This window comes from Thermodesulfovibrio thiophilus DSM 17215 (genome assembly GCF_000423865.1).
Classification (GTDB): domain Bacteria; phylum Nitrospirota; class Thermodesulfovibrionia; order Thermodesulfovibrionales; family Thermodesulfovibrionaceae; genus Thermodesulfovibrio; species Thermodesulfovibrio thiophilus.
Map to the genome: position 1 here is coordinate 230686 of NZ_AUIU01000012.1, position 56832 is coordinate 287517.

Here is a 56832-nt window from a genome sequence, read left to right on the forward strand (position 1 = left end):
CTTGCAAGAAACTTTGAATCCAAATTCTGCCAGATAGAGACCAAAATGGACGAGAAGATTGATAAAAATGATCACTATATAGATATTTCAGGCTGGAGGGCTGAGATACTTTCTCTCAGGGAGGACATAAGGGAGGTATTTAAGCTTTTCAAGGAGGAATAGATGCTTAGATATGAAATTTTAGACTATCTTAAAAGACTTTATCCTCGCTGGGTTGAGGAAACAGAGATAATCTCTGTCTTTTATCAATATCACAAAGTCTCTGAGATTAAACGAGACCTTTATTACCTTGTTGACAAAGGCTATGTGGAGAGAAAAGAAGTAGAAATTCCATACAGAACATACAATCTTAAGAATCTTTTTAAATTAACTCCGCTTGGCATAGATTTACTTGAGTGCAGAATAAAAGACCCTGCAATTCCGATTCCAGAGGAGTAAACATGCCCCGCAGGAAAAAAGCAGAACTTCTTGATCTTATCAACTATATAATTCAACTCTATGAACGAGAGAAGCTCGGGTTTAGAGACATTGAGGCAAGGCTGAAAGCTGAAGGATACGATATAGGAAGGTCTTCAATTCACAGGGCTTATAAGGATTATCGAAAGGCAGCAGAGGAGTATAATAAGAAATTTGATGAAATAAATGCACTTCTTACAACCCTGAAGGACAGACCCACAACTGATATGCTCGAGGCAGTAACAGCAATCATAGCTAAACATGTAACTGACTTTGTAAAAGATATAGAATCAATTGAGTTTGAAGATACAGAGGCACTTGTAAGGGTTACAAGGGCACTCTCCCAGATGGCTGACAGACTTCAGAGCTTAAGAGAAGAAAGGATATCAAAAGCAATGCAGGAAATAGAAAAAGAAGCAAAGCTGAAAGGCATTGACCAGGAGTTTATCCGTTATGTCAGAAAAGAAATCTTCGGCACATAGTCTGCTTCTGCCATATCAAGCAGAAGCATTAAAAGAGATTGAATCGCATAAGTTCAGTTGCCTCATGTGGGCAAGGCAGACCGGCAAAAGCTTTCTCATTGCACTCTTTGCTGTGTTAAGGGCAGTTGAAAACTCCAATCATCTGGTTGCAGTCATTTCTCCTACAGAGAGGCAGAGCAAAGAGTTCATGGAGAAAGTAAAAAGACATGTGGAATTTTTAAAAATCGTGGGCGCACAGTTTGGAGAGGAGTTCTTCAAAGAGGCAAGCATTAATGTGCTTGAGGTGAGATTTCCAAATGGCTCACGCATTATGGGATTACCTGCAAATCCTGATGGAGTAAGAGGGCTTACAGGAGATGTAGTCCTTGAAGAGGCTGCTTTTTTCAGGGATGGTTACAGGGTATATCAGGCAATATTTCCGTCTATCACAAGAAGCAGAGATTATAAATTGATTGCTATTTCTACTCCTCGCACAAAAAATGATGTATTTGCTCATATATGGCAGATGTCTGATGGAAATCAATTATGGTATAGACAGAAACTTACGATATTTGATGCTGTTAGCCGTGGGCTTGATGTTGATGTAGAGTCAATAAAAAAAGCAATTCCAAGCGAAGATATCTGGATGCAGGAGTATCTTTGTGAATTTATGGATGAAAACTATATTTTACTTCCTTATGAAGTGATTCATGCATGCGTACTTGATGGAGTGCTTGTGGGGAATTTGGCAGAGGTGCAAGGGGATATCTACGTTGGAGTTGATATTGCAAGAAGAGGGAATCTCACAATTATTGCAGTTTTAGAAAAAGCTGGAAGTATTCTGTATTTGCGAAAGCTCGAGATAATGAAAAATATACCCTTCAGGGAGCAGTTTGAGGCAATAGATTATTACACAGCTTTTGCAAGGCGTGTAGCAGTAGATGAGACAGGCATTGGAATGCAGATTGCAGAAGAACTTCAGAGAAAATGGGGAGAGATCAAAGTTCAAAGAGTGTATTTTACAGCCAAAGCGAAAGAAGAGCTTGCTTCCCGCATGCAGGCATATTTCCAGGACAGACGCATATTTATTCCACAGAACAGGGACCTGATTGAAGACTTACACAGTGTGGAAAGAACAATTACGCAATCGGGAAATATAAGAATTGAAGGTAGCAGTGAAGACTCCCATGCAGACAGATTCTGGGCAGTGGCTCTGGCATTGTCAGTTGTGGAGTCAAAGAGTTCCTACCACGGTCCTTATATTTTTTCAGGAATAAACTGGGAGAGCAGATATGGCGTTATGGCAATGGTTTAAGAAAAAAAACGTTCAACTCTCTGCAGTTTCTGCTGGAAGGGTATCAATTGAGCCAGTCAGTCAATTTTTGCCAAAGAGTTTGGAGATAAAATATAGATTTGTAAATTCACGATATCCCCGTGAGTGGCTTTATGTGATAGAAAAATCAGTAATTGCCAATCCCAATCTTTCACAGATGTTTGAGCTTATCATAGATCTGGCAAACACAGGGCACAATGTAGAGGTTATCAGCAATAGCGAGGAAGCAAAAAAAGAGATAGATATCTTTGCTGAGAAACTTAATGCAGACAGCCTTGTAAATCAACTGCTTGCTCAGATTGCACTCTATGGGGCAATCAGCATTGAGATTGTAGTAAATGAAAGACTTGATGGAATAAATAAAATAGTAAGAGTTCCTGCCACAACCATTTATTTTACCTACAATGAAGAGACAGACACATTTGAGCCTTATCAGCAGGTTGGCAGTCTTGACCCGATAAAGCTAAATCCAGAGACATACATATATGAACCACTCCTTACAATGGATGGTTCTCCTTATGCGATGCCCCCCTTTATTGCCGCACTATCTTCGGTAGAAGTGCAGGAGGAGCTTCTTACACAGTTAAAGGGCATAGCAAAAAAGCTTGGTCTTATTGGGTTTCTGGATGTAGAGTTTCCACAACTTCAGAGATCACCAAATGAGACAGAATTTGAGTATCAGAAAAGACTCACAGAGTATCTCAACAACATCGCACAATCAATCTCAGAAAATATGGCAAAGGGCGTATTTTTGCATTTTGAGGGCACAAAGGCACAGTTTAAGGAAGTGGGCGGCAGCATGTCTGGTGCAAGAGATGTTATTGAGATGAATGAGCAGTGGATAATCTCAGGAGCAAAAGGACAACCTTCTCTGCTTGGCAGAACAACAGGCTCAACGGAGACATGGGCGACAATAGCTTATGAGCAGTTTGTAAGAATGCTTCAGAATTACCAGAGGCTTGTCCGCAGGGTCATGGAGAGACTATACAAATTCCATCTGACGCTTAAGGGTTACAGTTTTGAAGATGTAAACTTTATCTTTAATCCACTTCCTCAACTAAAGCCTGATGCAGAGATTGAAATGTTTGCTAAAAAATCTCAGGCAGTGGCATTGCTACTGCAGTCTGGCATTATAGACATAGAAAAAGCAAAGGAAATAATGGAGGTAGAATAATGATATCAATCATAGGAGCAATTTTAGGTCTTGCTGGCTCAATATTTCCTGAGGTGATCAAACTTTATCAGGACAGGCAGGACAAAAAGCATGAGCTTGAGATTCTCAGGATGCAGATGGAGATGCAACAACAAGGACATCAACAAAGGCTTGATGAGATTGTTGTTGAGGCAGATGTGCGAGATTCTGAGAGTGCAAGAAGCTTTGCACAGGTTTATAAGCCTGAGGCAACAGGTAGATGGTGGTATGACTTATTAATGCTTTTTGTGTATGTATATAATTCAGTGGTAAGGCCAACAATAACTTATTTAATGATTCTGTTGTATATGGCAGTAAAATATGCTCAAATTGAACTAACCCAAAGATCAGGAGTTGATTTTTTACAGGCATTAACAAAGGTTTGGGACGAAAACGATACAATGCTTGTCTTTTTAGTTCTTACATTCTGGTTTGGCGGAAGACAGATTTTAAGAAGCATGGGCAGAGTTAAATGAGAGTGACAGAGAAAGGCATCGAATTAATAAAAAGGTTTGAAGGTTTTAGTCCCGTAAAATATCTCTGTCCTGCAGGATATTTAACTATTGGCTATGGGCATGTAATTAAAGAAGGAGAGGCTTTCGATGAACCGATTGACGAAGAAGAAGCTGAACAGCTGCTAATGAAAGATCTCATTAAGTTTGAAAAATCAGTTTTAAGACTTATTAATGTTCAACTAACTGAAGGAATGTTTGATGCTTTAGTGTCTTTTTCGTATAACCTTGGCTCTGGTGCATTACAAAGATCAGCACTGAGACAGAAACTCAACAGAGCTGAGTATCTTGATGCAGCAGATGAGTTTCTCAAATGGGTTTACTCAGGAGGCAGAAAACTTAAAGGATTGGTATTGAGAAGACAGGCAGAAAGAGAGAGGTTTTTAGAGGACTATGAACATTTTATGTAAATGCAAAAAATGCGGTTTCATTATCACTCTTTATATTAAATATCTTAAAAAGCACGGGTTTAAATGTCCACGGTGTGGAAACACTGAATATAAAATTTTAATAACATGACAGAGCAAGACAAAGATATAGAATCAGCTTTAAATATAGTGCTTCCAGCGCTTGAAGCAGGCTTGCAAAAAGCCTTGTCAGAGACACTAAAGAAAGCCCGATATTTTATCTCCCAGCAGGATCTTTCAAGATACATAATGAGCATGCTTGAGTCACATATGAAGCTGTCACAAAAACAGCTTGATGCATTAAACAAACTGCTTGAAAAAATTTACACAAAAGAGCATGCAGCATTTCCCGTATCAACCAAACTTACAATCTCAGATGAAAGAGCGATATCATACGCAACAAAACTACATGATTTCTATTTAGGTCGATTCTTTCAGGGCGACAGAGAAATAAGACTCGATTCGGTCAAATGGATGAGCAATTATTACCTCAAAAAGGGATATCCAGCTGGAAAGAACCAGGAAGGAGCAAGAAAATTCTTAGATGAATTCGGCAATTACCTATCCCAGAGGACAGAGACAAAGGCAAGGCAGATTGTAGATACAACTGTGAATTATCTGAGAAATAGTTCTCGTATAAAGGCAATGCAAAAAATCCGCATAAAAAAATACAGATGGGATGCAACAGGAGACAGACTTACATGTCCAGCATGCAGAAGCATGGATGGAAGAGTATTTGATACAGGTGAGGCTGTGCGGGTGATTGAAATGCTTGAGGCTTCAGAAGACCCTGCACTCATAAAAGAACTAAGACCAATTCAGACTGATGTGCAGAAAGGATCTTCCTCAAGGCTTCCCACAAGGATGCCACCACTACATCCTGACTGTAGATGCAGGGCTGTTGCATTCTTCGAAGAGGAAACAGTTATGACAACAGTTGAAAGACCCACATGGGCAAAGGATACTCCTGCGCAGCGAGAGCTTGAAGAAGAATTCAGGGCATTGACAAACGAAGAAAGATTAAACCGCATCAGGGCACACATGGGAAGTAGCTGGCTAAGACCTGCAACAGGCGGCGGTGGTGAGAATGCATATAAGGAAGCAAAAAATGATCTGGAAAGGCATTTTATAAAACATGGAAAGGATCTGGGATTTAAAGACATAGATACATACTCAAAAGCATCTCATGATATCATTAAAGAACCAGAGGAAGTGTATGTAGAAAAAGGCAGAGATGGTACTGTATATCATTTTATTAAAGATGGCAAAGTTGTTGTATCTAATGATGATGCATTAAAGATAGAGTCTTTTTATAAATTTGATGAAAGATGGAGGAGTTTTAAAAGAGATGGGATTATTAGAATGCTATAAAGATGAAGAACTTATTGAGCTGTGGCAGCAGGACTGCAAACCACCTGCTATAAAATTACGGTGGTATGCAACATCAGCAGCTATACTTGATACCCGTGAAGCTATATTTGAAAGGAGGCTTGAGGATCAAGAAGAAGTCAAAAAAGCAGATATCGAACTCATAAAAATAGTCTTAAAAGAGGGTGCGGACCCGCCCTGTTCCGATGATCCAGAAAAGTATCCCATTACACACTGGTGGTGGCACCTGGATAAAATCGCTAATAGAACATACGATACCTCACTTCTGCCCGAGTATCTGATGGAGATTTATTTAAAAGCCCTACAGGGCGATTTTGAATGAGCAGGGATGTTTTATATGGGTTTAACGATTATAGAGGCTTTTAAGGTGTTTATAAATATTTATAAACACCCCTGAGGTGATAATGTACAGTCTGGTTGAAAGAGACACAGTAAAAAGCATACTTCAAAATATTAGATTAATTCTTACAACAGTTCAGGGATCTGACATCCACAGACCTGATTTTGGAAGCAGGCTTTATCTTTTTATAGATAAACCTCTTAATGCCATCACAATTGGCAGGATCAAGGTAGAGATAAAAGATGCAATCTTGAAGTGGGAGCAAAGAGTGGAGATTGAAGATATTGCTTTAAAAAAAGACTACATCAATGCAAAACTCAACATACAGATGAAGCTTAGAATAAAAGAAACAGAAGAGGTTATAAACACACAGCTATGGCTATAAAGTTCGTAGAGACTGATCCAACTCTATACGAAAAACAATTGATTGAAGCATACGAAAGGCTTACAAATAAAACGCTTCAACCCGCAGATCCTGAACGACTACTTATAAATCTTCTTGCATATGCCCTTACAATTACATCAATAAACATAGATGAGACAGGAAGACAGAATCTTCTTGCATATGCAAGCGCTGAACATTTAGATGCTCTTGCAGAGTTTTATGGAATAGAGAGACTTTATCCCAAACCTGCTACGTGTATTTTGCGATTTAGTCTTTCAAGTGCTCTCAATTATGATGCAGTAATCCCCGCAGGGACAAGGGTAACGCCTGACGGTAATATTATTTTTAAAACGGTAGAAGAAGTAAAAATCCCGGCAGGTAATCTTTCTGCCCAAGTGCAGGCAGAATGCGAAATAACTGGCAGTGCTGGTAATGGATATCAGGTGGGGCAAATAAACAAACTTGTAGATGTTTTACCTCATGACATTTCTGCATCAAATACAACAATGACTATGTATGGTGCAGACATAGAGGATGATGAAAGATTCAGAGAACGCATAAGACAGAGCATTGAAAGGTTTACAAATGCAGGCTCTTGTGGAGCATACATATATCATACTCTGTCAGCACATCAAGATATATTAGATGTTTCAGTATTTAGCCCTCAGCCTGGAGAGGTGAATGTGGTTTTTATTATGAAAGATGGGGAGAGTCCAGACAACTCAATGATTCAGCTTGTGCAAAACTATCTTTCAAGTGAAAAAGTGAGACCTTTAACAGATATGGTTTATGTTTCTGCTCCAGAGGTAATTACATATAGCATTAACATAGAATATTACATACATAAAAAAGATGAAGCTCTGGCAGGCTTAATTCAGCAAGATGTTGAAAAAGCTGCCCGGGATTTTGCTTTCTGGACAGGAACAAAAATTGGAAGAGATATTCTACCTGAAGAGCTTATCTTGAGAGTGAAACAGGCTGGAGCCTATAGAGTGATCGTAAACAGTCCTGCCTATACAGCCTTACAGCAAAATCAAATTGCAAAAGCAGATTCATTTGTTCTCACTTATTCAGGCCTTATGGAAGATTAACTGAAAATATTGCTTCTAACTGCTCAGCGTCTCAGTTTAAGATGCAGGTATGGAAGATTACACAAAACTATCTCAGATTGAATCTTTTTCCGAGCATGATGAATATGTAGAGTTTATGGCAGTTGCCTTATCCTCTACCTGTGTAAAGCGAGCCTACGGAGAACTCTGTTTTGAAGAAGAAACACTTCGGAAATATGCTGATACCCTTATGGGGAAACCAGTTTTACTTGATCACAGATATGAAGCTGGAGCCATTATTGGCGTAGTAATTCATAGCGAGTATGATCATGATAAAAAAGCAATTCTTGCAAAAATAAGGATGCCCAAGGCAGGGAATGAGAGGTTGATAACGCTTCTTAAGATGGTTCCATCTCCTGTCAGAAGCCTCTCTATTGGCGCAATAATTGAGACAGAGAAAAAAGATGGAAAGTTTTATGCAACATCAATAGATTTTAAAGAGCTGAGCATAGTTTTTGAGGGAGCAGATAAAAATGCAAAAATACTTTCTTTTGAGGAAAGCTCCAGCAAAAATCATGAAAAGTTTTCTGAAGAAGAGTGGTGGGATGATCCTGAGCTAAGAAAGAAAGCTCCCCTGGACTATTTTCTTGAACCGGGCTCAAGACGATTTCCATATAAAACATGGGATGGGAACATCTCCTGTGAAAGACTTCGTGCTGCAATGTCATTAGCAAATCTTCATGGATATAGACAAATTTACGAAAGAGCAAATGCTTTATATGAAAAACACTGCAAAAAGGAGGATTAAATGGAAAGGCTAACAAGAGACATTGTGGTTGCAATGTCTAAGGAAGAACTTCAGGATGTGGTAGAAACTCTTCAGATGAAACTTGAAGTGGCAGAAAAAGAAATAGAAACTCTCAAGGCTGATGCAGAGACAGGTAAAAAATACAAAGAGCATCTTCAAAAAGAAGCAATAAGGCTTGTCAGAGCTGTTGACGGCGAGAATGCTCCGATTCTAAAACTCATTGATAGAGCAGATGTGGACACTCTTAAAGAAATTACAGACGAATATTTTGAAAAAGGAAAAGATAAATTCAAGTCTACGTCGCAGCCTCAAAAACTGGAAGAAGAACAAATAACAATAGAGGCTCTTCAAAAAGCAGATTACAAAAAACTATTAGAAATAAGAGAAAAATTTATGAAGGAGGCTTAATATGCCAGTAACAGGACAGACAAACCCGGAGCTTTTCCCTACATACTATGAGAGAAAGCTTTTAGAGTATGTGAAGGCAAATCTTATTGCGACACGATATGGTCAAAAACATAGCTTTACCCCGAACACGGGAAGAACTGCTGTTTTTACGAGATTTTCTCCTTTGCAGAAGGCAACAACTCCTCTTACAGATCAGCCAACTCCTGCTCAAGGAGCATCCATAGCAGCTCAGCAAGTTCAGGTGTCTATAAATGAATATGGAAACTACATAGATCTGGATGAGTTCACAGATATTACTTCGTTCACCCCTCTCGTTGATGTGGCAACGGATCTATTATCGTATAATGCGGAAGAAAGTCTTGATGCTGTAGCTATGCAGCAGATTACTGCGGGCACAAATGTATACTATGCCTCTGGTGTATCAGGTAGATCAGGACTTGATGGTACAAAAAAACTTTCAAAAGATGATGTGCGGAAAGGTGTAAATCTTCTAAATAGAGCAGAAATTTTACCATTCCCTGATGGATACTATGTTCTTCTGGTTCATCCAGACAAAATCCTCGATCTTTTTACCGCCCAAGAGCTTATTACTCTTGCTAGCGCCAAATATGAAGCACTTGAAAAAGGAGTGGTGGGAACGTTTGGAGGAGCACAAATAGTAGTTTCAACAACTCTTCCGATTCTTGCGGGAGCTGGTGGAGGTACCCCAGCAAGTGATGTTTACCAGAGCGTGCTTTTAGGACAGAATGCTTACGGCGTGGTTGATATAGATGGGAACTCTATTCAGATGGTCTATACCAATGTTGATAAACTTGGCAGAATCAAAACTGTGGGATGGAAGGCCTATTTTGCGGCAAAAAGACTCTATGAACCAGCACTGTTGAGGATAGAATCCAATTAAGGAGGCATATGATGAAGATATACATTGAAAAGGATAGTTCAGTATGGATTAATGGCAAAGAAATAAAAGTAGCCCCTGGCTCTCAGGAAGTTGACGACGAAGTGGGAAGAATTCTGATTGATGCAGGATATGCAAAAGCCATAGATGAAGAAAAAAGAAAAAATAAATGATAACAGTTGATGATATAAAAAGCTTTCTCAATACAGCTGGAGCAGATTTTTCTGAGAACGAGATACAAAGTGCGATTGTCCTTGCTGAGAAAAGAATAAAAGACATGCTGCAAGTAGAAACAGTTGATGATACAGATAGCAAAATCAAGAAAGCATGGATCTTACTATCTGTGGGCGAGCTTGCAAGTAGTGTGAATCTTTACTGGAGAGGGAATGAAAAAACAGAGCTAATTAGAGTAAAAGAGCTCACAGCAGAAGCGGAAGCATTGCTTGGTGTTGTGCCAAAAGGAGCGGTAAAATGGCAGACATTAGAGACGCTGATAGAGTAATAGCAGACATAGAGAGAAAAATAAGAGAGTCAATCACTAAAACAGTGGCCCAGACTGCTCAGTATGCTGAATCAAAACTAAGTGAGCTTTTCAAGGCTGAAGGCAGGACATTAAACGTTGAGTGGTCACAACTTAAGGAAGCATACCTTAAGCAGAAGATTAAAAAGGGATTCTCTGAAAAGATACTCCATAAAACAACCACTCTTGCTCAGAGCTTTACCTCGCAGGTAAAAACATTTGAGGCAGCGGTGGGAACACCTGTTTGGTATGCCTCTTTTCATGAGCATGGAACCAGAAGAATGCCTGCAAGAGCATTTATGAAACCTGTGTTTGAGCATGTTTTAAGCTCTGGAATTATAGGAAGGCTATTTAAGGAGGTAATAAAGGGATGTTAATTGAGATAGAGCAGGCGATAATAAACAGGCTTAAACAAAAAGGCATTCCCGCTGAAGCATGGTCAGGCAAGCCTGATGAGCTTTTTTATCGTCCCAAAGCCTTTCCGACAGCAAGGCTTGTTATTGATGCGATGGATTTTCAGGAAATGCATTATACAGGGCATTATGGAGTAGTGCTTGCAGGTTCCTGCCTTGTATTTTTCAGGAGCCTGAAAGAAAAAGGACAGGGAGCATATGAAGTAATTGAAAATATTTTAAACGCAATAACAGGATTTGAAGCATGGGGATTTGATTTAAGAATTAAATCTGTAAAGCTCATGTATCACGAATCTGCAGAGTTCTGTTATCAAATACAGTTTACTGGTTATGGTAAGTATATTGTTTCCCTTGAGGATTCTGAAATTCTTGCAATAAGAATTAAAACATATGAAGGAGAAGCGCTTTCCAGTGAGGTAAGCAAATAAAATAATCACTGATAAACTTTAGGAGGAATACGATGCAATACAGGATAAAAACTAATTATCCAACGATAATTGAAATTGGAGGCAATGCATATATGCTTTTCCCTCATAAAAACGTTGATCTTCCAGAAGATGCAGAGATTGTTCAAACTTATGAAGGATTGGGATATATAGAACGAATAAATGAAACGCCAACAAGGCCAAAAAAAAAGGAGGTAAGCGATGCCAGCTAATTATCTGCACGGTGTAGAAACAATAGAGATCCTCAAAGGACCAATTCCTGTTAGAGAAGTAAAATCTGCGGTGGTTTTCCTGGTGGGCACTGCTCCGGTGCATCTTACAAAGCCACAGGATATATCAGAAGATGACTGGTATGCTCAAACCATTAACAATCCTCTATTAATTCTCAGTAGAGATGACGCAGCATACTACTTTGGCGATGCGGCAACGGGATATACCCTTCCCTATGCCTTTGATGCTATTTTTGATCACGGAGGGACAACTATCATTGCAGTAAATGTTTTTGATCCTAGAACCCATAAAGATACCAGCGATAATCCAGACCCATCTGTTGTGACCTCATCTGACATTATAGGTACAATAAACGGAATTACAGGTAGACGCACAGGACTTAAGCTTATAGATGAGTTTTACGGCCGTTTTGGCTTTACAGCAAAAATCATTCTTGTGCCCGTGTACTGTGAACAATCTGCAGTGTCTGCTGAGATGATTGCTCTATGCGAAACCCACAGAGCAATTGCCCTTATTGATGCACCATTGGGTATGACCGTTCAGCAGGTGATCAATGCCCGTGGAACAGGTGGCCAGCTGAATACATCGGCATACAGAGCTGTAATCTGCTATCCTCACCTGAAAGTCTGGGATACCGATACAAACCAGGAAAGGCTGGAACCATTAAGCCAGAGGCTTGCAGGAGTTATTGCAAAAGTAGACCATGAAAATGGATATTGGTGGTCTCCATCAAACAATGAAATTTTGGGGATTGTTGGTATAGAGCGTTACATTACAGCCTCAATTAATGATCCGCAGGCACAGACAAATATTCTGAATGAAAATGGTATCGTAACGGTTTTCAATTCCTTTGGCACAGGCTACCGTGTTTGGGGCAACCGTTCTGCAGCATGGCCTACGAAGACGGATCCTAAAAATTTTATCAATGTACGTAGAACTGCGGATATAATTGCAGAGTCTATTGAATACTCCACAATGCAGTGGCTGGACAAACCAATCACAGTAGCGATTGATGGAGTTCTCAGCATGGTAAATGCCTTCATACGCACACTAATTGGAAGAGGAGCTCTGATAGACGGAAGATGCTATTTCCTGCCAGATAAAAATCCAGAGACAGAGCTTGCAAATGGACATCTCACATTCACATATGAGATTATGCCGCCAACTCCTGCCGAAAGAATTACTTTTGAACAGGTAATAAATACAGAACTGCTTAAAAAACTTATAGGAGGCTAAAATGATAGAAATATCCAAAGTATTTAATGCGCGTGTTTATATTGACGGCACAGACTTTATTGCAAAGGCAGAAGAGATCGATCTTCCAAAGGTAAAATTTAAATTTTCAGACACAAAGGCGCTTGGCCTTTATGCGGATGGAGAGTTTCCAACGGGGCTGGATAAACTTGAAGCAAGAATAAAATTTAACTCGGTCTATCATGAATTCATAGCACTTGCAGCAGATCCGTTTACTGCAAGAACAATAATTATCTACGCTCCGATGCAGGACTGGCAACAGACAGGAGTTGTTAAAACAAGCTCGGTTAAGGTAGAAATAAGAGGTTTTTTTAAGGAGTGGGACTCTGGCAAACTTAAAAAGGCAGAATCAGCAGAGGCAGAGGCAACTGTGTCGTGCATCTATTACAAGCTTGATGTGGACGGACAGGATGTCATTGAAGTGGATACAATCAATAACATTTATAAGATTCAGGGCAAAGACATACTGCAGGACTACAAAATAAACATTGGAGGATAATAAGTGAAGGAACTAAAGCTTTCTGATAAAAGAGTTGCAACCTTTAGGGAAGCCAAGGGCAAGGATCTATTTGATGCAATGATGCTAGCAAATCAGCCAGGAGAGATCTCAAAGCTTTTATTATCAAAAATACTGCTTATTGACAACAAACCAGTAACGGAGTTTGATCTGGAGGAAATGCCACTTCAGGATGTTCTAATTCTGCTTTCTGCGTTTGGTGAATTATACCCTTTCTCCCTGACAAAACAACAATCTTTGGACTTATCAAAGAGGGAGGATTCAGCTACTCAGACATCAGAGAAATGACCCTAAGAGAGATTGCTTTCTGGGTTTTGCGATTAAATGAATATTTAAAAGAATTGCAACAGGAAAGATAGATGGAAAATATTTTTTCTCTTGCCATACTTTTTAAGGCAGTAGATAACGTTACGGCCTCCATAAGGAACATTCAAAATTCAACAAAAGTTCTCTCTGCCGATGTTGAGAGAGCAACGAGCAAGTTCAAACTGTTTGGGGAGAAAATAAAATCCCTGGAAAACACTGCCACATCCTTTCAGTCAATGGTTGGAGCTGCAGCATGGACTGGAGCCTTTGCCGGAACAATGAAGTCTTTCGGCGAATTAGAGGATGCTTCTCTGTCGCTCAAGTCAACTTTTATGGAAGCAGGAGGAGTAATTCCAGAAGTTTTTCAGCAGGTAGACAGTGAGGCAAAAAAACTTGGAGCAGAGCTTCCAGGAACTTCAGCTGATTTCTACAAACTTGCATCAGTAATGAGGCAGCTTGGCATAGAGGGAGATGTTCTTGCTAATGGCGGGCTTAGATCAGCAGCATATCTTGGAGCAGTTTTAAAAATACCATATGAAGAGGCTGGTTTTTATGTGGCAAAGTTCAGCCAGGCTCTTGGCATTTCCCAGAAAGATCTTGAAGACTTTATGGATGTGGTTCAAAGGCTTGGGCATCTTGGCGTTAATGCTTCAGAAATGCAGTATTCCTTTTCTAAATTAAGCGGCGCCTTAAAAATACTTGGATGGCAGGGGCTGGAAGTCAGCAAGCAACTCGCACCGATTGTTGGCAGGTTCGTACAGCTTGGATATTCAGGTGAAACAGTAGGACATAACCTTTCTAATTTATTTCTGGCTTTCCTGGATTCAGGAAAACTGGATAAATTCAATAAAGAGCTTTCTCAATATGGAATTCATCTTGACGCAATAGATAAAAAAACAGGACAAATTAAAAAGCCTGAAGAATTAATTGCAGAGATTGACAAGATCTCTCAAGCATATAAAAGGGGTATTCTTTCACAATCTGAACTATTTGAAGCCCTCAGTAAACTTACAGGCGCAGGCGGTGAAGACCTTAAAATGCTTGCAACGCTTGTAACAGAAGGGATAGAGGGATATAACCAAATGAATGAAGCTATGGCAAAGCAGGCATCTCTGACGAAAAGAATTGAGACAGTATCTTCATCTCTGAGAAATGTATGGGAGGCCTTTACTGGAACTGCTCAAAATCTGTTTGCTTTGATTGGATCTTCTCTTGCGCCAGCTCTAAAAGGGATTGCGACCACATTAAACTACTTTACTGATATGCTGAGCGATTTTTTTGAAGAACATAAAACACTTGCGAGCATACTTGGCTGGACAGTGGGAATTTTAGCAGGAGTATCAGGTGGTTTTGTAGCTCTTGGAATAGTTATTACGGCTTTGCTCTTTCCTCTGAGAATTTTTCTCACTACCATTCAAATAGTGGGACCGGTGCTAAGTGGGCTGACGATATTAATAAAGACATTAAGCAGGACGGCAATTACTGCTATAGCGTCCATGTCTAAAGCCATGTTTACCACTCCTGTGGGCTGGGTCATAATGGGCATTATTGCTTTGGTTGCAGCTGGTTATTTACTGTGGAGAAACTGGGATAAAGTAAGCAAGGCTCTTGTATCGGCATGGAACTGGCTTAAAGAGAACTGGGGAAAAATATTAGGCCTTTTTCTCTGGATTAATCCTATCACAGCACCAATTAAAGCCTTAAATGAGCTTTATAGGAAGATTACGGGTATGAGCCTTTTTGATGCAGGCAGAAAACTTATCGAGACTCTCCTGAAAGGGATTTTATCTGTGGCAGCAAAACCAGTAGAGGCTGTTAAGGCTATCGCACAAAAAATAAGAAATCTTCTACCTTTTTCTCCGGCAAGGGAAGGTCCTCTTTCACAACTGCACAGAATCAAGCTTATTGAAACAATTGCACAGAGCATAAAACCAGCACCTTTACTTACAGCATTAAAGCAAACATTTGAGCCAATGAAGGCTATTGTTCAACCCCTGTTTCAACCCATTAAGCAAACATTTGAGCCAATGAAGGCTGCAGGTGTTTCAGGGGTTAATATCACTGTTAATCTCGGTGGTGTAAATATTACAGGACAGGCAACAGAAAAAGAAGCAAAAGATATCGTTTCGATCATACAAAAAGAAGTGGAAAGGACACTGTCTCGCATTGAAACAGCAAAGTTTAGAAGATCATATTGAAAATATTGCTTTAGAGCCTTGCTTCATTGAATTAGAATAAAGCATATGATAAAAGAACTTAAGCCTTTAAGCCTTCAGGGAGAAAACATAGATGCGCTTTTGGATAGCTTTGATCTTGCATTTGCTCCTTTGTTCTCTCAGGTAATCAATGCTCTTATATATTCACGCATAGATGAGATCGCTGATACAAATCTACTTGATTTGCTTGCATGGCAGTTTCATATCGAGGAATGGGAGCGTATAGAAACAGTTGAAGAAAAACGCAAGGCCATCAAATCAGCAATACAATTGCATAGATACAGGGGCACGCCCTGGGCGGTAAAACATGCGCTAAAAAGTATAGGACATGATAGTGAATTAAAAGAATGGTTTCAATATAATGGCAATAAATACAGATTTAAAGTTTTTTCGCTAAAACCGATAAAATCTGAAGATGAATTTATCGGTTTCGTTCAAACCATAAATGAATACAAGAACGAAAGAAGCTGGCTTGACAGCATTGGAACGCATCATGAGCATAACTTAGCTCTTTATGCATGCGTGAAGACATGTGTTGGCAACAAACACATAGTTATGCCAAATATGCCTAACTTTTATATATATCCAGCAACTAATTATGCGGACATCAGTTTTAGAGTTGCTAACTATGTAAGCATAGGAGTGGCAAATGGCTAATTTTTCAGGGACAATGATTACAAATAAGGGCTTGAATTTACTCGCTAAGGCTATTAATGGAACAAATCTGACATTTACACGTATGGCGCTTGGAGATGGATTCTGGCAGGAAAACATAAATCCTGTTGAGCTTGACGCCTTAATTTCAGAGAAATTCAACATACAAATTCAGGGCATAGAACTAACTGGCACCGGAACTGCAAGAATGCGCGGAGTTGTAACAAATAATATGATTCAAGCGGGTTTTTTTGCGCGAGAACTCGGAATATTTGCACAGGATCCTGAAATTGGAGAGATTTTATATGCAGTTTCTTATTCTGGCGAGCAAGCTGATTATATCCCGCCAACTGGTAACGTTTTTCTGGAATCAGTTATAGATGCTTATGTTGTTATTGATAGAGCTGAAAATGTTACCGCAGTTATTGACGACACTGTTGTTCTTGCAACAAAGAAAGATATTATTGAACACAATGAATCTCTGTCATCACATCAAAATATACAGGTATTAATAGATGATCATAAAAAATCTTCGTCAGAGCATCAGATTCCTGAACAGATTCAATATGCAATTACACATCACGACCATATAAATTACACCAAAAGATACATACATTTTCAACAAGCAAGCGCAATCGAATGGAGTATTTTGCACAATCTAAATACTGGTTATCCTATTGTTCAAGCATATCAAGAAGACACAGAGCAGATTAATCTTGATGGATACTGCGGAAGTGGAGCATACTGTGGACAAAGTGGACTATACTGCGGAGGCGGAATCGCCATAAATGCTCTTAAGCTTACAGATATTCCTTATTCTGCTATTTTGATTATTTCGCAGAATAAATTGCTGTTGAGGTTTAGCTATCCCCAGCAGGGCAAGGCTATTATATTGGGAGGTGTATCATGAGAGGAATGCCGAAGTGGCTCAACTCAAAAGAGGATGTTTTAAATGTTGTTGGGCTTGCAAGTGATGGTCAGTTAAGTAAATCAGACGTCAAAAAGAAAATTAATGATTTGCTCAGCGACGAAAGAGTATACAACTACAAAGCTGAAGTGTCTTCAGATTATCAACCAGGTGAAAATGAAAAGGTTATGACAGAAAAGCACTATGATGGAACAGAAAAAATTGTCTGTTATGAGCTGGTTGAGAATATGTATGCACGATATATTCAACTCGGATTTACTAAGGATGAAATAATTAGCTTATTAAGCTCACTGGAGGATTAAAATGGGATTATTATGGCAGGACTCGTCAAGTTATCCACTGAACGCAGCATACCTTTCAAGGCCACATAATATTCGTCCTGGCGCTGGAGACCATTATCTTGAGCCGAATGCTCAGCTAAATGGGGTGGTTTTGAAGGCGGGGACGATTGTTCCATTGTTTAATGGAACAGTGTGGAAAGTATATGAATTTACAGGTGATGTAAATATTGTTGCGTTGGATGTAGGAAGTTTTCAGTTTGGCAAAGACTATTATGTTTATCTCTGTGATGATGGGTCTACAAGTGGTTTGTTGTTGATTTCTTTAAACTCCACCGTTCCATCCGGATATAATGCAAATAATAGCAGAAAAATAGGTGGATTTCATTATGGGAGAAAGAGAAATTCATTCACTGTTTCTGATATTACAAATAATGTTGTGGTCCCAAATTCAGTATGGGATTTAGTTCATAGGCCCAGATGCTCCCCAGAAGGCATGGTTTATATTGGCAATGGTGTATGGGTTGATATATATCTTGTTAGCGTCAGTGAAACTATAACATTTTCAGCTGGAAATGGAAGCCCCATAATAACAGGAACTTGTAAATCAACATATAATTCAGTTCCTCTAACCGGGACAGAGGGCTTATGTGGTTATAATTTCGTTGAATTGGCAGGTAGAACAGGAAAGAGGTTGCTTTCATATGCAGAATGGTTGAGGGCTGCATGGGGAAGTCCTCAGGGGAACAATTCTGACAACAATAATGCATGGAGCGCAACAACAAATACTTCAAGACAGAATACAGGATATGTCAATAATGCGACTTCTCTCATGAATGTTATAGATTGTGCTGGAAATATTTGGGAATGGCTTGATGAGTATACCATAAGACAGGACAGCACTTCATGGGCATGGTATGATGTAATGCAGGGATGGAATGTTGGCCAACAATATTTACCGAATAACATTGGAGTGTCTCAATGCATTAGTGGCGGTATGTGGTCTGATGGGGCTCGATGTGGCTCCCGGACGATCCGCTTGATCGATTATCCTTCGACTGTGAGCGCTAACTGCGGGTCTCGCTTTGCCTGTGACTCTCTGTAGTCTGATTTCTGGAGATCTGCTTTGAATAACCTTATCATATATCAAAAGGTTTATGATTGCGCATTGTACTTGTTCCCAATTGTTGAAAGATTTCCAAAGCATGAAAAATTTGTTCTCTGCACGCACATTAAATCGTGCCTGATCGGAATTGCAAGGCTTATTGTTAAGGCGAACAAGAGCAAAAACAAAAAATCTGTTTTGTATGATATCGATATTTGCATCGAGGAGCTCAAATTTCTTGTCAGATTCGCTCATGACAGAAAGTATTTATCACATAAAAGCTACGAATATGTAAGTAAACTTATCTCAGAAATAGGAAGGCTTTTGGGAGGCTGGATCAAAAGTGAGGGGTAAGGGCGATTATGGCGGTATGTGGTATGATGGGGTTCGATGTGGCTCCCGGACGATCAACTTGAACAATTATCCTTGGACTGTGAACACTAACTGCGGGTCTCGCTTTGCCTGTGACTTACAATTGTCAGAATATAGCCTTTATGGAGGCTATATCAGTGAGCAAGTCAGGCTCTTATTCCTTCCTGTTAAAAGGAAAAGATATACAGACCCAAGCGGTAAGTAAGGGTAAAGCTGAACATGGCTGGGGTTATTTATGCCAAAAACATTTAGTGGCATTTATAAGAAAATATATTATTTCCAGAATCTGCATGCAGCATATTTAAAGGCTCGTAGATGCAAAAGATACAGACAAGAAGTTCTTAAATTCACTGCAAACCTTGAAGAGAATTTGATCGCTATTCAAAATGAGCTTATCTGGAAGCTTTACAAGCCACTGCCATTTAGGGATTTTTATGTTTTTGATCCTAAGGAACGTTTGATACAGGCTCCTGCATTTCGCGATAGAATCATACACCACGCTTTATGCAACCTTATTGAGCCATTGTTTGATAAAAAATTTATTTACGATAGTTATGCCTGCCGTGCTTATAAGGGCACTCACAGGGCAATAATGCGAGCTCAAAAATTTATGCAAAAGATAAAAAGAGAACATGGAAACTTTTATATCCTTAAGGCAGATATAAGTAAATATTTTCCAAGTATAAATCATGCGATCTTAAAAAATATTATTAGAAGGACCATAGCATGTAAAGATACGCTATGGTTAATAGATCTCATCATTGATAACAAATCAGAACAAGAATGCGGATTGCCAATAGGGGCACTTACAAGCCAACTATTTGCTAACATTTACCTGAATGAGTTCGATCATTTCATGAAAGAGGAACTTTCCGTAAAATTTTATATAAGATATATGGACGACTTTATAATACTGCATCAGAGCAAAGATTATCTCAAGCATTTATTAAAAGAGGCTGAATTATTCCTTGGGTGCAGGCTTTTTTTGACGCTAAATCGCAAGACCCAAATATTTCCTTATAAACACGGGCTTGATTTTTGCGGTTATCGCATCTGGACTACACATATATTGCCAAGAAAGAGAAATATCAAAAAGGCTAAAAAAATGCTGAGAAAGTTAAGCAATAAATATAAAAATGGACTGGCAGACATTGATTATATTAGGCCTCGATTAATGAGCTTTCTTGGATACATGAAACACTGCAATGGATACAATACGCTCAAATATATGCTGAGTGAATTTGTCTTGTCAAAGAAGTAAGTTTTTATTTTGTATGATAAAAAGTTGCAACATAAGATAAAGCAGCCTAGTTAATTTAAAATAGCCTTTAAGATATCCCGAATAGTCCAAAATAGTCACGTTATATCCCAGAAAAACATAAAAAACACTGTAAAATTGTGAACCGTTATTTTGTAATTTTGTGAACCGTGAATTGTAATTTTGTGAACTTTTGAATTGTAATGAACACTGTAAAGACAGCTGAGGTGGCGATATATGTAACAGTAAGCAGGATAGAGAAAAATAAATGGAAAGAGCCACTTCCACTGGTTAAGTCTGCTCTGTATGAATTGAAACAGATGTTTGTGAAAAAATTATGGACAGACACAATTCTCTTGACAAGTCTCTTTAATCATTTTTTTTCGCCTCTCTACTTATTTTTATAATAGTCTTATCTCTGTGTCTACTAAATTGTAGCAAGTTCAACCAATGATAAATCATACTAAGCTTCAATAAGAAGGATATATTTAATCTAATGCTCTTTTTCAGCAATCCCATGTGGTATATTCTCAACATCGGTGTTTTAGTTTTTCTACAGTCCAAATAAACTTAATAAAAAAAAGACGATAATTCAAAAGATTTTAAAACATAGAAATGGCATAACAGTTGCATGTTATAATATGCTTTGCACTGTTGTCTTTTTATTCTTAAACAGATAAGGAGTAAATGAGTTCAATGATAAATGCCTATATAATTCGTGGAAAAGAACTAAAAATCTGGGGATTAACACCTTATGAAAGACTTGAAAAGTCATTAAAAAAAAGAACCAATATTAAACTAATTGAAAATATCAATAATATAAATGCTGATAATAATATAATATTATTCAACGGGGATTATATATTTGATGAAAGAGTAATTGATTTCTTAATAAACCATAATAACACTGGCATAATTATTGGAGAACCACAAAAACCACAACTTGTTGCAATCCATACAAATGGCCAATTTGTAGAGAATTGTACATATGCTATAAAAGAAAATAAGTTTGAACAAATTCCTGGCAATATTGAGATAAAAAATATAAGCAACATTATAACGCAAAGTTTTCAAAAATCTCTCAGGAAGGCAGATAAGCCTTTTATATTAAATGCAACAGAAAATGATAAGGATTTCATAGAAGATAAGCTTTACTACAGCTCATATAAAGGTGTAACAGACATTATAACAAGGATTGTATGGCCAAAACCTGCTAAATTAGCAGTAAAGTTCTGTGTAAAATATGGTATAACTCCAAACTATGTTACAACTCTCAGTTTAATCCTCGCAATAATTGCAGGTCTTTTATTCTATAAAAATCAATATGCCCTTGGATTGATTGTGGGCTGGTTTATGACATTTCTGGATACTGTTGATGGTAAGCTTGCAAGAGTTACGATATCATCAACAAAATTTGGCCACTTATACGACCATGTGATTGATTTAGTGCATCCAATTTACTGGTATATATGTTGGGGATTAAGTCTATCATCCCTTGGTGTTCCTATGAATATGGTATGGCTCAGCCTTTTGATTATAATCATATTTTATGCTGTGGGACGCTTTGTAGAAGGCGGATTCAGGATGCTCATTAAAGCACCATTTAGCATATTTTGCTGGAAACCTTTTGATTCTTTCTTTCGTTTAATTACTGCCAGAAGAAATCCGAATTTACTCATTTTAACTGTTGCCACAATATTCAAAGCCTATGATACAGGACTGTACCTTGTTGCTATATGGACATTTCTTTCCTCGATTATCCTCTTAATTCGTTTTATTTTAGCCCTGAAAGAAAAAAAAGAGAAAGGTTCACTAAAAACCTGGTTAAATAATATAGATTCAGATCTGGCTAAAAAGAAAAAAATCTACAAACTATTTATATATGACTATTAATACATTAAAATTACATATTAAAAAGAATTTTTTATCCAAACCATTTATTTCTTATATTACTTCGTTTAAAAAAAATATGTCCCAAAAAGTAAAATTTATAATCATTAATAAAAATGAGGTGTGTGGGTGGGTTCTTTATACGACATTATAAGTAACAGGATTACCGGTGATATTCCATTAGAAGTTGAAAGTTTTGTCAATACATTTTTAAAAAGTTATAAAGACAACATTCTTGCAATCTTATTTTATGGGTCATGTCTGAGAACTGGTAACTTTAAAAATAACGTAGCAGATTTTTATATTATTGTTTCAGAATTCCCTAAAAAACAAAAATTAGATAGATATCTAAGTTATTTTCTACCACCAAATGTTTATTATTTAGAAATACCATGTAGACATGAGATATTGAAAGCAAAATATGGCATTTTTACGCTTCAGCAATTCAGAAAAATGTCATCAATAAATAGTTTTCAGCCATATTTATGGGCAAGACTCGTCCAACCAATCCAACTTGTATATACAAAAAATGATGATGTAAAAAAGGAAATCATATCATCAATATTAACCGCTTCTACAACAATGCTATTTAATATAATCCCCACTATTAAAGATCATTTTAATTTAAAAGAACTCTGGCTACACGCATTGAACCTTACATATAAAAGTGAAATCAGGCCTGAAAGAAGGAATCATATATCAAAAATTTACAATTATAGCAAAGATTATCTGAATGGCATATCAGAAAAAATTTTAAATGTTCTACCCTATCCAATCAAACAAAACAATAAAAACGGGAAACATTATTCCATCTATATATCAAAAAGATTAAAACTTATAAACAAAATAAAGTGGTCTGTAAGAGTAGTAAATGGTAAAATAATATCAATTTTACGACTGATAAAGGTTCTATTTACATTTGACAATGCACTCTCTTACGGTTACTTCAAACTTTCAAAACATACTCCAGGTGTTAAAATACCAAAGATATTTAAAAAAAGTCTGTTGTTATCGTTTATTTATATATTTTTAACCGGAGAAAAGAGAAAAATATTCAAAAATAGTAATAAATTGATACACTATTATTAAAAACAAGAAATGGCGATACAATGATTGTTTTCATATTGACATTTTTCAGTCTGTACGGACTTCTTCATCTTTATGCTTTTCTTAAACTAAAAATCTATTTAAATCCAGGTCTGTTATGGGAAATAAGCATTGCTTTGTTTATGGTTTTAATGATTTTTGTTCCTTTAATAGTACGAATTGCTGAAAAACATGGACTTGAAAAAACTGCAATTATACTGTCATGGATTGGCTATTTATGGATGGCATTAATTGCTTTATTCTTTTTCTTTTCAATTTTTATTGATTTACTGAGATTTTTAATTTTTATTTTTAATCAAATGGCTGGAACAAAGTTTTCTCTGTTTCCATTGGCTAAACTGTATTTTTTTATTCCTTTTTTTATATCCATATTAATGCTGGTTTATGGTTATTTCGAAGCTTTAAATATTAAAACTGAACACATAGAGATAAGAACAAATAAAGTCAAAAGAGATGTCAGAATTGTACAGATCTCAGACTTACATATTGGACTCATTATAAGAGAAAGTAGAGTAAAAAAAGTTACTCAAAAGATTAGGGAGATAAATCCTGATATTGTAGTTTCAACAGGTGATTTAGTTGATGGTCAGATTAACGGTATAACCAAAATCGTAGAAATACTGAAAGAACTTCAACCTCCATTTGGTAAATTTGCAGTTACGGGAAATCATGAATTTTATGCAGGGCTCAAACAGGCTTTAGTATTTACCGAACAGGCAGGATTCCAAATTTTACGACAGGAAGGGATTTACATTGATGAGTTAGGCATAAACATTATTGGAGTCGATGATTTTGAGGTAAAAAGATATGACTCTACAAAAATTTTATCTGAGGAAGAAGTTTTTGAAAAATTCAGAAAACCAGGATTTACTATTTTACTCAAACACAGACCTTTTGTGAACGATAAAACAAGGCAATTTTTCGATCTTCAACTTTCAGGACATACTCATAAAGGACAATTTTTCCCGTTCAGTATAGTCACAGCCCTTTATTACACCAAGGATTCAGGATGCATAGAAGACACTAATGGTTGTCATTTATATATCAGCAAAGGAACAGGAACATGGGGTCCACCAATAAGAATTTTTGCTCCACCTGAAATTACTGTTATTGATATTAAAAGACTAGATTAAAAGTGCAGAACATCATTGTAATCATAAATGTTATAGAGCATTTTGAACATGCTGAATATTCAAATACTCTTTTATCCTTGCAACAGCTTCTGGAATTGCTGCAACCACCTTTGATGAACATTCTCTGCTTAATGTTTCAACATCTTCCACTTCTACACCGATAATTTTTATTTCTTTAGGCATTTCTTCAGGGAAAAGTTTATAACCAATTCGTATAATCTCAAAAATTGACAAGTTATGCGTTCCACTTGCATAAATATTTGCCCAGTAGTCAGAGCTGAATTCTACAATGCTACCAGGTTCTGTCCCTGATTTAACTCCATCAACAATAATCACTTTATCATAACCAAGAATGGAATCAATAATTTGAAAACTAATATTTAGAAGCGAAACTGTATCAACTACTCCCTGAAGTTCCTCTACAATCTTAAGCCCAACTCCATCATCTTTAAAATTAGGGTTACCAATACCAACAACAAGAGTTTTCATTTTTCCTCACTGACTTTTATTATAGAAAAGCGGAGGGCAAAAAACATTTCCCTCCGCTTAAAAAGCATTATCTTAGGCTATTTCAAAATTTCTGAGACTTTTTACAACCTCACCATTATGGTCAACTATATCAATTTTTACTGGAATTCTTCCTGGAAGTGTATGAGTAGAGCATGCAAAACATAAGTCGTATGGACGATAAGCTATTTCAACAAGATTCAGAATTCCTTCATCCACTTTACCATTCTTTATAAAGCTCTCTGCTGCTCTTTTTACAGCTACATTCATTGGTCCTTTGTTATGAGAGGTGGCAACTATAAGATTAGCATCAGTAACAATACCTTTTTCATCAGTCTTATAGTGATGAATCAAGGTACCTCTGGCTGCCTCAACAATTCCTACACCTTCTCCAACAGGTGTTCCAAGTTCCTGTCTGACATTAGGATCTGTAATGCTTTCATCAGAAGCGATTTTCTTAACATTTTCAGCAGCGTTCATAAGCTCAATTGCTCTTGTCCAGTGATATGCAAGGGTATTGTGAACAGGCTTACCCCCAAAAGCAGCCAGCATTTTTTCATAGGCTTCCTGTGCAAGTGGAGTATCAAAACCATTTCCAACATTGAATCTTGCCAAAGGTCCAACACTGTAAATGCTTGTTCCATCGCCATCTGCAAGACCCGTCCAGCCAATTTTCTTCAAATATGGTGCTTTCTGATAACTCCATGGAAGAGTTTTTTCTGCAATATAATCAAGATATTCAATACCCTTAAACCTTCCAATTTCATTACCCTTTGTATCTACAATTTTCTGCGTCCCATCATAGTATGTCACTTTATTGTTTTCATCAACAGTACCGAGATAATTACTTACAACTTTGTAAACATTACCTGTTACAAGCTCCATATATTCCTTGTTCTGTAACACAACTTTATCAAATACATCAAGGGTGAGCTTGCCAAGTTCAATACAGTCATCAGCGAGTTTTAAGATTTCCTGTCTTTCTTCTTCTGTAATTCTCTTTGACCATCCACCTGGAATTGCTGCAACTGGATGGCTTGTCCTTCCGCCTGTGATTTCAAAGATTCTAACAGCTGAAAATCTTTTCTTTAAAACAAGCTTTCCAACATCTGCACCCACTTTTAGAACAAGACCTATAAGATTTCTTTCAGCAGGTGAGGCTGTTGGTCCGCATACAAAATCAGGAAAACCAAGAGCATAAAGAATTCCTGTATGGTCTTCAACAAGATGTGCATTATAGAAAAGTTCTCTAATTTTTTTTGCTGTTGGAGTTGGTTGTACTCCATAAACTGCATCTGCAGCCTTCACTGAGGCTGTAAAATGAACGCCCCTTCAAACTCCGCAAATTGTGCTAACAGTTCGAGGAACTTCCTCAATAGGCATCCCCTGCAGAAATTTTTCATATCCCATGAACTCAACGACCTGCATAAAGGCATTTTCTACGTTTCCATTTTCATCAAGAAAGATTGTAACTTTACCATGGCCTTCTAGCCTTGTCATCGGATTAATTTCGATTTTCTTCATTCCATTTCCCCCCTTATGGGTTATTTTTCTTATTATTTCTTTCAGTCCCATTTTTTATCTCTTTATTCTTTTACCGAGAAAAGACCCGGGTAATGTATATCTATAAAACAAATGTACAGGATCTGGAATCTGGTCAACAAGTTCTTCGTTGTCAAGCATACTTGCAATAGCGCTAATTGCTCTTAAACCAAAATCCTTTACTCCAGGGATTGGTCCACCACATCCTCTGCATGGAATATTTGCAGCAGGACATTTTGCACCACAATCACCCTGAGTTACAGGACCAAGACAGAGATATCCCTCTTCAAGAAGACAGGCACCTTCTGTAGGTGTTCCCTCTATTGTTCTCTTGACAGTTGTTGCCAGCTTCTTTGGTTTGCCCTGTAATACAGGATTTCTACCGCATACCTCACAAACAGCCTTACCCATTGTAATCCAGGATCCAGGAGGTGGCAATTGTCCTGAAAGCAAAGCTGTAAATGCTTTTCCTATATGTTCATGATAAGGAGGGCATCCTCCTATATAGTAGTCCACTTTTACAACTTCATCAAGAGGTCTTGCATCCATAAGAGTTGGCAGAGTTAATTCATACTTGCCATCAACAACAACTGATGTCTGAGGCAATATTTTTTCCGGATTATCTGTACTGAAACTATTAATGTATGCTTTATCAAGCAATTGATCAGTTGTATGAAGGTTAACAAGTCCTTTTATGCCACCACAGGATGCACAGATACCAAAAGCTATCATTACCTTTGATTTCTGTCTTAATACCTTTGCTATATGTTCATGTTCTGAATTTCTTACATTTCCTGAAAATAATGCAACATCTATTGAACCATCTGGCATTGCCTCCAGATCTTTATATTTAACATCTGCCACTGTTGGTGCCCAGAAAACTATATCTAAGGCAAGTGCAACATCCACCAGTGCTTCGGCTAAATCCACAACAGCAATATCACATCCTCCACATCCTCCGGCAAGGTAATACGCTAGTTTAGGTTTGCTCATTGTGCTCCTCCTTTCAATGGATTTGGTCCAAGTTCTCTTATTTTTGCATCAAATGCTGTCATGGCTTCAGAAAATTTTTTGCCCTCACTTCCTGAAATCCATTCTAGTTGAATTCTATCTGCTTCAATTCCAAGATCTGTTGCAACTCTTTTGAATAGTTTGAATCTGCGTATTGCTTTGTAGTTGCCCTCTTTGTAGTGGCAGTCACCAAAGTGACATCCACCTATAAACACTCCATCTGCGCCTCTTTTGATAGCTTCTGCAATAAATTCAGGTTCAACTCTTCCACTACATGGCACTCTTATAATATGCGCTGTTGGAGGATAGCTATACCTCAGGCTTCCTGCCAGGTCTGCACCTGCATATGTACACCAGTGACAGGCAATAACAAGAATTCTTGGCTCCCATGCCATCTTAATTACCTCCTTTTATCTTAGTTATTACTCCATTTAAAGGAATTGAAGCCATCGCAATTGCCTTTTCTACATCAGCACCAAGAGCTAGAGCAGTAAGCTGAGCAATATGAAGGGCGGGAATTTTATAATTATGTTTTTTCTGCTCTACAAGAAGTGCCTGACCTGCATCAAACTGCAATAAACAGGAACTACAGCCCATAACTGTTACATCTGGATCTATTTCTTCTTTGATTACATCAAGCTTCTTTTTAAAAAGAGCCAAAGATTTTTCTGGTGCTGTTGACCTTAATGCACCCATACCACAGCAATCAGTAATTGTACTGTAATGAGGTGCAACACCACCCATTGCCTCACATAGCTCTCTCAATCTCGTTGGCGCAAAAGGATTGTTCTCATTTTTTGGGAAAGCTCTACTTGGCCAAAGATTGTGGCAGCCTGTCTGAACAGCACATTTTAAACCATTTAGATTATATTTAACTTTTGATTTGAGATTATCCATACCTATTTCTTCATAAAGAAAATTTGGAAAATTCCAGACTGTTGTTGTTCCCTTGTATTCCTTGCCAACTTTTGCCAGAATTTTATTTACCTGCTGTTTAATTTCTGGATGTTTGTCCATGTAATATTTTGCTTCATTGAGAGACCCATAACATGAACCACAACCGGTTATAATATCAACACCTTTTTCTTCTGCAATAGTTAAATTCCATGCAGATGCAGCAGCCCATCCAACAAGGTCCAATGATGGCATTGTTCCATATGCAGGACAACAAGTTGCACCTTCAAGATCTACTACTTCTACATCCAGTTCATTCAGCATGTATCTTGCTGAATATTCAACATCCGGTCTATTAAACGGGATATTACATCCAAGAAAAAATCCTATCTTTTTCATCTCTATCCTCCTTAATCAAGCGGGAATGGTGCTATTTCTTCCAAGACAGTTTGTTTTAAAACTTCCTGGTATTTTTTCCTTAAATCATCAAAACTCAAAGCTGTTGGCGGTTTTTCAGGAAGTCCGGCTTTCTTTCTTCTTTCTTCAAATCCCTTTGGAAATACAGCATGTCCGAATCTATAAAGATTTCTTAATCCTTCATAGGTATTTGCAGGGCAGGATTCAACTCTAATAGCTGATCTTCTTACAGCCTGTATCACTTCATATGGTTTTATATCCATAGGACAAATTTCCACACAACGATTACATGATTGACACCCCCAAACTGAAGGATCATCAAGAAGAACATCCCTTAACCCCATGTTAGCTGCCTGAATGATTCTTTTAATAAAAAATTCTAAACCAGCCAACGCCATCGGACATGTGGATGCACACTTGCCACACTGTATGCATTCCCTGATTTCATCTGCTCCAAACCCCTCAAGTTCTTTTACAAAACTTTCATCAGCCTGGGTAAGATCAATGACATTTACACCACCCTCTTCCATGTTTTCCTCCTTCTATTTTATTGTTTTATGCCTCTGTTAATGCCTCTATCTGTGCCATTATCTGATCTGTTGTAAATCCATGGAATGTTATAGCCCTGGATGGACACGCTGAAGCACAAACTCCACAACCAGCACAGAGTGCAGGTTCAATTTTTGCTTTTTCCTTACCTTTATACTCTTCAAGTTTAATTGCACTATAAGGACAAAGTGGAACACAAACGCCACAACTACTGCATTTATCTCTATCCACTTCTGAAACTATAGCTTCAAATTTAATTTTTCCAGGAATAATCAAAGCTGCTGCTGCTGATGCTGCTGCACGGGACTGAGCAATTGATTCTGGAATATCCTTTGGTCCTTGAACGCATCCAGCAATAAATACTCCTCTTGCTGCTGTCTCAACAGGGTAAAGTTTTGTGTGAACCTCTCTTAAGAATCCTTCTCTTCCACAGGTTGCGCTGAACAGTCTGCTGAGATCATCAACTCCATCAGGAGGCTCAATTGCAGTAGCAAGCACAACCAGGTCAGCATCAAGCTCAACAGGTGAACAGAGGTCAACATCGAAACCTCTCACTCTGAGTTTGCCATCTGGCTTTATATCAACAGCAGATACTCTTCCACCTCTAATAATTTTTGCTCCGAGTTCTCTTGTATAAACATAGAATTCTTCAAAATCTTTACCTGCTGTTCTGACATCGATGAAGAATAAATATAACTTGATATCAGGATATTTTTCTTTTAGAATTCTTGCATGTTTGAGCATATACATACAGCATACCTTCGAACAGTATGGATGATATCTTTCGTCTCTGCTACCCACGCATGAAATCATCGCAATGGTTTTTGGTTTTGTTCCATCTGATGGCCTTTTAAGTTCACCACCGGTGGGTCCAGTGGCTGAAAGAATTCTCTCAAACTCCATTGATGTAATAACATCTGGAGAATTAGGAGAATATTCTTTAAAGTATATCTTGGACATCGGCTTAAAGCCTGTAGCAATAATCACAGATCCAACTTTAAGATTTATATATTCATCTTTATCTTCAAATTTTATTGCATCTGCAGGACATCCCTGTATGCCTTTAGGTGGGATACCTTTTTTACAGATTTCACAAGCTGGCTTACCAGTTTTTTTCATTGACTTAAAATACAAACAGTTCGCTTCATCAATAACCGCTTTCTTGGGAACAGCCTGAGGATACTCTATAAAAGCTGCTCTCCTCTGGTTTAACCCAAAATTATATTCATTTGGAACCCTGGATGGGCATATCTCAGTACATACGCCACAACCAATACACTTGTCCCAATCAATGTATTTTGCTTTTTTCTTTACCGTAATATCAAAGTTTCCAACATATCCTTTGACCTGATCAACTTCTGCATATGTAATAAGCTCTATATTTGGATGCTGGGCGACCTCGCCCGTCTTAGGTGTGAGTATTCAAGCCGAACAGTCCATCGTCGGGAATGTTTTATCAATTTTTGACATATTACCGCCAATAGATGGCTGTCTTTCAACGAGATATACTTTAAGTCCCATGTTCGCAAGATCAAGGGCTGCAAACATTCCTGCTATGCCTCCACCAACAACCATAACTGATTTCTCCATATCTCCATAACGGTCTTCAAGAGGCTCATTAAGTCTAACTTTGGCAACAGCACTTCTTAATAACCTTTTTGCCTTTTCAAAAGCACCAGCTTTATCATGCCAGTGAGGCCAGCTATCCTGATCTCTTATATTGGCCATCTCAAATAAATATCCATTAAGACCGGCATCTTCAACAGCTTTCTTAAATATAGGACCATGAGTTCTCGGTGTACATGCTGAGACAACAACTCTGTCCACCAAACCACTTTTTATATCCTGTTTTATAAGATCCTGACCAGGATCAGAGCACATAAAAAGATAATTTCTTACAACCGCTACGTCTGGCAAACTTTCAGCATACTTTTTCAGTTCTTCGATATTAATGGCACCGGCAATATTCTCTCCACAGTGACAGATATAAACACCCACTTTTGCCATGTTAAGCCCTCCTTTAAATATGGATTTTAATATGTTTAACCTTTTTACCATTTTTCGTAAAATTTGTCAAGACATATTTTTAAATGCTTGCAAAATATCATTTTTTTATGATATTGTTTTTTTACAGCCGGTGTGGTGGAACGGCAGACGCGGCGGACTCAAAATCCGCTGGGAGCAATCCCGTGTGGGTTCAAATCCCACCACCGGCATTTCTTAGAAAGTGGAAAAACCATCCAACACGATTCACTCGGTAATTTCAACACTCTCATACTTAATTTTCGATATTCTCTGCCCTACCATTTCAATTACTTTAAAAATCTTTCCATCTATAGTTACTGTATCACCAACCTTTGGAATTCTTTGAAGAGCTGTCAGTATAAAGCCTCCAAGAGTTTCATATTCTTCGGATTCTGCTATATCAATTCCGTAATCTTCCTTTAAATCTCTCACTGAAATAGATGCATCAATTATCATTGAACCATCTGGCATTGTAATTACCGGCATTTCTATATCATATTCATCCCTGATTTCTCCAACAAGCTCTTCAAGAATATCCTCAAGAGTTACCAGTCCTGTTACAACTCCATACTCATCAACAACAACAGCCATGTGTACTCTCTTTTTCTGCATTTCCTTGAGCAGTATGTTTATCTTCATTGTTTCAGGAACAAACATTGGAGGTTTAAGAAGTCTCTTTATATCTACTCTATCTGGATTTTTAATCAAAGCATTGTAAAAATCCTTTGCATGCATTATCCCTCTGATGTCATTTAAATCTTTTCCTGTAACCGGATATCTCGAAAACTTTTCATCCAGTATAATTTTTTTAATTTCATCAACACTCATATAAATGCTGACAGTAACCATCTGAGGTGCTGGAATCATTATCTCTTTAACTGTTATCTCAGCAAAACTAAATGCACTCTGAATGAGCTGTCGCTCTTCTGGTTCAAATATTCCCTTTTCTTCTCCTTCTTCTATAAGAAGTTTCAGTTCTTCCTGAGATATAAATCCTCTCTGTGAAAAAGCTCTAAGACCAAAAGGTTTCAGAATAAAATTAGTGCTTACTGTCAGAATCTTTACAAGAAAATATGTTATTTTTGAAAAATTATCGATAAATTTAGCTGTTTTCAGACTCACCCAATCAGGGTTGTAAAGTCCTATTGATTTTGGAATAAGTTCGCCAAGAACAACTGAAAAATAGGTTATCAGTATCACAACAACAGCGATTGATATTGGTTCTGCAGAGACTTTTACAAAATCAATTGGTACGGATTCAATAAGAGGTTTTATGTTTTTTACCGCATAAGCACCTGCTATAGCAGATGCAAGACTTCCTATAACATTTATCCCAACCTGAATTGTTGCGAGAAATCTATCAGGATTTTCTTTAAATTTATTGACTATTAAAGCACCTGGTTTCCCTTCTTCAATCAGCTGTTTTAATCGAGATTTTCTTAACGTAACAACACTAATTTCAGATGCAGCAAACACGCCATTTAAAATAATAAGAAAAAATATCAGGAAAATTTCATTCATATCGTATTGTAAAACTCATGAAAAAGGTAGCTAAAATTTTTTAATTTTTTCAACTAAAGCTAATGCCACCTCCTGTGTTCCTACTGGTAGAGTTGAATCATCCGATGATTTCATATCATAGGTAAGAACTTTACCTTCTTCAATTATCTCAGCAACAGCTCTTTCAATTTTATTTGCTGCTTCAAACTCTCCTATATGTCTCAGCATCATAACCGCACTTAGAATCATAGCAAAAGGATTAACCTTATTCAATCCCTTATATTTTGGCGCACTTCCATGAGTTGGTTCAAATACTGCATATTCATCTCCAATGTTTGCACCAGGAGCCAGACCAAGTCCACCAATAAGACCTGCTGCGAGGTCACTTATTATGTCTCCATATAGATTCGGTAAAACCAAAACATCATAAAGCTCAGGTTTTTGAACAAGCTGCATACACATGTTATCGACTATTCTGTCTTCAAACTCGATATCTGGATATTTTTGAGCAACCTGCCTTGCCACCTCAAGAAACAATCCATCAGTGTATTTCATAATATTTGCTTTATGCACAGCAGTTACTTTTTTGCGACTATTTTTTCTTGCAAACTCAAAAGCAAATCTGACAATTCTTTCTGTCCCAAATACTGAAATCGGTTTAATGCTTATTCCAGAATCTTCTCTTATCTTTCTACCTGATTTTTTTTCTATAAAATTGATTAAATCAATGGTTTCAGACTCACCTTTTTTAAATTCTATGCCTGCATATAGGTCTTCCGTGTTTTCCCTTACTATAACAAGATCAATATTTTCATACTTTGTTCTTGCACCTTTAAAACTCTTGCACGGCCTGACACAGGCATAAAGATCAAGAGTCTGCCTTAATGTAACATTTACACTTCTAAAACCTGTACCAACAGGAGTTGTTATCGGTCCTTTAATTGCAATTTTGTTTTTCTTTATTGAATCAGTCACTCTTGTTGGAAGTGGTGTCCCTTCTTTTAAATAAACTTCCTCGCCTGCATTCTCGATCTCCCATTCAACAGGAACTCCTGTGGCTTCAACTACTTTTTTCATAGCCTCAGAAATTTCAGGACCTATACCATCACCAGGAATAAGCGTGATTTTGTACATATAAAATTGCCTCCTTTTTATGGTGTAACAGTAAGAATCTGTCTGACAATTTCAGGATAAGTTGCAATAAATCTCAGTTCATCATCTGTAAGTGGTTTTTGTGTATGAAGATTTGCATACTGGACAAGTTCAAGAATTTTTCTCGCTTCATTGTCATCCGGAAACTCTATTCCGAGTTTGCTATAGACATATCTAAAACCTTTTATTCCACCATACTCTCCAGTTGTGATAATCCTTCCAGTTTCAAGTAGCTCTGGTTCTCCTCTGCCAACATCTTCTGGAGAGTAAAGTTCATAGTTTGCCCTGTCTTTTAATACTCCATCTGCATGTATTCCTGACTCATGCGCAAAAGCATTTGCTCCTACTCCAGGTTGATTTATTGGAATTGGAATATTAAATGCATAGGATGCATATTTTGCAATTTTCCATGCAAGTTTTAAATTTATATGATTATCAATCGGACACTTCTCCTTCAAGCCATGAGAAAACTTCAATGCAAGTATGGTAGAAACCAGATCTGCATTACCTGCCCTTTCACCATATCCATTAACAGTTGTATTTATAAAGCTGTCTACTCCTGCTTCAACTGTACCCTGAGCTCCTGCCACTGAAACAGCCTCTGCCATCCCAAGGTCATTATGGCAATGCATCTCAATTGGAATCTGTGTGGCAAGTGCAAGCGTGTGAATTCTTTCATAAATTGTTATTGGATCTTCACAACCAACCGTATCACAGTATCTGAATCTATCTCCTCCAGCCTCTTTCCCGGCAAGTATAAACTCAATTAACCTGCTTAACTCTGTCCTGGAAGCGTCCTCTGCATTAAACCCAACTGTTTCTGCACCGAGTTCTTTGGCTAGTTTTACTGCTTCATACATCCCCTTAACTATATCGTTAAATGTCTTCCTTCCCTGAAACTTACCCTGAATCATTATCTCTGATGTTGAAACTGAAAGATTAAGATGTTTTATTTTTGGACAATTTTTAAATACAAGCTCAACATCCTCTGGTATCGCCCTTGCCCATCCTTCAAGATGAATTCTTTTAAATGCTCCGAGTTCTGCAAGATCTAGGTTGGCATTAATATAGTTTACTTCATGTTTTAATGTAGGAAAACCAATCTCACTCTGATATACTCCCATCTCATCAAGATATAAATTAAGCATTGTCTTTGAAAGCTTCGGAAGCAGTATTCTTGAAGTCTGAACCCCATCTCTATTTGTTACATCAATTAGATATATTTTACCCTTCTCTGCCATTTTTCCTCCTAGTATATTGAATTTTTTATTGTTTTTTTTGAGACAGTTCTCTTGGAATGGCTACTTTGCCTGTTCTGACAAATTCTTTTATTCCCATTGGTTTCATAAGTTCTATAAACGCCTGAATTTTCTTTTCATCTCCTGTAACCTCTATCGTATATGTTGTTGGTCCTGAATCAACTACCCTACCTCTAAATATTTCAACTGTTTTCAATACTTCCAGTCTATTTTCTTTCCTTGGAACAATTTTCATTAAGACCATCTCTCTTTCAACATGGTCTATTTCAGTTAAATCAATAACCTTTATAACATCAACCAATCTGTTGAGTTGTTTTGTAATCTGCTCAATAACGCTATCATCTCCTGTAGTGATAATTGTCATTATAGAAATCTGAGGGTCAATGGTTTCACCTACTGATAAACTCTCGATATTATAGCCTCTTCCACTGAACAATCCAGCAATTCTTGCCAGAACACCGAACTTATTTTCCACCAGAACAGATATTGTATGTCTCACAGTTTCCTCCTATTTAACCGCTTTCAGTTTACGCTCTTTTTTCTTTTCTTCAAAAATCATCTGGTCAATAGAAGCTCCTGGAGGAACCATAGGATAAACCTTTTCTTTCCAGTCAACAATGAAATCCATAAAAACAGGTTTTTTAACTGATAAAGCCTCTTTAATTACAGGCTCCACCTCAGATGGTTTTGTCGCTCTAAGTCCAACAGCACCATAGGATTCTGCAACTTTTATAAAATCAGGTGCTGTACTCAAATACGTATGAGAATATCTTTCATTATAGAAAAGTTCCTGCCACTGCCTTACCATCCCAAGATAGCTGTTATTAAGGATTGCAACCTTTACAGGAAGGTCATATATCACAGCAGTTGCAAGCTCCTGAATATTCATCTGAATGCTTCCATCTCCTGCGATATCTATTACAGCCATGTCAGGAAAAGCAAGCTGAGCACCAATTGCAGCAGGAAAACCAAATCCCATCGTTCCAAGTCCCCCTGATGTCACAAACCTGCGAGGTTTATCAAATTTATAAAACTGTGCAGCCCACATCTGATTCTGCCCAACCTCAGTTGTAATGATAGCATCACCTTTAGTAACTTCGTATATTTTTTCAATCACATATTGAGGTTTTATTACATCAGGATCAAATTCATAAGTCAGTGGTCTTTCTTTTTTCCACTGATTTATTTGCTTTAACCATGCTTTTCTGACCTCTTTCCACTGTGGTTTGATGTCTTCTTTCAAAATTTTATTAAGTACTTTCAATACCCTGCTTACATCTCCAACTATCGGGATATCAACTCTTACATTTTTACGAATTGATGTGGGGTCAATATCAATATGAATAATTTTAGCACCAGGAGCAAATTCATCTGCCTTTCCTGTAACTCTGTCATCAAATCTCATTCCAATTGCAACTATTAAATCCGCATTTTGAACAGCCATATTTGCATAATATGTTCCATGCATGCCAAGCATCCCCAGTGACAGCTCATGTGTCCCGGGAAAGCTTCCAAGTCCCATGAGAGTATTAACTACTGGAATCTGGGCAAATTCTGCAAGTTCCTTGAGATACTCATGAGCCTCAGAAATAATACAGCCACCACCGGCAATAATAACAGGCTTTTTAGCTTTAGCAATCTCTTGAGCCGCCTTTTTTATCATATAGAAATTGCCCTCATATGTAGGATTATAACTTCTTATATATATCTTCTCAGGCCATATAAACTCAGCTTTCCCCTGACTCACATCTCTAGGTAAATCTATAAGTACAGGTCCAGGTCTGCCTGAGATTGCAATATAAAAAGCTTCTCTTATCTGTCTTGCAAGGTCTTTTGTATCTTTTACAAGAATGTTGTATTTTGTGCATGGCCTTGTAATTCCTACAATATCTGCTTCCTGAAAGGCATCATTTCCAATCAAAAATGTGGGAACCTGTCCGGTAAAAATAACAAGAGGAACAGAGTCCATATAAGCATTTGCAATACCTGTTACGGTATTTGTTGCACCAGGACCACTGGTTACAAGAACTACCCCTGGCTTACCCGTTACTCTTGCATATCCATCCGCTGCATGAGTAGCTCCCTGTTCGTGTCTGGTAAGTATCAGCTTTATATCAGGATCATCATAAAGAAGGTCAAAAATATCAAGAATCACTCCTCCAGGATAACCAAAAACATGCTTTACCCCTTCTGTCTTCAAACATTCAATGAAAATTTCTGCACCTTTCATCTTTGCCATGGTTTTATCCTTCTATTAAGCTATTTAAACATAAAATACCATAATAAGTTTTATTTAATCAATTCATCAAGCATTTTGATACTTTTAAATACATCCTCAGCTGAATGAGCCTCAATTGTGTAAATACAATCAATTCCATTAATTAGGTCAAAAAATTTTTTAAAATCAAAACAACCACTACCTATAGAAAGATGCTCATCAAAGTGTTTATGGTTATCATGAAGATGAAGTTCAAAAATATAATTGCCAAGGCATGAAATCCATTCTTTAATATCCTTTTTTGAAAAAAGATTAAAATGTCCAGTATCAAAACATATTCCAAAATAAGGAGAATCTATACTCTTCATGAGAAGGGTAAGGCTTTCTGGTTCTTCTTCAAAAATATTTTCTATTGCAATTTTAATATCTAATTGCTCTGCTCTTGGTAAAATTTTTTCCCATGTTTTAAGACTTTCTTCAAGCCATATATCTACCCTGAAAGCATATTTCCATTTTTCATAACCTGAATGAAAAACTATAGATGCGGGACATAATTCCTCGGCAATATCAAAAACCTGATTAAATCTTACAAGTGTAACTTCTTTTATTTTATTATCAACTGCGCCTGGTGACAGATCCATAAACGGACCATGTAATGACAAAGAAGGCTCATAAAATAAAGCCTTCCGTAATTTTTTAATATCTTCTTTTTTGATACTGTCAAGACTTTGAGCATCGAAATATAGTTCAATATTGAGTTTGTTCTCTTTAATAAGATCCACATATTCAAAAATCCTGCTATATGGAACATGAATATGTGGCTTAATCATTTAGTATTTGTTTTTGTAGATTGAGCATTTGATTGTTTGTTAGTTGAACCATTACCAGAATTATTATTTTTACGTGCATAGTCTGTTACATACCAACCACTGCCTTTAAGAATAAAAGAAGATTGCGAGATCAGTTTTCTCAGCCTTCCTCCGCATTCAGGACAATTATTCAAAGGCTTGTCGCTGATTTTCTGAACAATTTCATGAATTTTGTGACATTTAAGGCATTCATATTCATAAATCGGCATTTTCCACTTCACCTCTAATAAGTTTTATTTACAAAAATATTTTAAAACATCCTGTTTTAATTTTGGTATAATAACTAAAAAAATTCTGGAGGCTTAAGCATGAAAGTGCTTGTCACTGGGGGAGCCGGTTTTCTTGGTAGTGATTTTGTCAGATTGGCGGCAAGAAAGGGATGGAAAGTTACAGTAGTTGATAAACTAACATATGCTGGAGATATGGACAGACTTAAACCAATTCAGGACAGAATAGATTTTTACAATACTGACATACTGGACAAAGAAGAGTTAAAAAGGATATTTGAAAAGAAAAAACCTGAAGCAGTATTACATTTTGCTGCAGAAACGAATATAGACAGGTCAGTTACAGAACCAAATATATTTATGGAAACCAATATTATAGGCACAATATATCTTCTAGAGCTTGTCAAATATTTTGAAGTAGGAAGGTTTTTCAATATTACATCTTATGAAGAATATGGTGAAATTAAAGAAGGAGAAAGAGATGAAGACTGTCCTTTAAATCCTCGTTCACCTTATGCAGTGAGTAAAGCCTCTGCAGATATGCTCGGACAGGTTTACTGGAGGGCTTTAAAACTTCCTGTGATTACTGTCAGATTATGCAGTATCTATGGACCATGGCAAAATCCTGAAAGACTTATTCCTATGACGATTCTTAAGGCATTGAGAAATGACCAGATTCCAGTTTATGGTACAGGTGAGATTATTCGTGAATGGCTTTATCTGTGTGATTGTATACGTGCTATTTTTACACTTCTTGAAAAGGGAAAACCAGGTGAAGTATACAACATTGGAAGCGGCGAAAGATTCAAAGTGATTGATATTGTTAAGCAAATTCTTGAACTACTTGAAAAACCTGACAGTCTAATAAAATATCTGCCAGATCGTCCTGGACATGAAAAACGAATTGCAATAATGAGCGAAAAAATAAAAAATAGCACAAGCTGGGCACCTACAACAAAGTTTGACTCAGGACTAAAATCCACAATTGAATGGAATTTAAAAAACAGAACATGGCTTTTTAAAAAGCTATTTTATTACGAAGATTTATGGAGCAGGATTTACAAAGAGGAGTAAAATATCACATCGGAACATCTGGCTGGCAGTATGGGCACTGGAAAGGGATATTTTATCCAGAAGATTTAAAACCATCTGAATGGTTTTCATTTTACTGTAAATATTTTTCAACAGTTGAAATAAATGTTACATTTTACAGGGACGTAGAACCTTCTACATTTCAAAAATGGTACTCTTTATCACCGGCAGAATTCCTATTTTCAATAAAAATGTCAAGGCAGATAACACATTTTAAAAAGCTTAAAGTAGACAAATCTCTTGTGGATTATTTTCTTGACAGATATGGGACATTAAAAGACAAACTCGGAGTTATTTTAATTCAGCTTCCTCCGAGTTTAAAATTCGACATATCATTAATCAGTGATTTTTTATTAATTCTTGATAAAAAATACAAATACACCATGGAAGTAAGAAACAAGACATTTATAAACGATAAATTCTTTGAGATATTGAAAGAACACAGCATAGCCTCCTGCATTGCAGATTCAGCTGGAAAATTTCCATATTGTGAAGCAGTTACAGCAGATTTTGTTTATGCAAGATTACATGGCTCACAACATCTTTATGCTTCTGAGTACACAATAGAGGAACTGAATAAATGGGCTAATAAAATTAAACAATGGGCTTGTGAAACTTATGTTTATTTTGACAATGACTATATGGGCTATGCAGTAAAGAATGGTTTAAAACTGAAAGAACTTCTTATTTGCACTTACCCTGTTCAAAAATAGGACAGAGTCCTTCTTCGTTCGTATGTTTTGCAGGAAGTTTTGCAATAAGATAGTCCTTTATGTTTTCTTTGCCTAGTATGAGGTGCTTACGCATTCCTTCATCACAAAAGAGAACAGGGACTGAGTTAATATTAAGTGCTTTAAAAGTACCGCTAAGATGGCTAACCTCAACAGGAGTAACAGGCAGTTTATACTGTTTGCAAAACTGAATCACTTCTTCACAATTAGGGCAACTCTTTGAATAGACAAGTACATACTGGCTTGCAGGAAAGTTTCCGATTTGAGGATTCACAAGATAAGTAACAAAAAATACAGATACAAATGCAACAAAAGCAAAGATTAATTCTTTATCTCCCTGAATAAACTTTATCAGTGTCGCTATAGTTATGAGAGTAAAAACAGTAAGACAAAAAACACATATCTCATGGATTATAAAAAGTTGGAAACCAACAAGATATCCCTCAACACACATAGCTGAAATAAGAATTAACAAATGAATATTATTTAATATCCGGTGTTTACTCAATGAAATAAATAATAAACTTCCAAAAAGCACCACTCCAATGATAAGAAGCACTAAATCTCCTCCTTTAACAAAAGACTCAACAATACGACAGCCTCCTGTAGTGCAAAGACTTTTTCCGAGAAAATGAGAAATAAGCTCAGCAGAAGCGAGCAATAAACCGAAAAGATAAATTAAACTAACTGCATTAGATTTTTTAAGGTTTGACTTAAGTTTCATAAATTTAATATAACTTAAAAAATATGAATTATCAAGAAAAAATTGAAAAAACAGTAGAGTTTATTAAAAACTCCACTTATGCTGTAGCACTTACAGGTGCTGGAGTCTCTACAGAATCCGGGATTCCCGATTTTCGCTCTCCTAGAGGATTATGGCAGAGGTTCAAAATGATAACATTTGATGAGTTTATTATAAATAGACAGGCACGACAGGAGTTCTGGGAAATGAAAAAAGAGCTTCTACCTGAACTCCTTAATGCAAAACCCAATGAAGCTCACTATGCTCTTGCAAAGCTTGAAAAAATGGGGTTACTGAAGTATGTAATCACTCAAAATATTGACGGACTTCACCAATTGGCAGGAAGCAAACAGGTTATAGAAATACACGGGAATAACCGTGAAGCCCTGTGTATTGATTGTGGAAGATTCTATAAAATCGAAGAAATCATCGAATTTTTGAAAGAAGACATAGCTGATGTAAGATGTTCAAACTGTGGTGGCGTAATAAAACCAAAAATAATATTTTTCGGAGAATCAATGCCTGAGCGTGAATTTAACCTGGCTCAAACAGCATCCTCTCAGTGTGATTTAATGCTGGTTGTTGGAACATCTCTACAGGTTTACCCTGCAGCAGGACTTCCTCAATTAGCCTATCACTCCGGCGCAAAATTGATATTTATAAATCAAACAGAAACACCAATGGATGAGCTGGCTGAAGTCGTTATTCATGAAAAAGCAGGGAAAGCTTTAGGAGACATCTTAAAGGAGTTTAAGCGCGGGTGTTAAAGTAGATTTATATGCAATTTGTTATTTCATCACTATCACTATATTTATAAAAAATTCTTACTAATTGACTTTTAATTTGGAAATTTAATAAATTATATTTTTAAGCTAAATTGAACGCAATTAAATCATTATAAGTGTAATATATGCATATAAAAAAAAATAAATTAATCTCGAATTTTAAAAAAATTACAAATAATTTAAAATTTTATTTGCCAATTATTTTATGTTTTACACTTTTAAGTTTCAATAACTCCTCAGGAGAGACGTTTTCACTTTCCAATAGTATTTCACTTGTAGGAAGCATTAAAACTCACATAGTAAACAAGGGTGAGTCTTTAATCGAAATAGCCAGACATTATGATTTAGGTTACAACGAAATAGTTGATGCTAACCCAGAATTTGATCCTTTTGTTCCTGAAGAAGGAAGTAAAGTTATAATTCCAACATTCTGGATTTTACCTGAAAAACAAAATAACTTTCATGGAATTATTATAAATCTTTCTGAAATGAGACTCTATTATTTTTATAAAAAAGGCAAAGAAGAATTAGTTACAACATTTCCAATTGGTATAGGTGATGATGGAGTTGAAACTCCACTGGGTAAATTTAAAATATCTCATAAAATTATCAATCCTCCATGGTATGTACCTGAATCAATCAAAAAAGAAAGGCCTGAACTTCCTGCAGTTGTACCGCCGGGGCCTGATAATCCATTGGGGACACATGCAATGAGGCTATCAGGATTGAGCTATTTAATTCACGGAACAAACAGACCCTGGGCTGTTGGTAGAAAAGTTACACATGGATGCATCAGACTTTATCCTGAAGATATTCCTCAACTGTTTGATATGGTTCCTGTTGGAACTGAAGTAATAATTGTTAGGCAGCCTGTAAAAGTAGCTAAAATTAATAATGATGTTTATGTTGAAGTTCATAGAGATGATCAGCTACAGAATTTTGATTATCTTCAGAATGCAATGGAACAACTTGCCAAAAAAGGAATTTTAAAATATGTAGATACTTTCAAACTTTATAGTGTAATCAAACAAAAAACTGGCATTCCAACATCTGTAAGCATTAAAAATAAAGAGCCACAGCTCCTATTACAGGAACCGTGGCTCTGAAAAAATTCAAAATTACTTCTTTTGCTGAAGTTCAAAGGCTTTACCTGCTTTCTCTGCAGCAGCTTCAGCTCTCTTTGCTGCGTCATCTGCTTTCTGTGCGGCAGCTTCAGCTCTCCTTGTTGCATCATCTGCTGCTGTTGTTGATTCACCAGCTTTCTTTTCAAGAGCACTAACCCTGGCGTCAAGATTGTTTACTTGGCTTTCTAACTTTCCAATTCTGTCAGCAAGAGGATCGGTCTGCTGTTTAACATAATCCTTTGACGCACAACCAAAGGCAAAAGTAAACATAACAGCTATTACTAATACTAGAACTTTTTTCATCCTCTTTCACCTCCTTTCTAAAAAAACTTTAATATAACTTTACATTAAAATGTAAAAAATTTCAACCTGTTTCTATATGTCCTTCTATTAAAATATCGTTTGCAAGCCTTTTTATTTTCAAATCTTTAATTATAAAAGCTTCATCAAGATTTTTATAAACCTTTCCTCCCACACTGGGATAGGATTGTGCCCCACCGATTATCTTGGGAGCAATAAAAATCATTATCTTATCCACAATGCCATTCCACAGAGCATAAGAATTCAATGAAGAACCGCCTTCAATCATAACAGACATTATATGCCTCTTAGCCAATTCTTCCATAAGCCATTTTAAATCTACTTTATCAGAAGAAAAATGTATCACCTCTATTCCTTTCTGTCTTAAACATTCCAATTTACTATTTTTCAACTTTCTTTCATTAACCACTACTATTGTATCTGGAGGAGGATTATAAACATGATAGTTCAAAGGAATTTTAAGTTCAGGGTCTATTATAACTCTAACAGGATTTTTAGAATCTTTGACTCTGGCTGTAAATAAAGGATTATCCTTTAAAATAGTACCATATGCAGAAAGTATAGCATCTACCCTTCCACGCATTATATGAACCAGTTTTCTTGATTTTTCTGATGTAATCCATTTGGATTCACCAGACGGAGTTGCTATCTTACCATCAAGCGTCATCGCTATTTTAAGAATTACAAAAGGAGTATTTGTCGTTATATACTTTATATAAAACTCGTTTAATTTTTTTGCTTCATCTTCAAGAATTCCTTCTATAACTTCAATTTTATTATTTCTTAAAATTTCTATACCCTTCCCTGATACCTTTGGATTAGGATCTTTCATAGCAATAACAACTCTTTTAATACCTGAATTGATTATTGCATCTGTACATGGAGGAGTTTTTTTATCTCTGTGACAACAGGGTTCAAGATTCACATAAAGAGTTGCACCTTTAATTGATTGTTTTGCATTCATGATGGCTTCAGCTTCAGCATGAGGCAAGCCTGCTTTTTTATGAAAACCTCTCGATATTATTTCTCCATTTTTTACAATAACCGCACCAACCATTGGATTGGGAGAGGTTTTCCAGCCTGCTTTTTTTGCAAGAAGCAGAGCTTTTTTCATAAAAAATCTATCATCTCTCATATTTCCACCTGATACATCGTAAATTAAAAAATTAATTAGTTCTTAACACATTTTATATCAAAAAATTGATTGATTTTTTCTAAATTAATTTTTTATAATATCACCGCTATGAATCTATTCACCCAGAAAGAACAGCTCAAGTCCATTATAGAATCTATATTATTCATAGCAGAAAAGCCTGTGTCAATAAAAATTCTAAAAACTATTTTAAATATATCAGAAAATCACATTAAAGAAGTAATTAATGAATTAATTAATGAATATAAATCACGAAATTCAGGAATCATCATTATAAATATAGAAGATTCCTATCAAATGGTTACAAATCCCGAAAATGCTGATTGGATAAAAATTTTTAAAAATTTGAATGCAAATAATAAACTGTCTGAGCAAGCTTTTGAAACTCTGGCTATCATTGCTTATAAACAACCTATCACCAAAGCAGAAGTAGAAAAAATAAGAAATGTAAATTCTGATTATGCTATCAAAAGTCTTATAGAAAAAAAGCTTATAAAAATTGTAGGGAAAAAAGATGTACCTGGCAGACCCTTTCTTTATGTTACAACAAAGGAATTTTTAAAACTTTTCGGTCTTTCAAGTTTAAGTGAACTGCCAGGGTTCTATGAGTTACAAAAGATAAATGCAGCTTGAGGAGGTGACTTATGAGTAAAAAAATAACTTTTTTTATATCAGTATTGCTTCTTTTGCCCTGCCTTGTTTTTGCACAAACATATACTGTAAAAAAAGGTGACAACATCTGGCAAATTTCAAAAAAATTTAATATCTCTGTGAATGAAATTAAAAAAACAAATAATTTAAAAAATAATAAATTACAAATAGGAATGAAATTAGAAATACCTGACAAAGATAATAAAGTGACACAAAACCCAAACGAACTCAAAAATAATAATACTGAAGCAAAGTATCATATAGTGAAAAAAGGCGAAACTCTTTCTAAAATCGCCAGAATATATAATACTTCAGTTAATGAGATCAAAAAAATTAATAAACTTCAAAACAATAAGCTTAATATAGGACAAAAACTCATTGTAAAAGCTCCGGGAAAAACGCAGGAAAATCTTTCAACAAAAAAGGATGAAAAAATTCCTGTATTAGCCACTGCAAAAGTTGATATTAATAACAAAATAGAAGAAATTGATTCGCTGAAGCAAAATGAAGATTTATCTCAGTTAAGTATGACAGACAGGCTTATTTTATTTGCAAAAAAAATGCTTCATCTGCCATATAGATTTGGTGGAAATAGTTTTAGCGGACTTGATTGTTCATTTTTTGTAAAAAAAGTCTATTCCATGGTTGGCTTTAATCTGCCAAGAAGTGCCAGAGAACAGTTTACAGTTGGAATACCGGTATCAAAAAGTGAACTTCAACCTGGAGACCTTGTATTTTTTAAAACCTATGCTAGATTTCCATCACATGTAGGAATATATATTGGAGATAACTTATTTATTCATGCATCAAGCAGATCAAAAAAGATTACAATTGACAGCCTGGAGGCACCTTATTATATAAGTAGGTTTATCGGTGCCAAAAGAATAATTGATGCTGATAAAGAATCAGTTGAAAAGGCTCTAGAAAAAGTAAAAAACAACGAAACTTAGTTTTTATAAATAATTTTCCCCATATCACGGGTATCATATCCACCAAGAGACTTTACAGTTTCTCTGAATTCTTCATCTTCTTTTATAATATTTAAAACCGATTTAACTGTTGAAAGATCAAGAAATTCCTGCGGAATTAAAATATCATATCTTTCTTCAGTAACAGGTATAAAATCAAGTCCGAGTGCTTGTGCAGCAGATAGTATGCCAAGCCCAACATCAGCTCTTCCTGTGAGTACTGCTGATGCTATACCCATATGTGTATACTCATCCCTGTCGTATCCTTTTATCTTTGATGGATCAATTCCAAGTTCCTTTAAATGTTTGTCAAGTAAAAGTCTTGTTCCAGATCCAGCCTGCCTATTTATAAAAACCACATCGTCACGAGCAAGGTCTTCAAATCCTTTAATACCTTTTGGGTTTCCCTTCTTAACAATAAAGCCCTGAATACGATAAACAAGATTAAACAGTACAACTTTCTTTTCAGGCATCAAGCGTTTAATAAATGGAATATTATACTCCCCTGTTTGCTCATCAAGTAAATGTGTACCTGCAATGTGTGCCTCACCATTTTTTATTGCCACAAGACCACCCATTGAACCAACATGAGCACTGGAAAGTGTCACATCAGGATAATGCTTTCTTACAAAGTTATAAAGCACATCCAGTGTATTATCATGGCTTCCAATACAGACTACTGTATTATCAATTTCTTCCCTTGTTCTCCATAAATTGACAGCAATTTCAGTTCCCTGAGAAAATCCTTCAGAACCTCTCGGAATAACAATATAACCATCAGCCCTTACAATAGACATAAGAAGCCCGGCTCCTCTACCCAATGGTGTTACAATATATTTTTTCCCTACTCTGCCAACTTTTACCCTCACAAATTCATCAACACCTATATTTGATGAAATCTGTCTAGAAAGTATACCTTGTAGCTTTTCCTCTTTCTGTATTTTTGTACCAAGATAGAATTCCATCAAAGGTCGAACAAAAAGCTCAAAACTCAAAAAAGAAGAAACAGGATATCCAGGAATTCCTAAAACAGGTTTATTATTCACAAACCCTGCAATGAACGGTTTACCGGGTCTTATCGCAACGCCATTTATTAAAACTTCTCCGAGTTCATTGATTACCTTGTATGTGAAATCTTCCTTACCATAACCAGAACCAGCATTTAATAAAACAATATCACATTCTTTTAAGGCATTTAAAATTGCATCTTTAATTTCTTTTTCTTCATCTCTTACAATTGAATAAATTTTTGGTTCTGCTCCTGTCTGAGTTGTTAAACTTGCAAGAACTGCTGAATTATATTCGATTAGTTGCGGAGGTTCAGGCATTTTTTCCTTTATTTTTGAAGCATCTATTAGTTCTGAACCTGTAGGAATAATGCCTATTAAGGGTTTTCTGCGGACATCTATTGTACAGATACCGCTTGCAAGAATTGCTCCAATATCAGCAGCACGTACAACGTGACTTTCAGGAATTATCAACTCTGTTGCAACAATGTCCTCTCCAATTGGTCTTACATCATTGTAAGGCGGCACAGAAGCATATATCTCTATAAAACCATCACGCAAATTAACATCTTCAACAGGAATAACAGCATCAAAACCATCAGGCAGAGGATCTCCTGTCTCAATCCAGTGGGCATCAACACCTATCTTAAGTCTTACAGGTTCTCTTTCAGTTGCAGTGAATGTATCACGGGCTCTTAAAGCATACCCATCCATCGCAGCAGAATGAAAATATGGAGAAGAAAACTTTGCAAATACAGCCTGTGCTGTGACTCTTCCAAGAGCATTTTTTACATCGATAATCTCGCTGTCAATTGGAGTTTGTATTCTTTCTATGAAAGCCTTAAATAGTCTGCCCTTTGCCTCTTCAAGTGAGATAACTTCATGAAAAAATTTTTTACCACCCATTACCTTAAATCCTCCTTAATCCAACAATGTTAGGCGAACGTCTTATATATCCTCTTTTCTGAACTACTATATCAAGCGGTAAGCTCACTAAATCAATCAAGAATGGATCTCTATATTTCATATAGTGATTTTCTTTAAAACTTTTTATATATGTGTTGCACTCAAGACATAGTTCAGCTCTTATCTCTTCCTCATCAAGGAGAAGTTCAATTTTGCTCGAATCTTTATTAAAACAATAAGGGCATCCTATTCTGAAAAAGCTTCCACCATGTTCACACAGTGGACATATCATTATTTTTTCATTGTTTTCTGTAATCATCGAAAGTGATGATTCTGTACCACAAATCGGGCATTTTCCTGTTTCCATAAATGATGCCTGTTGCCCGTCCCGCCTTAAAAATACAAAAAAGGGCTTACTCAATATAAATAACATCCTATCAACTTCTTCCTTTGAAAGTTCCTCACTCTGAATTTGAAGAGACCACAGAGATGATGGCTCTTTTATAATGTTTTTACCGCTTTTTAAAACTTCATCCTTTAGAAAGGAAAGTGACTCATAGGGAATCTGAAAAACTGTTGAAAAATTTTTAAGTACAATATCAATTAATGACACATCACTGTCAAGTTTCATCCTTTCTCTTTCCTTCTTACACTGTTCGGTTAACTCTTTGATTTTCATATAAAGCTCAAGAGGGCTTTGAAGATGAGGCTTTTCTTTTATTATTTCATCAAAATTCATGGTACCTCCGCTGGTTTTATGTTTAAGTCTGCACCTGACAATGCTTCAACCAGAAATGTTTTCAATGCTTTCTTTTCCTCATCAGTTAAATTCATTGGTTTTAATAGTTTATTACCATATCCACCACCTTTATTAAAAAAGTCTATTACTTCATCAAGGCTTTTAAATATGCCGTTATGCATATACGGAGAAGTTTTTGCAATTTCTCTCAATGTGGGAGTTTTAAATGCTCTGTAATCTCTCTTTTGCTTGGTGTTGAAGTATCTGCCAAGGTCTTCTTTTATATTCATATAATCTGGATATTTGTTTATTTTTGCAATATAACGTCTTGTCACTATAAATTTTTCTTCATTTGCGTATTTTGGATTTTCTGGCACCATAAGAGCATGAAATTTTTGATCACTTAAGTATGCTCCATAGTGACATTCTATGCACTTTCCTTTTCCTATAAATATCTCCAGTCCTTTTTTAGCCTCAGAGCTTAATGAATTTTTATCTCCTTTAAGGTATCCATCAATTGGAGCATTGTTTGAAATAAGAGTTCTTTCAAATGCTGCTATTGCTTTTGCAATTAGTTTTATATTTACATCCTGACCGAAAATTCTTTTAAATGCTTCTCTGTATTCTGGTACAATTCTTATCTCTTCTTCAACAAAATCAATATTTTGATTCATCTCAAAAGGAGACATGACAGGAAATTCTGCCTGCTCCTCCAGAGTTTTTGCTCGTCCATCCCAGAAAAGATATTTTGCATAAGCAACATTCATCAAAGTTGGCGCATTTCTGAAATTTCTTGTAGTTGGATAGCTAAGAGATATTTCTGAAGCATCTGTAAATGCTTTCTCAGGGTCATGACAATTGGCACAGCTTGTAGTTCCATCTCCTGAGAGACGCCTATCAAAAAAAAGCTTTTTACCTAGATCAATTTTCTCCTTGCTTATTGGATTATCCTTTGGCACTGGAGGTGGAGGCAACGGTTCAAGCTGTTTTGTCTTTTTTTCAGAAGCAAAACTTTCAATGCTGATCAATATAACAATTAAAAGCAATATAATCAAAAAAGCTGTAATTTTATTTTTTCTTAACACTTTCCAGCTCCTTCAAAATTATATTTTTAAGATAATCATAGTCTCTACTTCCAAGAACCTTAATTCCATTAATATAAAATGCTGGAGTAACATATAAATCAAGCTCTTTTGCGAGCTTTAAATCTCTGTCAATTATATCCGTTCCCTCATTATTATCTATTGCTTTTATAAATTTTTCAACATCAAGATTAAGCTCTTTTGCATAACTTATAAGAGACTCTCTATTAAGCTTTGGTGACCTTTTTATTAACAATTCATGCATCTCAGTAAACTTTCCCTGCCTCCAGGCTTCTACAGCAGCCTCTGCAGCGATTCTTGCATAGTCTCTATACCTGTAAGGAAAAAACTTTATTACAAGTTTTACATTTCCACTAAATTCTTTTACTAATCGCTCAATGGTCGGACCGACCTCAACACAATGAGGTCATTGATAATCAATAAATTCAACTATCGTAACAGGAGCATTCTCAAATCCAATAACTGGAGAATTAGCAACAGGAATACTGTATCTGTTTTCTTCTGCTAAAACAGGAGAGGCGACAAGAAAGAACAAAGAAAGAATAAGAATTAATCTATCCATCTAACCTCCAAAACTTCTTTTAAAATTATACCAAAATATGATGATATAATAAAAATTGTATGACTGCTGAGAATTTTTTAAATTTAATAATAGCAAGACTTGATGGTGAAAGCATTGATTATTCTGATTACAGACAGTATATCGAAAAATTAACCAGAGATGGGATTGGAGGCTTTATAGTTTTTGGTGGAGACTACGATAAAATAAAGAATTTTATTATCTATCTTCAAAGTATTGCTCATAGGCCATTAATTATTGCATCTGATATAGAAAGAGGAGTTGGGCAACAGATAAAAAGAGCGAGTCTAATTCCATCACAGATGGGAATTACTGCAGGTTTTAATCTGCCTGATGAAGAACACGAGCTTAAAACATTGTATTCAATTGTAATAAAGGAAGCGGCTGACATAGGAATCAATCTTGCTCTCATACCTGTTCTTGATGTAAATACAGCTCCACAAAATCCAATTATATGCACAAGGGCTTTTTCAGATAATCCTGATACAGTTTCCGAGTATGGAAACTGTATCATAAATTTTTTTGAAGCAAATGGATTACTGACATGTGCAAAGCACTTTCCTGGTCATGGTGGAACACAGATAGACTCTCATATTGAGCTTCCAACAATTAATGAGTCTCTAGATATACATCTTAAGCCTTTTAAAAAAGCAATTAACGCAAGCGTGTCTTCAATGATGATTGGACACTTAATGATTCCAGAGATAGATAGTTTACCTGCAACTCTTTCTGAAAAAGCAATTAATCAGTTATTGAAACAAACTTTAGATTTTAAAGGGGCTGTTCTTACTGATGCAATGAACATGAAAGCTTTAAAAAATTATAATAATCATCATGCTCTTGCCATTAAATCAGGAGCTGATATAGTTTTACATCCTGAAAATCCATATAAAGCAATGGAAGAGATAAAATCAGCGTATAATTACGGGTTAATAACTGAAAACAGAATTACAGAAGCATTGTTTGTGATTAATAGATTAAAGAAAAAGATAAGATCTTTTCCTGTAACCAATAATTATATAAATACCAGAGCGAATAATGTTGACAGTAGTCTTATAATTCAAAGAGCATTCAAAAAAACAGTAACAGTTATCAAAAATGAAATACCTGATCTGGAATCTCGTAAGATTATTCCCTGTCTTACAGGAAGTTATAGTGAGGAGATAAAAGAGGCATTCAAAAACTACTTCGGTTCTGTATACGATTTAACTCATTTTTCAAAAACTTCTCTTTCAGGCGTTATACCTCTAATTGCTGTATTTACAAATATAAAAGCAGCAGGAGACGAACATGTAGTGAGTGAAGAACAAAATATAATGATCAAAGACATATTTTCAAGTAATGATACTGTTTTTGTTTCATTTGGTAATCCATATATTATGAGATTCTCTTTTTTTAAAAGAGCAAAAACAATTATCTTAGTTTATGACTCCAATATAAATGCTGTTTCAGCATTTATAGATGTTTTCAAAGATGGATTAAAGACTTCCGGCAGGCTTCCAGTAAAGATTGAATGGATTAATGACTAAACGAACGAAAGATATTGCCACAGTAACAGTTCTTGGCTTTGCATCAGGAATTCCTTTTCCGCTTGTCAGTGGAACACTACAGGCATGGCTTACCTCTGAAGGCATTGATATAAAAACAATCGGTATATTAACAATTCTTACATTTCCTTATAGTTTTAAATTTCTGTGGTCTCCATTTTTCGATAAATTTAACATACCGAAACTTGGTAGAAGAAGGGGATGGATTTTAATCTGTCAGATACTGATTCTGCTCGGGATTGCATTAATGATAACACTTACACCAAAGCATCTGATCCTTTTTTCCGCTATCGCAGCTGGTGTTGCCTTTTTTTCTGCTTCACAGGATATCTCAATAGATGCATACAGAACAGAAATCCTAAAACCAAAGGATAGAGGTCTTGGTGCATCTTTTGCTGTAACTGCATACAGGATTGCATTAATTATTGCTGGTGGACTCTGTCTGCTTCTTGCAGACCATCTTGGATGGCAAGTTGCATTAGCAGTTATAAGCTCTCTTTTAGTGATCGGCATTATAACAACTTTATGGGCTGATGAACCTGATGGAATAAACAAACCTCGAACACTACGGGAATCTTTCATTGAACCATTTAAAGAATTGCTTAAAAGAGAAAAAAGCCTTTTGCTGCTCTTATTCATTATACTGTATAAACTTGGTGATGCATATGCAGGATCTTTAAGCACCACTTTTTTCATAAGGGGTATAGGATTTTCACTTACAGAAATCGGCACAGTAAATAAAATTGGAGGACTTATATCAGCAATTGCAGGTTCAATTATTGGAGGAGTGTTACTCACAAAAATAAACCTGTACCGGGCTTTAATTTTATTCGGGATATTTCAGGCACTATCAAATTTGATGTTTATGATTCTTGCCATAGCAGGTAAAAGCTTTGTATTGTTTGTATCCACTGTAATTATTGAAAATTTTACCGGTGGAATGGGAACAACTGCGTTTTTAGCGCTTTTAATGGCTCTGTGCAATCATAGATTTGCAGCAACACAATATGCAGTTTTTTCATCACTTGCTTCGTTAGGCAGAGTGATAATCAGCCCGACATCTGGATTTGTTGTTGATGCTATAGGTTGGGAAACATTCTATCTTCTGACTTTTTTGATAGCAATACCTGGATTGATTTTAATTGTTAAATTAAGAGAAATAATAAATATTGTTTCTGAAAAATAAAATTAAGAATAAGGAAATCTTATACTAATTGTAGTACCTTTGCCTACTTCACTCTCAACAGAAATAAACCCTCTGTAGTATTGAACAATTGTTAAAGCAACTGTAAGTCCAAGCCCTGGACCATATATTTTAGAAGTAAAAAACGGTTCAAATATTTTCTTAATAAATTCCTTGGGAATACCTTCCCCTGTATCAGAAATTCTTATCTCCAAACTATTCTCTTGTTGTTCAACTGATATTTTTAATAAACGTTTCTCACTCTTATCCATTGAATCAATTGCGTTTCTAATAATATTACGAAGTACAATTTTAAAATGCTCTTTGTCTATATAAAGCTTTGATACTGATTGAAACTCTGTCTCAACTTCTATAGATTTATCTTCAACTTCCTGCTCAAATTCTTCAAGAACTTCTTCTATAATCTTAACAGGTGCAACATATTCCATAAAACCAATAGCAATCATTTTTAGTTTTACAATTTCTTTTAATAGATTCTCCAGCCTTTCTGCTTCCTGAAGAACAACAGTAAGATAAGGTTTATTGGGGTTACCTGGTGGAAGGTTATCATATACCTTTCTTGCAAATCCTACCAGAGTTACAATTGGATTTCTTATTTCATGAGAAAGACTGTCAATAAGCTTCCTTATAGCTTCAGTTCGTTCTTCTTCAATAGCTTTCTGTGAGGTTGCCTTTTTTACAAGTAATGAACGAATTCTTGCTGATAGCTCCCTGTAATCAAATGGCTTTGGAACATAATCATCCGCTCCAATATCAAGTCCTTTAACTTTGCTTTCCACATCAGCTTTTGCAGTTAGCATAATCACTGGAATAAATTTAGTTGACTCATCATTTTTAAGCCGCTGACAAACCTCATATCCATTCATCTTCGGCATCATCACATCAAGAATAATTAAATCGGGAAAAGTTTCATACACTTTTTTTAAAGCCTCTTCACCATCATAGGCTTCAATTGTATTGTATCCCTCTGATATCAATCTCTTTCTTAAAAGCTCTACTGTATCAACATTATCATCAACAATGAGAATGGTTTCTTTCTGATTACTCATTTTTCTTTCAAATAAACTTTTATCTGTTCTGGAAACTCTCTTACATTAATTGGTTTTGAAATATACCCATCACATCCAGATGCAAAAGCTTTTTCCTGATCGCCTCTCATTGCATGAGCTGTAAAAGCTATTATTGAAATGGTTTTAAAATCAGGTCGAGCTTTAAGCCTTCGCGTTACTTCGTACCCATCTATTTTAGGAATAGAAATATCCATCAATATTAAATCAGGCCTATATGTAACAGCTTTAGCTATAGCATCCTCTCCATCTATTGCCTCTATAATTTCATAAGCATATTTTTTTAGAATTTTTTTTACAAGCTCTCTACTGTCATCATTATCATCAACAATGAGAATTCTTTTCATGATATTCCTCCAATCTTTTTTAAACTGTTTTTTAGCTCTGTAATCAGTTGTTCTTCTGAAAAGAGACTCTTGTTTATTATTTCTTTTATTCTTCCATTCAATACGTCTTTTTGTTCATCTGTTAATTCTTTATCTGTCAAAGCAATCATTGGAATATCTTTCAGTTCAACAGACGTTTTTATAAAATCAATAAAATCATAAGCACTTGTATCAGGGTCGGTTATATTGACAATTAAAAGATCAGGTTTGTAATTTTTAGCTATTTCAATAGCTTCTTTACTGTTTGAAGTGGAACTAACATCATAACCAGTTTGTTTTAATACATTTAACAGATCTTTCACTGTTGTTTCATCTTTTTCAAGAATAAAAACTTTTTTAACTGCTCGATAAGTTTCAATTGACTTTATCTTTTTTAAAAGGGAATGTCCATCAAGAGGCTTTACAAAGTAGTCTGCTGCACCGAGACTGAAAGCCAGTGTTTTATTATCAATGATAGAAACAATAACAACTGGAATGTTTTGTGTTTCTTTATCTGACTTAAGCTCTTTTAAAACTTGCCAACCATCTTTTTTAGGCATCATTATATCAAGAGTAATTGCTACTGGTTTAAGTTCTTTTGCCTTTTTAGCCGCTTCCTCACTATTTAGAATCCCTATAACTTTATAATCCTTTTCAAGATACTTTCTTATCAGGTCAATTGCATCTGGATTATCATCAATTGCAAGCACAACCTTTTCCTTATTGGAAGATTCTGAAACTTCTTTTATTGCTGGTTCCTGATGCAGGACAAGATCTCTTACAACTTCACAAATTCTACATGAATCTGTTTTCTCGGGATATGAGCATATTTTCATACCTTTACAATGCGTACCGAGTGCAAGCCAGCATCTTTTCTCTGAAGAACCATATTCAGGACAATTAACATGTCCACACTGAGTATAATCCCAGCATCGTACTAATTTACCTTCGTATGTTGGATTCTGAAGAAATACCTCTTTGGGGACCTCGAAGTATTGAGCCAATACTTCAGCCATTTTTTCTTCTGTAACCGGACCGGGTCTTTCAAAAACTTCCTTTTTGAAAGGTAAAAGAAGATAAAACGTGCTTCCCTTTCCATACTCACTTTCCGCCCATACCATACCCTTGTGAAGCGCAACAAGACCCCTAACAATACTTAGCCCAAGTCCTGTTCCTTCATACTGTCTTGTTGTTGAAACATCTGCCTGGGCAAATTTATCGAAAATTTTATCAAGGTCTTCTCTCTTAATTCCTATTCCTGTATCCGAAACTGAAATTTCTACGAACTGGGGATTCCCTTCTGAATCCTTTCCTCGTTCTGAAACTCTTGCTTTCAATGTTATTCCACCTTGATTGGTAAACTTTACAGCATTTGATATTAAATTTATAAAAATCTGTTTTGCTTTGTCTTCATCTATATAAAGCTTTTCTGCACCCGGCTCAATATTTAAGGAAAACGTTAATCCTTTTTTGGTTAGCAAAGGTTCAAAGGTAACAATTATTTCATCGATAAGTTCTTTTAAATAAACTTCTTTTGGTCTAATCTCTATTTTGCCTGACTCAATCTTTGAAATATCGAGAACATCATTTATTAATTGAAGAAGATGTCTTGCATTGGCAGCCACTTTTTTGAGTGAAGCTTTCTGTTCTTCATTAAGAGGTCCATCAACTTCATCTAGTAATAAATCAGTATATCCAATGATGGCATTCATAGGAGTTCTAAGCTCATGTGACATATTAGCAATGAATGAGGATTTTAATATATCAAGCTCTTTTAGTTGTTGATTTGCCTTCTGTAGCAGGGCAACAAGTTCTTCCCTTTCTTCAAGCAACCTCGCTCGTCTTGTAAGTTCTTTTTCAAGTTCCATTTTTGACTTTGCAACTTCATTGACCATGCAGTTAAAAGTCTCACATAGAGTTCCAATCTCATCCTTGGGATAATTGGAGATAGTTGACATCTCACCTTTTGAAAATCTCTCTGTTGCCTCAATCAGAATATGAAGAGGTTTTTTAATTAATCTGTTAACCACGAAATTAATGACAACTATAGCAAGTAAAAAAGCAAATACTGTAAGGGTTAAAGATCTATACATTTGAGCTTGGACAGTTAAATATACATTCTCTACATCTGTTTTTAATATCATTGCACCTAAAATATTTTTTGAAGAACCATGACAGTGGAAACACTCAGGTGAATTTTTTATAGGTAAAATAGAAATTAAATTTCTTTTGCCCTGAACTTTTAAAACTTTTGAAATTGAGGCTTCACTGTTTCCAGCAAGATGCTCTGTAATAATTTCAGAAAAAATTT

The 56832-nt window shown here is 36.2% G+C and carries 64 protein-coding genes, 1 tRNA gene and 2 pseudogenes (2 of these 67 cut by a window edge); 42 read left to right on the top strand and 25 right to left on the bottom strand.

Annotated elements, in window-relative coordinates; genetic code table 11:
• From G581_RS0104025 to G581_RS0104185, 33 genes and pseudogenes are all read left to right on the top strand, one after another.
• Positions 1-162: the 3' portion of a hypothetical protein gene (locus G581_RS0104025; RefSeq protein WP_028844716.1), read on the top strand. 123 nt of this gene lie to the left of the window's left edge; only the last 162 of its 285 coding nucleotides appear in the window; the start codon falls outside the window, past its left edge; the stop codon is at positions 160-162.
• A complete protein-coding gene (locus G581_RS0104030) occupies positions 163-438 on the top strand; it encodes a hypothetical protein (protein ID WP_028844717.1) in 276 nt (91 codons plus the stop codon).
• 2 nt (positions 439-440) lie between these two features.
• Positions 441-938 carry a phage protein Gp27 family protein gene (locus G581_RS0104035; protein ID WP_028844718.1) on the top strand — a complete coding sequence of 166 codons (498 nt, stop codon included), beginning with the start codon at positions 441-443 and terminating at the stop codon, positions 936-938.
• Positions 910-2232 carry a terminase large subunit domain-containing protein gene (locus G581_RS10540; protein WP_051178804.1) on the top strand — a complete coding sequence of 441 codons (1323 nt, stop codon included), beginning with the start codon at positions 910-912 and terminating at the stop codon, positions 2230-2232. Before G581_RS0104035 ends, G581_RS10540 begins: the two co-directional genes overlap by 29 nt.
• The gene (locus G581_RS0104045; protein ID WP_028844719.1) at positions 2210-3424 is read left to right on the top strand and encodes a hypothetical protein; all 1215 of its coding nucleotides are present in this window, start codon (positions 2210-2212) and stop codon (positions 3422-3424) included. The genes G581_RS10540 and G581_RS0104045 overlap by 23 nt, the downstream gene beginning before the upstream one ends.
• Positions 3424-3918 (top strand): hypothetical protein, encoded by a 495-nt coding sequence (locus tag G581_RS10545; RefSeq protein ID WP_038064961.1) that lies wholly within the window; start codon positions 3424-3426, stop codon positions 3916-3918. The genes G581_RS0104045 and G581_RS10545 overlap by 1 nt, the downstream gene beginning before the upstream one ends.
• The gene (locus G581_RS0104055; RefSeq protein ID WP_028844720.1) at positions 3915-4364 is read left to right on the top strand and encodes a lysozyme; all 450 of its coding nucleotides are present in this window, start codon (positions 3915-3917) and stop codon (positions 4362-4364) included. The genes G581_RS10545 and G581_RS0104055 overlap by 4 nt, the downstream gene beginning before the upstream one ends.
• 105 nt (positions 4365-4469) lie before the next feature.
• On the top strand, positions 4470-5732 hold the full coding sequence (locus G581_RS0104060) for a phage minor head protein (RefSeq protein WP_028844721.1): 1263 nt from the start codon (positions 4470-4472) through the stop codon (positions 5730-5732).
• Positions 5710-6072 (top strand): hypothetical protein, encoded by a 363-nt coding sequence (locus G581_RS10550; protein WP_156875191.1) that lies wholly within the window; start codon positions 5710-5712, stop codon positions 6070-6072. The genes G581_RS0104060 and G581_RS10550 overlap by 23 nt, the downstream gene beginning before the upstream one ends.
• 82 nt (positions 6073-6154) lie before the next feature.
• The gene (locus tag G581_RS0104070; RefSeq protein WP_051178807.1) at positions 6155-6475 is read left to right on the top strand and encodes a GPW/gp25 family protein; all 321 of its coding nucleotides are present in this window, start codon (positions 6155-6157) and stop codon (positions 6473-6475) included.
• On the top strand, positions 6466-7566 hold the full coding sequence (locus G581_RS0104075) for a baseplate assembly protein (RefSeq protein WP_028844723.1): 1101 nt from the start codon (positions 6466-6468) through the stop codon (positions 7564-7566). Before G581_RS0104070 ends, G581_RS0104075 begins: the two co-directional genes overlap by 10 nt.
• 49 nt (positions 7567-7615) lie before the next feature.
• A complete protein-coding gene (locus tag G581_RS11570) occupies positions 7616-8332 on the top strand; it encodes a hypothetical protein (RefSeq protein ID WP_051178808.1) in 717 nt (238 codons plus the stop codon).
• Complete coding sequence (locus G581_RS0104085; protein ID WP_028844724.1) at positions 8333-8740, top strand: hypothetical protein; 408 nt, start codon at positions 8333-8335, stop codon at positions 8738-8740. It abuts the gene before it with no gap.
• 1 nt (position 8741) lies between these two features.
• Positions 8742-9641, top strand: a complete 900-nt coding sequence (locus tag G581_RS0104090) for a N4-gp56 family major capsid protein (RefSeq protein ID WP_028844725.1) — start codon at positions 8742-8744, stop codon at positions 9639-9641.
• An 11-nt stretch (positions 9642-9652) separates the two neighbouring features.
• Complete coding sequence (locus G581_RS12050; protein ID WP_156875192.1) at positions 9653-9811, top strand: hypothetical protein; 159 nt, start codon at positions 9653-9655, stop codon at positions 9809-9811.
• Positions 9808-10140 carry a hypothetical protein gene (locus tag G581_RS0104100; protein ID WP_028844726.1) on the top strand — a complete coding sequence of 111 codons (333 nt, stop codon included), beginning with the start codon at positions 9808-9810 and terminating at the stop codon, positions 10138-10140. The genes G581_RS12050 and G581_RS0104100 overlap by 4 nt, the downstream gene beginning before the upstream one ends.
• A complete protein-coding gene (locus tag G581_RS11575; protein WP_051178810.1) occupies positions 10110-10535 on the top strand; it encodes an HK97-gp10 family putative phage morphogenesis protein in 426 nt (141 codons plus the stop codon). Before G581_RS0104100 ends, G581_RS11575 begins: the two co-directional genes overlap by 31 nt.
• Entirely contained in the window at positions 10529-10999 is a 471-nt protein-coding gene (locus G581_RS0104110) for a hypothetical protein (RefSeq protein WP_028844727.1), read from the top strand. Before G581_RS11575 ends, G581_RS0104110 begins: the two co-directional genes overlap by 7 nt.
• A 32-nt stretch (positions 11000-11031) precedes the next feature.
• On the top strand, positions 11032-11229 hold the full coding sequence (locus G581_RS0104115) for a hypothetical protein (protein WP_028844728.1): 198 nt from the start codon (positions 11032-11034) through the stop codon (positions 11227-11229).
• Positions 11219-12484, top strand: a complete 1266-nt coding sequence (locus G581_RS0104120; protein WP_028844729.1) for a phage tail sheath subtilisin-like domain-containing protein — start codon at positions 11219-11221, stop codon at positions 12482-12484. Before G581_RS0104115 ends, G581_RS0104120 begins: the two co-directional genes overlap by 11 nt.
• A 1-nt stretch (position 12485) precedes the next feature.
• The gene (locus tag G581_RS0104125) at positions 12486-13001 is read left to right on the top strand and encodes a phage major tail tube protein (RefSeq protein WP_028844730.1); all 516 of its coding nucleotides are present in this window, start codon (positions 12486-12488) and stop codon (positions 12999-13001) included.
• A 3-nt stretch (positions 13002-13004) separates the two neighbouring features.
• Positions 13005-13307: a hypothetical protein gene (locus G581_RS0104130; protein WP_028844731.1), complete on the top strand. Its 303-nt coding sequence runs from the start codon at positions 13005-13007 to the stop codon at positions 13305-13307.
• A gap of 71 nt (positions 13308-13378) precedes the next feature.
• A complete protein-coding gene (locus G581_RS0104135; RefSeq protein ID WP_028844732.1) occupies positions 13379-15523 on the top strand; it encodes a phage tail tape measure protein in 2145 nt (714 codons plus the stop codon).
• Between the two features lie 45 nt (positions 15524-15568).
• The gene (locus tag G581_RS11580; RefSeq protein ID WP_051178813.1) at positions 15569-16198 is read left to right on the top strand and encodes a phage tail protein I; all 630 of its coding nucleotides are present in this window, start codon (positions 15569-15571) and stop codon (positions 16196-16198) included.
• Entirely contained in the window at positions 16191-17105 is a 915-nt protein-coding gene (locus G581_RS11585; RefSeq protein ID WP_051178815.1) for a phage tail-collar fiber domain-containing protein, read from the top strand. The genes G581_RS11580 and G581_RS11585 overlap by 8 nt, the downstream gene beginning before the upstream one ends.
• Complete coding sequence (locus G581_RS0104150; RefSeq protein ID WP_028844733.1) at positions 17102-17425, top strand: hypothetical protein; 324 nt, start codon at positions 17102-17104, stop codon at positions 17423-17425. The genes G581_RS11585 and G581_RS0104150 overlap by 4 nt, the downstream gene beginning before the upstream one ends.
• 1 nt (position 17426) lies before the next feature.
• Positions 17427-18506: a phage major tropism determinant gene (locus tag G581_RS10575; protein ID WP_051178816.1), complete on the top strand. Its 1080-nt coding sequence runs from the start codon at positions 17427-17429 to the stop codon at positions 18504-18506.
• A 21-nt stretch (positions 18507-18527) separates the two neighbouring features.
• Positions 18528-18860, top strand: a complete 333-nt coding sequence (gene avd / locus G581_RS0104160) for a diversity-generating retroelement protein Avd (RefSeq protein ID WP_028844734.1) — start codon at positions 18528-18530, stop codon at positions 18858-18860.
• Between the two features lie 253 nt (positions 18861-19113).
• Complete coding sequence (locus tag G581_RS0104165) at positions 19114-20139, top strand: reverse transcriptase domain-containing protein (RefSeq protein ID WP_028844735.1); 1026 nt, start codon at positions 19114-19116, stop codon at positions 20137-20139.
• Between the two features lie 206 nt (positions 20140-20345).
• Positions 20346-20496, top strand: a pseudogene (locus G581_RS12425) (IS256 family transposase); the annotation flags it as partial.
• A gap of 327 nt (positions 20497-20823) precedes the next feature.
• Positions 20824-22029 (top strand): CDP-alcohol phosphatidyltransferase family protein, encoded by a 1206-nt coding sequence (locus G581_RS10580; RefSeq protein WP_083962605.1) that lies wholly within the window; start codon positions 20824-20826, stop codon positions 22027-22029.
• A gap of 126 nt (positions 22030-22155) precedes the next feature.
• A complete protein-coding gene (locus G581_RS0104180; RefSeq protein ID WP_028844737.1) occupies positions 22156-23115 on the top strand; it encodes a hypothetical protein in 960 nt (319 codons plus the stop codon).
• 20 nt (positions 23116-23135) lie between these two features.
• On the top strand, positions 23136-24266 hold the full coding sequence (locus G581_RS0104185) for a metallophosphoesterase (protein ID WP_028844738.1): 1131 nt from the start codon (positions 23136-23138) through the stop codon (positions 24264-24266).
• A 30-nt stretch (positions 24267-24296) separates the two neighbouring features.
• Here the strand turns inward: G581_RS0104185 and G581_RS0104190 are convergent, their stop codons facing one another.
• The 7 genes from G581_RS0104190 to G581_RS10590 all read right to left on the bottom strand — a co-directional run bounded on the left by G581_RS0104190 (position 24297) and on the right by G581_RS10590 (position 31193).
• A complete protein-coding gene (locus tag G581_RS0104190) occupies positions 24297-24755 on the bottom strand; it encodes a hydrogenase maturation protease (protein ID WP_028844739.1) in 459 nt (152 codons plus the stop codon).
• Positions 24756-24827: 72 nt separating this feature from the next.
• The gene (locus G581_RS10585; protein ID WP_083962619.1) at positions 24828-26297 is read right to left on the bottom strand and encodes a Ni/Fe hydrogenase subunit alpha; all 1470 of its coding nucleotides are present in this window, start codon (positions 26295-26297) and stop codon (positions 24828-24830) included.
• 54 nt (positions 26298-26351) lie between these two features.
• The gene (locus tag G581_RS0104200) at positions 26352-27308 is read right to left on the bottom strand and encodes an NADH-quinone oxidoreductase subunit B family protein (protein ID WP_028844740.1); all 957 of its coding nucleotides are present in this window, start codon (positions 27306-27308) and stop codon (positions 26352-26354) included.
• Positions 27305-27721: a hydrogenase iron-sulfur subunit gene (locus G581_RS0104205; RefSeq protein WP_028844741.1), complete on the bottom strand. Its 417-nt coding sequence runs from the start codon at positions 27719-27721 to the stop codon at positions 27305-27307. Before G581_RS0104205 ends, G581_RS0104200 begins: the two co-directional genes overlap by 4 nt.
• Position 27722: 1 nt before the next feature.
• Complete coding sequence (locus tag G581_RS0104210; RefSeq protein WP_028844742.1) at positions 27723-28619, bottom strand: CoB--CoM heterodisulfide reductase iron-sulfur subunit B family protein; 897 nt, start codon at positions 28617-28619, stop codon at positions 27723-27725.
• Between the two features lie 11 nt (positions 28620-28630).
• On the bottom strand, positions 28631-29167 hold the full coding sequence (locus G581_RS0104215; RefSeq protein WP_028844743.1) for a 4Fe-4S dicluster domain-containing protein: 537 nt from the start codon (positions 29165-29167) through the stop codon (positions 28631-28633).
• A gap of 25 nt (positions 29168-29192) precedes the next feature.
• Entirely contained in the window at positions 29193-31193 is a 2001-nt protein-coding gene (locus G581_RS10590) for a CoB--CoM heterodisulfide reductase iron-sulfur subunit A family protein (protein ID WP_083962607.1), read from the bottom strand.
• A gap of 126 nt (positions 31194-31319) precedes the next feature.
• On the opposite strand from G581_RS10590, the gene G581_RS0104225 reads away from it, so the two are divergent.
• Positions 31320-31402 (top strand) — tRNA-Leu (locus G581_RS0104225).
• Between the two features lie 34 nt (positions 31403-31436).
• On the opposite strand, the gene G581_RS0104230 is transcribed toward G581_RS0104225, so the two are convergent.
• Genes G581_RS0104230 through G581_RS0104260 form a run of 7 tightly spaced genes read right to left on the bottom strand, consistent with a single transcriptional unit; the run spans position 31437 to position 38418 of the window.
• The gene (locus G581_RS0104230) at positions 31437-32732 is read right to left on the bottom strand and encodes a hemolysin family protein (protein WP_028844744.1); all 1296 of its coding nucleotides are present in this window, start codon (positions 32730-32732) and stop codon (positions 31437-31439) included.
• A gap of 30 nt (positions 32733-32762) precedes the next feature.
• Positions 32763-33845 (bottom strand): isocitrate/isopropylmalate dehydrogenase family protein, encoded by a 1083-nt coding sequence (locus G581_RS0104235; protein ID WP_028844745.1) that lies wholly within the window; start codon positions 33843-33845, stop codon positions 32763-32765.
• Between the two features lie 17 nt (positions 33846-33862).
• The gene (locus G581_RS0104240; RefSeq protein WP_028844746.1) at positions 33863-35104 is read right to left on the bottom strand and encodes a LeuA family protein; all 1242 of its coding nucleotides are present in this window, start codon (positions 35102-35104) and stop codon (positions 33863-33865) included.
• Between the two features lie 25 nt (positions 35105-35129).
• On the bottom strand, positions 35130-35621 hold the full coding sequence (gene ilvN, locus G581_RS12060) for an acetolactate synthase small subunit (protein ID WP_028844747.1): 492 nt from the start codon (positions 35619-35621) through the stop codon (positions 35130-35132).
• A 9-nt stretch (positions 35622-35630) separates the two neighbouring features.
• Entirely contained in the window at positions 35631-37361 is a 1731-nt protein-coding gene (gene ilvB, locus G581_RS0104250) for a biosynthetic-type acetolactate synthase large subunit (RefSeq protein ID WP_028844748.1), read from the bottom strand.
• A gap of 50 nt (positions 37362-37411) precedes the next feature.
• The gene (locus G581_RS0104255; RefSeq protein WP_028844749.1) at positions 37412-38170 is read right to left on the bottom strand and encodes a sugar phosphate isomerase/epimerase family protein; all 759 of its coding nucleotides are present in this window, start codon (positions 38168-38170) and stop codon (positions 37412-37414) included.
• Positions 38167-38418, bottom strand: a complete 252-nt coding sequence (locus tag G581_RS0104260) for an FmdB family zinc ribbon protein (protein WP_028844750.1) — start codon at positions 38416-38418, stop codon at positions 38167-38169. The genes G581_RS0104255 and G581_RS0104260 overlap by 4 nt, the downstream gene beginning before the upstream one ends.
• A gap of 99 nt (positions 38419-38517) precedes the next feature.
• Here G581_RS0104260 and G581_RS0104265 point away from each other — a divergent pair, with 99 nt between their 5' ends.
• Positions 38518-39510, top strand: a complete 993-nt coding sequence (locus G581_RS0104265; protein WP_028844751.1) for a dTDP-glucose 4,6-dehydratase — start codon at positions 38518-38520, stop codon at positions 39508-39510.
• Positions 39483-40241 carry a DUF72 domain-containing protein gene (locus tag G581_RS0104270; protein ID WP_028844752.1) on the top strand — a complete coding sequence of 253 codons (759 nt, stop codon included), beginning with the start codon at positions 39483-39485 and terminating at the stop codon, positions 40239-40241. Before G581_RS0104265 ends, G581_RS0104270 begins: the two co-directional genes overlap by 28 nt.
• Here the strand turns inward: G581_RS0104270 and G581_RS0104275 are convergent.
• The gene (locus tag G581_RS0104275) at positions 40213-40983 is read right to left on the bottom strand and encodes a vitamin K epoxide reductase family protein (RefSeq protein WP_028844753.1); all 771 of its coding nucleotides are present in this window, start codon (positions 40981-40983) and stop codon (positions 40213-40215) included. The genes G581_RS0104270 and G581_RS0104275 overlap by 29 nt on opposite strands.
• A gap of 23 nt (positions 40984-41006) precedes the next feature.
• Here G581_RS0104275 and G581_RS0104280 point away from each other — a divergent pair, with 23 nt between their 5' ends.
• Both G581_RS0104280 and G581_RS10595 read left to right on the top strand, forming a co-directional pair.
• Positions 41007-41768, top strand: a complete 762-nt coding sequence (locus G581_RS0104280) for an NAD-dependent protein deacylase (RefSeq protein WP_028844754.1) — start codon at positions 41007-41009, stop codon at positions 41766-41768.
• 209 nt (positions 41769-41977) lie between these two features.
• Positions 41978-42892 (top strand): L,D-transpeptidase family protein, encoded by a 915-nt coding sequence (locus tag G581_RS10595; protein ID WP_239639028.1) that lies wholly within the window; start codon positions 41978-41980, stop codon positions 42890-42892.
• Between the two features lie 12 nt (positions 42893-42904).
• Here the strand turns inward: G581_RS10595 and G581_RS0104290 are convergent, their stop codons facing one another.
• Complete coding sequence (locus G581_RS0104290; RefSeq protein WP_028844755.1) at positions 42905-43213, bottom strand: alanine-zipper protein; 309 nt, start codon at positions 43211-43213, stop codon at positions 42905-42907.
• Positions 43214-43274: 61 nt separating this feature from the next.
• The gene (ribD, locus tag G581_RS0104295) at positions 43275-44366 is read right to left on the bottom strand and encodes a bifunctional diaminohydroxyphosphoribosylaminopyrimidine deaminase/5-amino-6-(5-phosphoribosylamino)uracil reductase RibD (protein WP_028844756.1); all 1092 of its coding nucleotides are present in this window, start codon (positions 44364-44366) and stop codon (positions 43275-43277) included.
• Between the two features lie 108 nt (positions 44367-44474).
• Between ribD and scpB the strand changes: the two genes are divergently transcribed.
• Both scpB and G581_RS0104305 read left to right on the top strand, forming a co-directional pair.
• Positions 44475-45017 (top strand): SMC-Scp complex subunit ScpB, encoded by a 543-nt coding sequence (gene scpB / locus G581_RS0104300; RefSeq protein ID WP_028844757.1) that lies wholly within the window; start codon positions 44475-44477, stop codon positions 45015-45017.
• Positions 45018-45028: 11 nt separating this feature from the next.
• Positions 45029-45985, top strand: coding sequence for a C40 family peptidase (locus tag G581_RS0104305; protein ID WP_028844758.1), 957 nt, complete (start codon positions 45029-45031; stop codon positions 45983-45985).
• Here G581_RS0104305 and G581_RS0104310 read toward each other — a convergent pair.
• From G581_RS0104310 to G581_RS12160, 5 genes and pseudogenes are all read right to left on the bottom strand, one after another.
• Positions 45982-47916, bottom strand: coding sequence for a molybdopterin biosynthesis protein (locus tag G581_RS0104310; protein ID WP_028844759.1), 1935 nt, complete (start codon positions 47914-47916; stop codon positions 45982-45984). The two genes, G581_RS0104305 and G581_RS0104310, sit on opposite strands and share 4 nt — an antisense overlap.
• 4 nt (positions 47917-47920) lie before the next feature.
• Entirely contained in the window at positions 47921-48655 is a 735-nt protein-coding gene (locus tag G581_RS0104315; RefSeq protein ID WP_028844760.1) for a formate dehydrogenase accessory protein FdhE domain-containing protein, read from the bottom strand.
• The gene (locus tag G581_RS10600) at positions 48652-49740 is read right to left on the bottom strand and encodes a cytochrome-c peroxidase (RefSeq protein WP_051178832.1); all 1089 of its coding nucleotides are present in this window, start codon (positions 49738-49740) and stop codon (positions 48652-48654) included. Before G581_RS10600 ends, G581_RS0104315 begins: the two co-directional genes overlap by 4 nt.
• Positions 49724-50152 (bottom strand): annotated as a pseudogene (locus tag G581_RS11590) (DsbA family protein); the annotation flags it as partial. The pseudogene G581_RS11590 and the gene G581_RS10600, both read right to left, overlap by 17 nt.
• A gap of 12 nt (positions 50153-50164) precedes the next feature.
• On the bottom strand, positions 50165-50320 hold the full coding sequence (locus G581_RS12160) for a hypothetical protein (protein WP_169368375.1): 156 nt from the start codon (positions 50318-50320) through the stop codon (positions 50165-50167).
• Between the two features lie 59 nt (positions 50321-50379).
• Between G581_RS12160 and G581_RS11595 the strand changes: the two genes are divergently transcribed.
• A complete protein-coding gene (locus G581_RS11595; protein WP_051178833.1) occupies positions 50380-51867 on the top strand; it encodes a glycoside hydrolase family 3 N-terminal domain-containing protein in 1488 nt (495 codons plus the stop codon).
• Entirely contained in the window at positions 51860-53071 is a 1212-nt protein-coding gene (locus G581_RS0104340) for an AmpG family muropeptide MFS transporter (protein ID WP_028844762.1), read from the top strand. The genes G581_RS11595 and G581_RS0104340 overlap by 8 nt, the downstream gene beginning before the upstream one ends.
• Positions 53072-53073: 2 nt before the next feature.
• Here the strand turns inward: G581_RS0104340 and G581_RS0104345 are convergent, their stop codons facing one another.
• The 3 genes in view from G581_RS0104345 to G581_RS11600 are tightly spaced (each overlapping or abutting the next) and all read right to left on the bottom strand, a layout consistent with a single transcriptional unit that may run on beyond the window.
• Complete coding sequence (locus tag G581_RS0104345; protein WP_028844763.1) at positions 53074-54138, bottom strand: ATP-binding response regulator; 1065 nt, start codon at positions 54136-54138, stop codon at positions 53074-53076.
• Positions 54135-54503, bottom strand: coding sequence for a response regulator (locus tag G581_RS0104350; protein WP_028844764.1), 369 nt, complete (start codon positions 54501-54503; stop codon positions 54135-54137). The genes G581_RS0104345 and G581_RS0104350 overlap by 4 nt, the downstream gene beginning before the upstream one ends.
• Positions 54500-56832 carry the 3' portion of an ATP-binding protein gene (locus tag G581_RS11600; protein WP_051178835.1) on the bottom strand. It continues 346 nt past the right edge of the window, so 2333 of the gene's 2679 nt are visible here — the last part of the coding sequence; the start codon falls outside the window, past its right edge — the gene reads right to left on this strand; its stop codon occupies positions 54500-54502. Before G581_RS11600 ends, G581_RS0104350 begins: the two co-directional genes overlap by 4 nt.

Excerpts from the sequence above, each read along its gene's own strand:
- G581_RS0104340 (WP_028844762.1), top strand. The coding sequence starts at position 51,860 with ATGACTAAACGAACGAAAGATATTGCCACAGTAACAGTTCTTGGCTTT.
- G581_RS0104210 (WP_028844742.1), bottom strand. The coding sequence starts at position 28,619 with ATGAAAAAGATAGGATTTTTTCTTGGATGTAATATCCCGTTTAATAGA.
- G581_RS10575 (WP_051178816.1), top strand. The coding sequence starts at position 17,427 with ATGGGATTATTATGGCAGGACTCGTCAAGTTATCCACTGAACGCAGCA.
- G581_RS0104085 (WP_028844724.1), top strand. The coding sequence starts at position 8,333 with ATGGAAAGGCTAACAAGAGACATTGTGGTTGCAATGTCTAAGGAAGAA.
- G581_RS0104150 (WP_028844733.1), top strand. The coding sequence starts at position 17,102 with ATGAGAGGAATGCCGAAGTGGCTCAACTCAAAAGAGGATGTTTTAAAT.
- G581_RS10550 (WP_156875191.1), top strand. The coding sequence starts at position 5,710 with ATGGGATTATTAGAATGCTATAAAGATGAAGAACTTATTGAGCTGTGG.
- ilvB (WP_028844748.1), bottom strand. The coding sequence starts at position 37,361 with ATGGCAAAGATGAAAGGTGCAGAAATTTTCATTGAATGTTTGAAGACA.
- G581_RS0104305 (WP_028844758.1), top strand. The coding sequence starts at position 45,029 with ATGAGTAAAAAAATAACTTTTTTTATATCAGTATTGCTTCTTTTGCCC.
- G581_RS0104125 (WP_028844730.1), top strand. The coding sequence starts at position 12,486 with ATGATAGAAATATCCAAAGTATTTAATGCGCGTGTTTATATTGACGGC.
- G581_RS0104275 (WP_028844753.1), bottom strand. The coding sequence starts at position 40,983 with ATGAAACTTAAGTCAAACCTTAAAAAATCTAATGCAGTTAGTTTAATT.
- G581_RS10540 (WP_051178804.1), top strand. The coding sequence starts at position 910 with ATGTCAGAAAAGAAATCTTCGGCACATAGTCTGCTTCTGCCATATCAA.
- G581_RS11570 (WP_051178808.1), top strand. The coding sequence starts at position 7,616 with ATGGAAGATTACACAAAACTATCTCAGATTGAATCTTTTTCCGAGCAT.
- G581_RS0104230 (WP_028844744.1), bottom strand. The coding sequence starts at position 32,732 with ATGAATGAAATTTTCCTGATATTTTTTCTTATTATTTTAAATGGCGTG.
- G581_RS0104070 (WP_051178807.1), top strand. The coding sequence starts at position 6,155 with ATGTACAGTCTGGTTGAAAGAGACACAGTAAAAAGCATACTTCAAAAT.
- G581_RS11580 (WP_051178813.1), top strand. The coding sequence starts at position 15,569 with ATGATAAAAGAACTTAAGCCTTTAAGCCTTCAGGGAGAAAACATAGAT.
- G581_RS12050 (WP_156875192.1), top strand. The coding sequence starts at position 9,653 with ATGAAGATATACATTGAAAAGGATAGTTCAGTATGGATTAATGGCAAA.
- G581_RS0104215 (WP_028844743.1), bottom strand. The coding sequence starts at position 29,167 with ATGGAAGAGGGTGGTGTAAATGTCATTGATCTTACCCAGGCTGATGAA.
- G581_RS0104035 (WP_028844718.1), top strand. The coding sequence starts at position 441 with ATGCCCCGCAGGAAAAAAGCAGAACTTCTTGATCTTATCAACTATATA.
- G581_RS0104045 (WP_028844719.1), top strand. The coding sequence starts at position 2,210 with ATGGCGTTATGGCAATGGTTTAAGAAAAAAAACGTTCAACTCTCTGCA.
- G581_RS10580 (WP_083962605.1), top strand. The coding sequence starts at position 20,824 with ATGAGTTCAATGATAAATGCCTATATAATTCGTGGAAAAGAACTAAAA.
- G581_RS0104100 (WP_028844726.1), top strand. The coding sequence starts at position 9,808 with ATGATAACAGTTGATGATATAAAAAGCTTTCTCAATACAGCTGGAGCA.
- G581_RS0104310 (WP_028844759.1), bottom strand. The coding sequence starts at position 47,916 with ATGGGTGGTAAAAAATTTTTTCATGAAGTTATCTCACTTGAAGAGGCA.
- G581_RS0104280 (WP_028844754.1), top strand. The coding sequence starts at position 41,007 with ATGAATTATCAAGAAAAAATTGAAAAAACAGTAGAGTTTATTAAAAAC.
- G581_RS11585 (WP_051178815.1), top strand. The coding sequence starts at position 16,191 with ATGGCTAATTTTTCAGGGACAATGATTACAAATAAGGGCTTGAATTTA.
- G581_RS0104190 (WP_028844739.1), bottom strand. The coding sequence starts at position 24,755 with ATGAAAACTCTTGTTGTTGGTATTGGTAACCCTAATTTTAAAGATGAT.
- G581_RS0104205 (WP_028844741.1), bottom strand. The coding sequence starts at position 27,721 with ATGGCATGGGAGCCAAGAATTCTTGTTATTGCCTGTCACTGGTGTACA.
- G581_RS0104290 (WP_028844755.1), bottom strand. The coding sequence starts at position 43,213 with ATGAAAAAAGTTCTAGTATTAGTAATAGCTGTTATGTTTACTTTTGCC.
- G581_RS11595 (WP_051178833.1), top strand. The coding sequence starts at position 50,380 with ATGACTGCTGAGAATTTTTTAAATTTAATAATAGCAAGACTTGATGGT.
- G581_RS0104315 (WP_028844760.1), bottom strand. The coding sequence starts at position 48,655 with ATGAATTTTGATGAAATAATAAAAGAAAAGCCTCATCTTCAAAGCCCT.
- G581_RS0104270 (WP_028844752.1), top strand. The coding sequence starts at position 39,483 with ATGGAGCAGGATTTACAAAGAGGAGTAAAATATCACATCGGAACATCT.
- G581_RS0104200 (WP_028844740.1), bottom strand. The coding sequence starts at position 27,308 with ATGAGCAAACCTAAACTAGCGTATTACCTTGCCGGAGGATGTGGAGGA.
- G581_RS0104090 (WP_028844725.1), top strand. The coding sequence starts at position 8,742 with ATGCCAGTAACAGGACAGACAAACCCGGAGCTTTTCCCTACATACTAT.
- G581_RS0104165 (WP_028844735.1), top strand. The coding sequence starts at position 19,114 with ATGCCAAAAACATTTAGTGGCATTTATAAGAAAATATATTATTTCCAG.
- G581_RS0104115 (WP_028844728.1), top strand. The coding sequence starts at position 11,032 with ATGCAATACAGGATAAAAACTAATTATCCAACGATAATTGAAATTGGA.
- ribD (WP_028844756.1), bottom strand. The coding sequence starts at position 44,366 with ATGAGAGATGATAGATTTTTTATGAAAAAAGCTCTGCTTCTTGCAAAA.
- G581_RS0104110 (WP_028844727.1), top strand. The coding sequence starts at position 10,529 with ATGTTAATTGAGATAGAGCAGGCGATAATAAACAGGCTTAAACAAAAA.
- G581_RS0104265 (WP_028844751.1), top strand. The coding sequence starts at position 38,518 with ATGAAAGTGCTTGTCACTGGGGGAGCCGGTTTTCTTGGTAGTGATTTT.
- G581_RS0104350 (WP_028844764.1), bottom strand. The coding sequence starts at position 54,503 with ATGAAAAGAATTCTCATTGTTGATGATAATGATGACAGTAGAGAGCTT.
- G581_RS0104030 (WP_028844717.1), top strand. The coding sequence starts at position 163 with ATGCTTAGATATGAAATTTTAGACTATCTTAAAAGACTTTATCCTCGC.
- G581_RS0104185 (WP_028844738.1), top strand. The coding sequence starts at position 23,136 with ATGATTGTTTTCATATTGACATTTTTCAGTCTGTACGGACTTCTTCAT.
- G581_RS0104120 (WP_028844729.1), top strand. The coding sequence starts at position 11,219 with ATGCCAGCTAATTATCTGCACGGTGTAGAAACAATAGAGATCCTCAAA.
- G581_RS12160 (WP_169368375.1), bottom strand. The coding sequence starts at position 50,320 with ATGGATAGATTAATTCTTATTCTTTCTTTGTTCTTTCTTGTCGCCTCT.
- G581_RS0104075 (WP_028844723.1), top strand. The coding sequence starts at position 6,466 with ATGGCTATAAAGTTCGTAGAGACTGATCCAACTCTATACGAAAAACAA.
- G581_RS10545 (WP_038064961.1), top strand. The coding sequence starts at position 3,424 with ATGATATCAATCATAGGAGCAATTTTAGGTCTTGCTGGCTCAATATTT.
- G581_RS11575 (WP_051178810.1), top strand. The coding sequence starts at position 10,110 with ATGGCAGACATTAGAGACGCTGATAGAGTAATAGCAGACATAGAGAGA.
- G581_RS0104255 (WP_028844749.1), bottom strand. The coding sequence starts at position 38,170 with ATGATTAAGCCACATATTCATGTTCCATATAGCAGGATTTTTGAATAT.
- G581_RS0104055 (WP_028844720.1), top strand. The coding sequence starts at position 3,915 with ATGAGAGTGACAGAGAAAGGCATCGAATTAATAAAAAGGTTTGAAGGT.
- G581_RS0104235 (WP_028844745.1), bottom strand. The coding sequence starts at position 33,845 with ATGTACAAAATCACGCTTATTCCTGGTGATGGTATAGGTCCTGAAATT.
- scpB (WP_028844757.1), top strand. The coding sequence starts at position 44,475 with ATGAATCTATTCACCCAGAAAGAACAGCTCAAGTCCATTATAGAATCT.
- G581_RS0104060 (WP_028844721.1), top strand. The coding sequence starts at position 4,470 with ATGACAGAGCAAGACAAAGATATAGAATCAGCTTTAAATATAGTGCTT.
- G581_RS0104135 (WP_028844732.1), top strand. The coding sequence starts at position 13,379 with ATGGAAAATATTTTTTCTCTTGCCATACTTTTTAAGGCAGTAGATAAC.
- G581_RS0104260 (WP_028844750.1), bottom strand. The coding sequence starts at position 38,418 with ATGCCGATTTATGAATATGAATGCCTTAAATGTCACAAAATTCATGAA.
- G581_RS0104345 (WP_028844763.1), bottom strand. The coding sequence starts at position 54,138 with ATGAGTAATCAGAAAGAAACCATTCTCATTGTTGATGATAATGTTGAT.
- G581_RS0104240 (WP_028844746.1), bottom strand. The coding sequence starts at position 35,104 with ATGGCAGAGAAGGGTAAAATATATCTAATTGATGTAACAAATAGAGAT.